Annotated in this window: 45 protein-coding genes and 1 tRNA gene; 21 read left to right on the top strand and 25 right to left on the bottom strand. The window is 64.7% G+C overall.

Features of this window, described 5'->3' with window-relative positions; genetic code table 11:
- Positions 1-116 precede the first annotated feature (116 nt).
- From NDO48_RS27320 to NDO48_RS27310, 3 genes are read right to left on the bottom strand one after another with little or no spacing between them, the layout of a single operon-like run.
- On the bottom strand, positions 117-734 hold the full coding sequence (locus tag NDO48_RS27320; protein WP_018430605.1) for a 2,3-bisphosphoglycerate-dependent phosphoglycerate mutase: 618 nt from the start codon (positions 732-734) through the stop codon (positions 117-119).
- A gap of 36 nt (positions 735-770) precedes the next feature.
- Entirely contained in the window at positions 771-1,580 is an 810-nt protein-coding gene (dapB, locus tag NDO48_RS27315) for a 4-hydroxy-tetrahydrodipicolinate reductase (RefSeq protein WP_026227724.1), read from the bottom strand.
- 34 nt (positions 1,581-1,614) lie between these two features.
- Entirely contained in the window at positions 1,615-3,426 is a 1,812-nt protein-coding gene (locus tag NDO48_RS27310) for an ABC transporter ATP-binding protein (RefSeq protein ID WP_018430607.1), read from the bottom strand.
- 47 nt (positions 3,427-3,473) lie between these two features.
- Between NDO48_RS27310 and NDO48_RS27305 the strand changes: the two genes are divergently transcribed.
- On the top strand, positions 3,474-5,093 hold the full coding sequence (locus tag NDO48_RS27305; RefSeq protein ID WP_081623536.1) for a glycosyltransferase family 39 protein: 1,620 nt from the start codon (positions 3,474-3,476) through the stop codon (positions 5,091-5,093).
- 19 nt (positions 5,094-5,112) lie between these two features.
- Here the strand turns inward: NDO48_RS27305 and NDO48_RS27300 are convergent, their stop codons facing one another.
- From NDO48_RS27300 to NDO48_RS27275, 6 genes are all read right to left on the bottom strand, one after another.
- Positions 5,113-6,135 (bottom strand): glucokinase, encoded by a 1,023-nt coding sequence (locus tag NDO48_RS27300; protein WP_018430610.1) that lies wholly within the window; start codon positions 6,133-6,135, stop codon positions 5,113-5,115.
- 35 nt (positions 6,136-6,170) lie between these two features.
- Positions 6,171-6,554 carry a methylglyoxal synthase gene (locus NDO48_RS27295; RefSeq protein ID WP_026227725.1) on the bottom strand — a complete coding sequence of 128 codons (384 nt, stop codon included), beginning with the start codon at positions 6,552-6,554 and terminating at the stop codon, positions 6,171-6,173.
- 91 nt (positions 6,555-6,645) lie between these two features.
- Positions 6,646-7,740 carry a penicillin-insensitive murein endopeptidase gene (mepA, locus tag NDO48_RS27290; RefSeq protein WP_018430612.1) on the bottom strand — a complete coding sequence of 365 codons (1,095 nt, stop codon included), beginning with the start codon at positions 7,738-7,740 and terminating at the stop codon, positions 6,646-6,648.
- 95 nt (positions 7,741-7,835) lie between these two features.
- Complete coding sequence (locus NDO48_RS27285) at positions 7,836-8,750, bottom strand: SDR family oxidoreductase (RefSeq protein ID WP_018430613.1); 915 nt, start codon at positions 8,748-8,750, stop codon at positions 7,836-7,838.
- On the bottom strand, positions 8,747-9,910 hold the full coding sequence (queG, locus tag NDO48_RS27280) for a tRNA epoxyqueuosine(34) reductase QueG (RefSeq protein ID WP_018430614.1): 1,164 nt from the start codon (positions 9,908-9,910) through the stop codon (positions 8,747-8,749). Before queG ends, NDO48_RS27285 begins: the two co-directional genes overlap by 4 nt.
- A complete protein-coding gene (locus NDO48_RS27275; RefSeq protein ID WP_018430615.1) occupies positions 9,891-10,583 on the bottom strand; it encodes a glutathione S-transferase family protein in 693 nt (230 codons plus the stop codon). The genes queG and NDO48_RS27275 overlap by 20 nt, the downstream gene beginning before the upstream one ends.
- 160 nt (positions 10,584-10,743) lie before the next feature.
- On the opposite strand from NDO48_RS27275, the gene NDO48_RS27270 reads away from it, so the two are divergent.
- Positions 10,744-11,547 (top strand): undecaprenyl-diphosphate phosphatase, encoded by an 804-nt coding sequence (locus tag NDO48_RS27270; RefSeq protein WP_018430616.1) that lies wholly within the window; start codon positions 10,744-10,746, stop codon positions 11,545-11,547.
- A gap of 41 nt (positions 11,548-11,588) precedes the next feature.
- On the opposite strand, the gene NDO48_RS27265 is transcribed toward NDO48_RS27270, so the two are convergent.
- The 3 genes from NDO48_RS27265 to NDO48_RS27255 all read right to left on the bottom strand — a co-directional run bounded on the left by NDO48_RS27265 (position 11,589) and on the right by NDO48_RS27255 (position 13,958).
- On the bottom strand, positions 11,589-12,356 hold the full coding sequence (locus NDO48_RS27265) for a sulfite exporter TauE/SafE family protein (RefSeq protein ID WP_018430617.1): 768 nt from the start codon (positions 12,354-12,356) through the stop codon (positions 11,589-11,591).
- A 17-nt stretch (positions 12,357-12,373) separates the two neighbouring features.
- Positions 12,374-13,348, bottom strand: a complete 975-nt coding sequence (locus NDO48_RS27260; protein WP_018430618.1) for a complex I NDUFA9 subunit family protein — start codon at positions 13,346-13,348, stop codon at positions 12,374-12,376.
- Between the two features lie 151 nt (positions 13,349-13,499).
- On the bottom strand, positions 13,500-13,958 hold the full coding sequence (locus NDO48_RS27255; protein ID WP_018430619.1) for a DoxX family membrane protein: 459 nt from the start codon (positions 13,956-13,958) through the stop codon (positions 13,500-13,502).
- A gap of 202 nt (positions 13,959-14,160) precedes the next feature.
- On the opposite strand from NDO48_RS27255, the gene NDO48_RS27250 reads away from it, so the two are divergent.
- Complete coding sequence (locus NDO48_RS27250) at positions 14,161-14,358, top strand: CsbD family protein (RefSeq protein ID WP_018430620.1); 198 nt, start codon at positions 14,161-14,163, stop codon at positions 14,356-14,358.
- Positions 14,359-14,540: 182 nt separating this feature from the next.
- On the opposite strand, the gene NDO48_RS27245 is transcribed toward NDO48_RS27250, so the two are convergent.
- From NDO48_RS27245 to NDO48_RS27220, 6 genes are all read right to left on the bottom strand, one after another.
- Positions 14,541-14,921 carry a hypothetical protein gene (locus tag NDO48_RS27245; protein WP_018430621.1) on the bottom strand — a complete coding sequence of 127 codons (381 nt, stop codon included), beginning with the start codon at positions 14,919-14,921 and terminating at the stop codon, positions 14,541-14,543.
- Between the two features lie 592 nt (positions 14,922-15,513).
- Positions 15,514-16,551 carry an Ldh family oxidoreductase gene (locus tag NDO48_RS27240; RefSeq protein ID WP_018430622.1) on the bottom strand — a complete coding sequence of 346 codons (1,038 nt, stop codon included), beginning with the start codon at positions 16,549-16,551 and terminating at the stop codon, positions 15,514-15,516.
- A gap of 4 nt (positions 16,552-16,555) precedes the next feature.
- The gene (locus tag NDO48_RS27235; RefSeq protein WP_018430623.1) at positions 16,556-17,365 is read right to left on the bottom strand and encodes an ABC transporter permease; all 810 of its coding nucleotides are present in this window, start codon (positions 17,363-17,365) and stop codon (positions 16,556-16,558) included.
- Entirely contained in the window at positions 17,362-18,030 is a 669-nt protein-coding gene (locus tag NDO48_RS27230; RefSeq protein WP_267322754.1) for an ABC transporter permease, read from the bottom strand. The genes NDO48_RS27235 and NDO48_RS27230 overlap by 4 nt, the downstream gene beginning before the upstream one ends.
- Before the next feature lie 297 nt (positions 18,031-18,327).
- Positions 18,328-19,101: a transporter substrate-binding domain-containing protein gene (locus NDO48_RS27225; protein WP_018430625.1), complete on the bottom strand. Its 774-nt coding sequence runs from the start codon at positions 19,099-19,101 to the stop codon at positions 18,328-18,330.
- 90 nt (positions 19,102-19,191) lie between these two features.
- Positions 19,192-20,004, bottom strand: a complete 813-nt coding sequence (locus NDO48_RS27220; protein ID WP_018430626.1) for an ABC transporter ATP-binding protein — start codon at positions 20,002-20,004, stop codon at positions 19,192-19,194.
- 237 nt (positions 20,005-20,241) lie between these two features.
- On the opposite strand from NDO48_RS27220, the gene NDO48_RS27215 reads away from it, so the two are divergent.
- From NDO48_RS27215 to NDO48_RS27205, 3 genes are all read left to right on the top strand, one after another.
- Complete coding sequence (locus tag NDO48_RS27215) at positions 20,242-20,889, top strand: TetR family transcriptional regulator C-terminal domain-containing protein (protein WP_018430627.1); 648 nt, start codon at positions 20,242-20,244, stop codon at positions 20,887-20,889.
- Positions 20,886-22,463 carry a 5-guanidino-2-oxopentanoate decarboxylase gene (locus NDO48_RS27210; protein ID WP_018430628.1) on the top strand — a complete coding sequence of 526 codons (1,578 nt, stop codon included), beginning with the start codon at positions 20,886-20,888 and terminating at the stop codon, positions 22,461-22,463. Before NDO48_RS27215 ends, NDO48_RS27210 begins: the two co-directional genes overlap by 4 nt.
- 126 nt (positions 22,464-22,589) lie before the next feature.
- Positions 22,590-23,297 carry an SDR family NAD(P)-dependent oxidoreductase gene (locus tag NDO48_RS27205; protein WP_018430629.1) on the top strand — a complete coding sequence of 236 codons (708 nt, stop codon included), beginning with the start codon at positions 22,590-22,592 and terminating at the stop codon, positions 23,295-23,297.
- A gap of 60 nt (positions 23,298-23,357) precedes the next feature.
- Here the strand turns inward: NDO48_RS27205 and NDO48_RS27200 are convergent, their stop codons facing one another.
- The 6 genes from NDO48_RS27200 to aroA form a co-directional block, all read right to left on the bottom strand.
- The gene (locus tag NDO48_RS27200) at positions 23,358-24,500 is read right to left on the bottom strand and encodes an alpha/beta hydrolase (protein WP_018430630.1); all 1,143 of its coding nucleotides are present in this window, start codon (positions 24,498-24,500) and stop codon (positions 23,358-23,360) included.
- Between the two features lie 175 nt (positions 24,501-24,675).
- Positions 24,676-25,632 carry an MBL fold metallo-hydrolase gene (locus NDO48_RS27195; protein WP_018430631.1) on the bottom strand — a complete coding sequence of 319 codons (957 nt, stop codon included), beginning with the start codon at positions 25,630-25,632 and terminating at the stop codon, positions 24,676-24,678.
- A 195-nt stretch (positions 25,633-25,827) separates the two neighbouring features.
- The gene (gene rpsA / locus NDO48_RS27190) at positions 25,828-27,525 is read right to left on the bottom strand and encodes a 30S ribosomal protein S1 (protein ID WP_018430632.1); all 1,698 of its coding nucleotides are present in this window, start codon (positions 27,523-27,525) and stop codon (positions 25,828-25,830) included.
- Positions 27,526-27,695: 170 nt separating this feature from the next.
- Entirely contained in the window at positions 27,696-28,334 is a 639-nt protein-coding gene (gene cmk, locus NDO48_RS27185) for a (d)CMP kinase (protein ID WP_026227728.1), read from the bottom strand.
- Between the two features lie 16 nt (positions 28,335-28,350).
- Positions 28,351-29,052 (bottom strand): SDR family oxidoreductase, encoded by a 702-nt coding sequence (locus NDO48_RS27180; RefSeq protein WP_026227729.1) that lies wholly within the window; start codon positions 29,050-29,052, stop codon positions 28,351-28,353.
- 39 nt (positions 29,053-29,091) lie between these two features.
- Complete coding sequence (gene aroA, locus NDO48_RS27175) at positions 29,092-30,444, bottom strand: 3-phosphoshikimate 1-carboxyvinyltransferase (RefSeq protein WP_018430635.1); 1,353 nt, start codon at positions 30,442-30,444, stop codon at positions 29,092-29,094.
- Positions 30,445-30,639: 195 nt separating this feature from the next.
- Between aroA and NDO48_RS27170 the strand changes: the two genes are divergently transcribed.
- The 9 genes from NDO48_RS27170 (at position 30,640) to NDO48_RS27130 (ending at position 39,505) form a co-directional block, all read left to right on the top strand.
- On the top strand, positions 30,640-31,029 hold the full coding sequence (locus NDO48_RS27170; protein ID WP_018430636.1) for a TIGR02300 family protein: 390 nt from the start codon (positions 30,640-30,642) through the stop codon (positions 31,027-31,029).
- Between the two features lie 149 nt (positions 31,030-31,178).
- A tRNA-Ala gene (locus tag NDO48_RS27165) sits at positions 31,179-31,254 on the top strand.
- A gap of 290 nt (positions 31,255-31,544) precedes the next feature.
- Positions 31,545-32,639, top strand: a complete 1,095-nt coding sequence (locus tag NDO48_RS27160) for a transporter substrate-binding protein (protein ID WP_018430637.1) — start codon at positions 31,545-31,547, stop codon at positions 32,637-32,639.
- Entirely contained in the window at positions 32,636-33,241 is a 606-nt protein-coding gene (locus NDO48_RS27155) for an ANTAR domain-containing response regulator (RefSeq protein ID WP_018430638.1), read from the top strand. The genes NDO48_RS27160 and NDO48_RS27155 overlap by 4 nt, the downstream gene beginning before the upstream one ends.
- Positions 33,219-34,130 carry an ABC transporter permease gene (locus tag NDO48_RS27150; RefSeq protein WP_026227730.1) on the top strand — a complete coding sequence of 304 codons (912 nt, stop codon included), beginning with the start codon at positions 33,219-33,221 and terminating at the stop codon, positions 34,128-34,130. Before NDO48_RS27155 ends, NDO48_RS27150 begins: the two co-directional genes overlap by 23 nt.
- The gene (locus tag NDO48_RS27145) at positions 34,127-35,047 is read left to right on the top strand and encodes an ABC transporter permease (RefSeq protein WP_018430640.1); all 921 of its coding nucleotides are present in this window, start codon (positions 34,127-34,129) and stop codon (positions 35,045-35,047) included. The genes NDO48_RS27150 and NDO48_RS27145 overlap by 4 nt, the downstream gene beginning before the upstream one ends.
- Positions 35,048-35,084: 37 nt before the next feature.
- The gene (locus tag NDO48_RS27140; RefSeq protein WP_026227731.1) at positions 35,085-36,728 is read left to right on the top strand and encodes an ABC transporter substrate-binding protein; all 1,644 of its coding nucleotides are present in this window, start codon (positions 35,085-35,087) and stop codon (positions 36,726-36,728) included.
- Positions 36,718-37,662 (top strand): acetamidase/formamidase family protein, encoded by a 945-nt coding sequence (locus NDO48_RS27135; RefSeq protein WP_026227732.1) that lies wholly within the window; start codon positions 36,718-36,720, stop codon positions 37,660-37,662. The genes NDO48_RS27140 and NDO48_RS27135 overlap by 11 nt, the downstream gene beginning before the upstream one ends.
- Before the next feature lie 46 nt (positions 37,663-37,708).
- Complete coding sequence (locus NDO48_RS27130; RefSeq protein ID WP_018430643.1) at positions 37,709-39,505, top strand: ABC transporter ATP-binding protein; 1,797 nt, start codon at positions 37,709-37,711, stop codon at positions 39,503-39,505.
- A gap of 434 nt (positions 39,506-39,939) precedes the next feature.
- On the opposite strand, the gene NDO48_RS27125 is transcribed toward NDO48_RS27130, so the two are convergent.
- Positions 39,940-40,251 carry a hypothetical protein gene (locus NDO48_RS27125; protein ID WP_018430644.1) on the bottom strand — a complete coding sequence of 104 codons (312 nt, stop codon included), beginning with the start codon at positions 40,249-40,251 and terminating at the stop codon, positions 39,940-39,942.
- A 399-nt stretch (positions 40,252-40,650) separates the two neighbouring features.
- On the opposite strand from NDO48_RS27125, the gene NDO48_RS27120 reads away from it, so the two are divergent.
- The 6 genes from NDO48_RS27120 (at position 40,651) to NDO48_RS27095 (ending at position 47,702) form a co-directional block, all read left to right on the top strand.
- A complete protein-coding gene (locus NDO48_RS27120) occupies positions 40,651-42,156 on the top strand; it encodes an NAD-dependent succinate-semialdehyde dehydrogenase (RefSeq protein WP_018430645.1) in 1,506 nt (501 codons plus the stop codon).
- A gap of 72 nt (positions 42,157-42,228) precedes the next feature.
- Positions 42,229-43,278, top strand: coding sequence for a transporter substrate-binding domain-containing protein (locus NDO48_RS27115; RefSeq protein ID WP_018430646.1), 1,050 nt, complete (start codon positions 42,229-42,231; stop codon positions 43,276-43,278).
- A gap of 23 nt (positions 43,279-43,301) precedes the next feature.
- Positions 43,302-44,399: an amino acid ABC transporter permease gene (locus NDO48_RS27110; RefSeq protein WP_018430647.1), complete on the top strand. Its 1,098-nt coding sequence runs from the start codon at positions 43,302-43,304 to the stop codon at positions 44,397-44,399.
- Positions 44,396-45,475, top strand: coding sequence for an amino acid ABC transporter permease (locus tag NDO48_RS27105; RefSeq protein WP_018430648.1), 1,080 nt, complete (start codon positions 44,396-44,398; stop codon positions 45,473-45,475). Before NDO48_RS27110 ends, NDO48_RS27105 begins: the two co-directional genes overlap by 4 nt.
- Positions 45,476-45,504: 29 nt before the next feature.
- Positions 45,505-46,179, top strand: coding sequence for a GntR family transcriptional regulator (locus NDO48_RS27100; RefSeq protein ID WP_018430649.1), 675 nt, complete (start codon positions 45,505-45,507; stop codon positions 46,177-46,179).
- 140 nt (positions 46,180-46,319) lie between these two features.
- Positions 46,320-47,702: an aspartate aminotransferase family protein gene (locus NDO48_RS27095; RefSeq protein WP_018430650.1), complete on the top strand. Its 1,383-nt coding sequence runs from the start codon at positions 46,320-46,322 to the stop codon at positions 47,700-47,702.
- The last annotated feature ends 202 nt before the right edge of the window (positions 47,703-47,904 follow it).

Genomic DNA, 47,904 nt, shown 5'->3' with positions numbered 1-47,904 from the left:
GGGGGGGGGGGGGGGGGGGGGGGGGGGGGGGGGGGGGGGGGGGGGGGGGGGGGGTGTTGGGGGGGGGGGGGGGGGGGGGGGGGGGGGGGGGGGCCCCCACGACAGTCGCGTATGGATCAGGCCAGTACGTCCTTGGACGCGACGGTCGAATCGGCGTTGAGCTTGTAGACGATCGGCACGCCCGTCCCGAGCTCGAGCTTGACGATGTCGGGGCCCGAAATGCCCTCGAGCGCCATGATCAGCGCGCGCAGCGAGTTGCCGTGAGCCGCGACCAGCACCGTGCCGCCCGACAGGACGTGCTTTTGCATGTCGTGCAGATAGTAGGGCCAGACGCGGGCGCCGGTGTCCTTCAGGCTCTCGCCACCGGGAGGCGGGGTATCGTAGGAACGGCGCCAGATATGGACCTGCTCCTCGCCCCACTTGGCGCGGGCATCGTCCTTGTTGAGGCCGTTGAGGTCGCCATAGTCGCGCTCGTTGAGCGCTGCGTCACGGATGGTCTTGAGGTCGCTCTGGCCGAGCGCGTCGAGAATGTGCTGGCAGGTGGTTTGGGCGCGCGACAAAGCCGAGGTGAAGGCGATGTCGAACTTCAGCCCGCGCGCCTTGAGCTTCTCGCCGGCGGCCTTGGCCTCGGCGTGGCCCTGCTCGGTCAGGCCCGGATCGCGCCAGCCGGTGAACAGGTTCTTGAGGTTCCATTCGCTCTGGCCGTGACGGACGAGCACGAGGGTTCCGGACATTTTTGCTCCCTTGGGTGGATGGCTTGATAAAACGAGTTAGAGGCCGAGCACGTCGCGCATCGAATAGAGCCCGGGCTTGCGGCCATGCGCCCAGAGGGCCGCCTTGACAGCGCCGCGGGCGAAGATCGAGCGATCCTCGGCAAGATGCGACATGACGATGCGCTCGCCCGAACCGGCGAGGATGACCGAATGCTCGCCGACGACCGAGCCGCCGCGCAGCGTGGCGAAGCCGATGGTGCCCGCTTCGCGCACGCCAGTGTGGCCGTCGCGGACGCGCACGCTGTTGTCGGCCAATGCGATCTTGCGGCCTTCGGCGGCGGCTTCGCCGAGCAGCAATGCCGTGCCCGAGGGCGCGTCGACCTTGTGGCGGTGGTGCATCTCGAGAATTTCGATGTCGAAATCTTCGGGCCCGAGCGCCTGTGCCGCCTTCTCGACCAGAACGGAGAGGAGATTCACGCCGAGGCTCATATTGCCCGACTTGACGATGGTGGCATGGCGCGCGGCTGCCGCGATCCTGGCGTCGTCCTCGGTGGAGCAGCCAGTGGTGCCGATAACATGGGCGATGCGCGCCTGCGCGGCATAGCCGGCGAATTCGACTGTCGCAGCCGGCACGGTGAAGTCGAGCACGCCATCGGCCTTGGCGAAGGCGGCGAGCGGGTCGTCGCTGACGGCGACGTTGATGATGCCGATGCCGGCGAGTTCGCCTGCGTCCTTGCCGAGATGCGGCGAGCCGGAACGTTCGATCGCGCCGACGATGCGCACGCCATCCATGGCATGGACCGTCCGCAAGAGCACCTGGCCCATCCGCCCGGCCGCACCGACCACCACCAGACCCATCTCGCTCATGTCAGGCTCCCTGTCGCTGCGTCATGCAGCGCTTTTATGCAGTCTCTACCGTATCGTCGACCAGTCCCAGCGCCGCCTCATCGTGCAGATTGTGGAAGCGGGCGTAAATGCTGCTCGGGTCGGCCATCAGCTCGGCATGCGTACCTTGTTCCACCAGGCGTCCTTGCTCCAGCACCACGATATGGTCGGCATTGATGACCGTCGAGAGGCGATGGGCGATGACGATGGTGGTGCGCCCTTGCGTGGCGGTGGCAAGCGCTGCCTGAACGCGCGCCTCGGACTCGTTGTCGAGCGCCGAGGTCGCCTCGTCGAGCAAAAGGATCGGCGCGTTGCGCACCAGCGCACGGGCGATGGAGACGCGCTGGCGCTGGCCGCCCGACAGGGTTGAGCCACTCTCGCCGACTGCAGTGTCGTAGCCGTCAGGCTGCTCCAGGATGAAGTCGTCGGCGAAGGCTTGCTTGGCCGCGTAGCGGATGTCCTGGTCGGTGGCATCAGGACGGCCATAGCGGATGTTGTCGGCGATGGTGCCTTCGAACAGATACGGATGCTGCGAGACATAAGCGATCGACTGGCGCAGCGACCGCTTGGTGACGGTTGCGATGTCCTGGCCGTCGATGACGATACGGCCGCCGTCGAGATCGTAGAAGCGCTGCATCAGCGCGATCAGTGTCGACTTGCCGGCGCCCGAAGCACCGACGATGGCGGTGGTCTTGCCGCCAGCTGCGGTGAAGCTCAGGTCCCTGAGCACGGGCACGTCGTCGCCATAGCCGAAGGAGACGTTGTCGAAGCGGATTTCGCCCTTGCGCACGCTAATCTCCCTGGCATCGGGAGCATCTTCCTGACGCGGTTCCGTGTCGAGGATCTCGTAGAGCATGCGGGCGTTGACGAGCGCGCTTTCGAGACCGACCTGCGTGCGGGCGAGGCGTCGCGCCGGATCATAGGCGAGGATGAGCGACGTGATGAAAGAGATGACTGCGCCGGGTGGCTGCTGGTCGAAGACGGAACGATAACCGGCATAGCCGATGACAGCGGCGATGACGAAGCCTGCGAGCACATCCGAGATCGGCGACAGGCGCTCGGAGACGCGGGCGATCTTGTTTGAACGTGCCTCGACATCGCTGACCAGATGACTCATGCGTTTGGCGAGTTGGTCCTCCATCGTGAAGGCCTTGACGATCGCCATGCCCTGGACCGCCTCCTGCATCGAACCGAACAGACGTGCACCGACCAGGATTGCCTCGCGATTGAGGCGGCGCAGCCGGCGCACGAGGTAGTCGACAGCAAAGACCAGCGGCGGCCCGATCAGGAATGCGAGCAGCGACAGCATCGGATCCTGGTAGATCATGACGCCGACCAGCGCGACGAGCGATACCGCATCACGCGCGATCGACGTGACCAGGATGTTGAGAAGGTCACGAACGCCACTGACGTTCTGGTTGACCTGGGCGATCAACTGAGCCGAGCGCTGCGACGAGAAAAAGTCCATGCCGAGGTTCATGAGATGATCGAACACGCGGCGCTGGTAGCGGGCGATAAGGTTGTTGCCGACCTTGGCAAGTGTGACGGCCTGTCCGTAGGTGGCGATGCCACGCAGGCCGAAGGCGGCGATGATCGACAGGCAGATCGGCAGGATCAGGTCGGCACGACGCTCATAGAATATCTGGTTGACGACATCACGCATGATCCAGGCCGTAAAGGCCGTGGTGCCTGCGATAGTGAGCAGGAAGACAGCGGCCAGCGTGTAGTGCCTGGCGTAGTCGCGGCCATTTTCGGCGGCGACGCGCTTGATGACGCCGACGATCTCGCTCTGCGCGGCCTTGGGCGTCTGGTTTTGGTCGATGGTCAAACAGGTGGTCCGGTTCGGTGGGGCAAAAACTGCGCCCCTCATAAAGCATGAAGACCGAGGGGGAAACCGCCTTTTGGTCACTCACCTCGCGGTTGCGCCGTCACTGGCGGCCTGCACAGGTTGAGATTCTGGCTGTGCGCAGTTATGTTTTGGGCTGCCCCTGCCAGGCTTCAAAGTTCTTTCTTGCGAAAAAGCGATCCCATTTCATGGCAGATGCCTCCCTCCCTTCGAGCCGGCCAATTGTTTCCGTCTCAGGAAACAGCTTGATCGTCATCGTCGGATTTCTCTGCTTGATGCAAGCCGTCGTGCTGAGTTTCATTCGCGGCGGCACCAGCTATGACGGTGCCGAGCAGTTGCTCTACACCCAGAGCTTCGAATGGGGCTATGGCCGGTCGCAGCCGCCGCTCTACACCTGGATGCTGATCGCCGTGCAGCAACTGTTCGGCGTCACGCAGTTCTCGGAAAACCTGCTGAAGTTCGCCTCTCTCTTCGCCTTTGTCTTCCTGATGTGGCGGATCGGGCTCAAGCTCGGGCTCAGGCCTCCGGCGGCGGTCACCCTCGCCGTGTCGCCGTTCCTGATCGTCGAGATCGCCTGGGAAGTACAGCGGAATTATTCCCACACCGTCCTGCTGCTCGCACTCACTGCGGCCTTCGCGCTTGCCTATCTCCACACGCTCTCTGCCCGGAGCATGCGCGGCTATGTCGTCCTCGGGGTCATTTTCGGGCTGATGCTGCTCACGAAATACAACGCCGCGCTGTTCGTCCTGGCGCTTGTCGTGGCGGATCTCGCGGTGATGCGGCGCGAAGGTGTTTTCTGGACGGCCAAAGCGCTGTTGATCCCGGTTATCGCCGGAGGGCTCGTCGTCCCCCATGCCATCTGGGCCCTCGATCATCTTGATCACGTCCTGGCGCAGCAGGGGCGGTTTCGAATGGTAGCGGATGATCGGGCGGGGGCTCTCGTCAGCGGGCTGCTGGCCTATTTCCTTGCTTGCATCAGCATCCTGGGGCTTCCCCTGCTCATGATGCTGCCGCATCGCGGTTGGACCGCGATCGCGGCGAACTGCCGTGGGCGCAAGCAGGCTTTTGCACTCTGGACCCTTCTGTCCAGCGCCTTTGGACTGATCCTTGTGTTGGTTTCAGGGGCAACAAACGTCAATATCCGCTGGATGCTGCCGCTGGCGATCGCCGCGCTTCCGGTGCTGTGCGGTCTTGTGGCCGATGCCGATCCGCGCGCCAACAGGCATATCCGGACGCTCGCAATTGTGATGGCCCTGATTGCAACGCCGGGCCAGTGGATCGAAAGTCTGCGTGACGCGCGCAAGAACTACAATTACGACGAGCTTCTGCAGACGGCGGTCCAGTCGACTGGCGCGACCGAATTCCTGATCAACGACTATGCCATCCTGGCCAATCTCAGGCTCTACGACAGCGATGCCAGGATCGTTCACCAGATCATGCCGGCGGCGGGCTCGATGCCGCTGACAAATCCGGCAATGCTGTGGACCGGCGACGACGACGCGGAGCAGATGCTGCTTTTCGCGCGCGGGTTGGGCGCTTGTCCGGCCGAGCCTTCACCCCATACCTACATGATGCGCGCCGATCGCGGACAGGATCCGTTGCTCGTTCACTATCAGGATCTGAAAACCGACTGCGAACCTGCTGGCTAAGGCGCGGGCAGCGCCGGCGCTACACCCGCCAGCGGCGGTCGCCGGTTTCGATGCCGAAGAGATCGGGCGTTCGCGCATAAGCGGCAAGGCCCGCAAGGGCGGCGAGCGGGTGGGTGATGACATAGACCGGCATCGACGCCATCAGCTCGCGATGCGGCGCCTTGTCTTCGAAGGCTTCACGGAAATTGCCCTTCTTCAGCGCTGGCACGATCTTCTGGGCGATGCCGCCGGTGAGGAAGACGCCGCCCTTGCTTTTGAACACCAACGCCAGGTCGCCGGCGGTCCGGCCGAGGCAGGTGACGAACAACTCGAGCGCTTCGACCGCGATCGGGTCAGTGCCGGCCAGTGCGGCGGCCGTGACCTGCGCCGGATGGGTGAGCGTTGGCGTCTCGCCGTCGGCCAGGGCGACGGCGCGGTAGGTGTTGACCAGTCCGCGGCCGCAGAGGATTTGCTCGCCAGAGATGCGGCCTTCGAGCTTTTCGATATGCGGAAACACCTCGAAGTCGCGCGACGAGCGCGGACCGATGTCCATATGGCCGCCTTCGCCGGGAACCGGAATCCAGCGCCCGAGCGCATGGATCAGGCCAGCAACGCCGAGGCCGGTGCCGGGGCCGAGCACGACGCGGCCGGCACCCTGTTCGGGTTCGCCGCCACCGATCTTTTCCATGTGTTCGTCGCCGAGCGCCACGACGGCCAGCGCCTGTGCCTCGAAGTCGTTGAGAACAAGGATGTCGGAAAGACCTATGGTCGAAAACATCTGCCGGGGTCGCACCACCCAAGGGCAGTTGGTGAGCGCGATCTCCTCGCCCTCGACCGGGCCGGCCACCGCAAGCACGGCCGAACGTGGACGGATGGGCGAGCCGTCGAGCACGGCGAGGATGGCGTCGTCGATGGAGGCATAGCTGGCGGTCTGGACGATGCGCGGCTCGCCGGCTTCCTTGTCGGCGCTCTCGACGATGGCGAAGCGGGCATTGGTGCCGCCGATGTCGCCAATCAGGATCGGGAAGGGGAGCGCCTGTGCCTGTTGGCCCTGATGTGACATGCCCGGTTTCGTCCCCAGAATGCTCGCGACGGCGTTTAGCCGTTCTCTTGGTTTTCCAGCATGATCTCGGCGGTCGACCGGTTCAACGCCATGGGAATGTCGTAGACGATGGCGAGCCGCGTCAATGCCTTCACATCGACGTCATGCGGCATCGGCGTCAGCGGATCAACGAAGAAAATCAAGGCATCGATCTGGCCTTCGCTGATCAGCGCGCCGATTTGTTGGTCGCCGCCGAGCGGGCCACTCTTGAGCGGCGTCAGGTTGAGCTCCGGGCAGCTTGCCAGAATGCGCTGGCCGGTCGTGCCGGTGGCGACGATGTGACAGGTTTTCAGGAACTCCTGATGATCCCCGGCGAAGGCGACCATGTCGTCTTTCTTCTGGTCGTGGGCGATCAATGCGAGACGCAATGCGGGTGTCACAGGGCTTGCTGCCGTCACTATCTAAATCGTTTGAAATCAATAGACCGATTTCCGGCGATTTGGAAGCGCCGCAGCAAACCCTCCACGCCCCTCACTTGTTGGCCGGACGCGGGCGCGGCAGCGGAATGTCGGCTGGCGGACGCGGTGCGAACGCATTGGCCGATGCCGGCGTGCCGGGATCGGTGATGACAGGCGTTTCGGCCACCGCTGGTGCTGCCGGGGCGGGCGTCGCCGCATATTCGCTGCCGCCAGGGCCGTGGTAGGTGACGGCAGCCTCATTGACCGGCGAGGGCGCGTTCAACACCGCGCGGCATTCTTTTGGCATGCTCGCCATCGTCATGATGTCACGCGCCTTGGGCTTGGCCGGGCCGGTGGCAGGGCGCCACGGCTCCTCGGTGAACCACCAGGCGAGCGACTTGTCGCAGCCATCGCCGCGCGGCGTCGGATCCTGCTCCTTGCAACCGACAGACCCGGCCTGGCAGCCGATGCGGACATGGAAATGATAGTCGTGGCCCCAGAACGGCCGGACCTTGCGCAGCCACGAGCGGTCGCCGGTGACGGTATCGCAGAGCTTCTTCTTGATGCCCGGATTGACCAGGATGCGCTCGACCTCGGGGTAGCTCGCGGCGCGCTCGAGCAGGCGCGTATGAGCAGGCGTCCAGCGCTTGTCGATGACCAGATGGGTCTTTTCGTTGACCATCGACACCGCGCTCATGTTCTCGCGCTCGGTTGGCGACAGCCTGCGGTCGGGCATCGGCGTCAGCCAGATGTCGGCGTCCAGGCCGATCTGGTGCGAAGCGTGGCCTGACAGCATCGGGCCGCCGCGCGGCTGCGAGATGTCGCCGACCAGCAGGCCAGGCCAGCCGTCCTGGGTGGCGTCGCGGGACAGCTTTTCGATCAGCGCGATCATCTTGGGATGGCCCCAGCGGCGGTTGCGCGACAGCCGCATCGCCTGCCAGGTCGGCCCGTCGGTGGCAATCGCCACGCCGCCGGAGAAGCAGCCCTTGGAGTAGAAGCCGTAGGAATGGGGCGCAGTCGCCGCCGGCAGCTTTTTCCCGCCAAACAGGTCCTTGGCGAGTTCAGATGCGCTGGCCGCCTGCATGTCGAGCCCGACCAGGCCGAGCGTCGCCACGGCCATCGCCAACCGCGCCACCTTGCCCGGAAATCCGCTGAAAAATGCTGTCATGGGGTCCAATCCTCTCCGAAGACCTTGCGCTGCCGTGGTTACCGAAAGGTAAAATGCGGGCAGGTCGCCCCGATCAAATGTCCGCTCCCATACGGCTATTGCTGCCGCATCGGACTGCGCTTGTCGCCGTCGCCTTCGCCGCGCCAGCTGCCTTCGGCCCACATGCGATCGAAGGCGGCGCGATAGTTCGGGTAGCGGAAATCATAGCCGGTGGCCCGGATCTCGGTGTTGGCGACACGCTTGTTCTCGCCATAGAAGGACCGCGCCATGGGCGAAAGTTGGGCAGTCTCGAAGGGAATTTCGGGTGGAGCCTCGACGCCCATCAGCTTGGCGGCATAGGCGACGACATCCTGCGGCGGTGCCGGCTCGTTGTCGGTGACGTTGAAGACGCCGCCGCGGTCGGCCTCGATCAGATGCCACAAGGCGCCCGCTATGTCGTCGACATGGATGCGGTTGAACACCTGGTCTTGCTTGACCAACCGCTTGGCGGTGCCGTTTTCGAGATTGACGAAGGCATTGCGGCCAGGGCCGTAGATACCGGACAGGCGCAGGATCGCCACCGGTCGGCCGGCTTTCTCGCCGAGGTCGTGCCACTGGTTTTCGGCCTCGAGGCGTGCCTGCGAACGTCCCGACTTGGGATGGCAGGCGGCGGCCTCGTCGATCCACTTGCCGCCATAGTCGCCATAGACGCCGACGGTCGAGAGGTAGCCGATCCAGCGCAGGCGCGGCATGTGGTGGAGGATAGTGTCAAGGGCGACGTCGAGCACCGGGTCGCCGGCATCGCCAGGCGCGGCTGAGATGACCAGTTGGGTGGTCTCCGCGAGTTTCGCGCGGATTTCCGGCGTCAGCTTGCCGTCGAACAGCAGCGGCTCGATGCCGGCGGCTTCGAGCGCTGCGAATTTGTCGGGCGAGCGCGTCGTGCCCGATATGGCAACGTCGGCGGGTGCCTGCCTGGCAAACGCCTTGCCGGAATAGCCGGCGCCGAAGATGAAGACTTTTTGTTCGCTCATGCCTGTGCCCCCGTGCCTGCCTGCCCTGCCAGCGCCGCCCGCCATTCGGCGACGACGTCGGTCTCGGTTTCGGACTTCAGCGCCTGTTGCGCAAGAGCGGAAAACGCCGCTCCCGGGTCGAGCCGCGAAAGCGCCCATATGGCGGCCCCACGGACCAGCGGCGAAGCATCGGTGAGCAGCGCCCGGCATGGCCCCGCGAGGCTGGCGTCTGCGGAGTTGCCGGCCGCGATCAGCACGTTGCGCACGAAGCGGTCGCGGCCGACGCGCTTGACCGGCGAGCCGGAGAACAGGGCGCGGAAGCCGGCATCATCAAGCGCCAGCAGTTCGGCAAGACGCGGCTCGCGCAGGTCGTCGCGGGCCGCAAGTTTCGCTTCCGAAGCGGCCTGGGCGAATTTGTTCCATGGGCAGGCGGCAAGGCAGTCGTCGCAGCCATAGATGCGGTTGCCGATCTTCTCGCGGAATTCGGCCGGGATCGGCCCCTTGTTCTCGATGGTCAGGTAGGAGATGCAGCGCCGGGCGTCGATCCGGTAGGGCGCCGGGAAAGCATCGGTCGGGCAGGCATCGAGGCAGGCCCGGCATGAGCCGCAATGGTCGCCCTCTGCATCGTCGGATTCGAGTTCGGCTGTCGTGAAGATGGTGCCGAGGAACAGCCAGGAGCCGAACTCGCGGCTGACGAGATTGGTGTGCTTGCCCTGCCAGCCGAGCCCTGCGGCTTCCGCCAGCGGCTTTTCCATGACCGGTGCGGTGTCGACGAACACCTTCACGTCGCCTCCAGCGCGGGACACGATCTTGCCGGCGATTTCCTTGAGTCGACCCTTGATGACGTCGTGGTAGTCGCGGTTGCGGGCATAGACCGAGATCGCGCCGCGGTCGGCCATGGCCTGCAGGGCGCGCGGATCGCCGTCGGGGCCGTAGTTCATCGCCAAGACGACGATGGAGCGCACCTCGGGCCACAGCACTGACGGGGCGGCGCGGCGTTCGAGCGTCTCTTCCATCCATGCCATCGAGCCATGCAGGCCTTCACTGACGAACTGGGCGAGGCGCGCAGGGGCGAGCGGGATGGCGTCGGGCCGCGTGACGGCCACGGCGGCAAAGCCGGCGCGGGTGGCTTCGCGCTCGATCAGCTGGCGCAGGGCCTTGTCAGAAGTCGAGGTCCGCATAGTGCGATGCCGGTGTCAGCCCGCGTACCCGGTCGGAGAGGAGCGGCCGGAAGGATGGTCGCGATTTGACACGCGTGTACCATTCGCGCGCCGAGGAATATTCGCGCCAGTCGATCTCGCCCAGATAGTCGAGCACCGAAAGCGATGCGGCGGCGGCAAGATCGGCATAGGTGATGCGCGGGCCGGCGAGCCAGTGGCGCGTGCCAGCCAGCCAGTTGGTGTACTTCATGTGCTGGCGGATGTTGGCGCGGGCGGCGCGGATGGCGCCCGAATCGGGCGAACCGCCGCCGGCAGCCTCGGGCATATGCGGCTTCAGCACGCGCTCGCGCACGAGATGGCGCGTCACTTCGCTCTCGGTCTTGGTGAGATACCAGTCGGTGAGGCGGCGGATCTCGGCGCGCTCCATCGGGTCCTCGGCGAAGAGCCGGCGCTCGCGCTTCAGCACGCCGCGCGTCTCGTCGATATATTCGGAAATGATCATCGCGCCGACGATCGGCACGTCGCCTTCGGCAAGCAGCACCGGCAGCGTCCCGGCGGGATTGAGCGACAGGAATTCCCGGCGGCGTGTCCAGGGCTTCTCCTCGATCAGCGCCAGCTCCTCGCCATACTCGCCAAAGGCGAGGCGGATGAAGCGGCACGTCGCAAACATCGGGTGGTGGAAAAGCGTCAGCATGGTCCTGCGGAATTTCGTGATCGACGGTGCTCTGGCGAATCGCCTGCCGCGCCGCTAGAGCTTTTGGGCCCGGTGCGCCGGGCTCACGGGCGCCCCGACCTATAGGGGGAGTCCTGCCCTATGACAAGCAATCGCGAATGAACGATCTCGCGGGGATGCAATGGATAGCCAGATAATCGACGCACTGCTTCTCGGACTGCTCGAGGGCCTCACCGAATTCATCCCGGTTTCGTCAACCGGTCATATACTGCTGGCCGGGCACTTCCTCGGCTTTGAATCCACTGGCAAGACTTTCGAAATCCTGATCCAGCTCGGCGCTATCCTTGCCATCCTGTCGGTTTATTCGGCGCGGCTGTGGCGCATGCTGATCGACCTGCCCCGCGACCCTGGGACGCAGCGTTTCGTAGCCGGCATCCTCATCGCCTTCCTGCCTGCAGCGGTGATCGGGGCGTTGGCGCACGACTTCATCAAGACCGTGCTGTTCGAATCGCCGCGCCTGATCTGCACCATGCTGATCCTCGGCGGCATCGTGCTTTTGTTCGTCGACAAGCTTGACCTCAAGCCGAGATACGGCGACGTCACCAAGTTCCCGTTGTCGGTCTATCTCAAGATCGGCTTGTTCCAGTGCCTGGCGATGATCCCCGGCACCTCGCGTTCGGGCGCCACCATCGTCGGTTCGCTGCTGATGGGCGTCGAAAAGCGCGCTGCTGCCGAGTTCTCGTTCTTCCTCGCCATGCCGACCATGGCCGGTGCCTTCGCCTACGACCTCTACAAGAACCGCGGCATCCTGTCGGCGTCCGACCTTCCGATCATCGGCATCGGTTTCATCGCCGCCTTCATCACCGCGCTGTTCGTCGTCCGCCACCTGCTCGACTACGTGTCGCGCAATGGCTACGCGCTGTTCGGCTGGTGGCGCCTGCTGATCGGCGGCGTGGGATTGATTGCGCTGATGGTCTGGGGCTGACTTTTTCCTTTCCCACCAGGGGAGAAGGGAAAGAGGCGCGCTTATCCCAGGCCCATCAGTCCCCTTCGCGAAAGGTCGAGTGCCAGCACGGTGATGGCGATCTTGAACCATTTGCGGAAGCTTTCCTCCGGCATGCGCTCGAGCAGCCTTGTGCCGTAGACGGTGCCGAGGAAGCCGGAGACGATCATCGCCGCGATCAGCGGCATCCATTCGGCGAAGGCGAAGCCGGCAAGCCCGAAAACGACGATCTTGAGCCCGTGCTGGGCCACCATGCCGGCGGCATGGGTGGCGACCAGTGCCTTGCGATCATTGGCGAAGAACTGCGCGAACAGCACCGACACCAGCGGCCCTGTGGCGCCGACCAGCATGCCGAGCAGCGCGACCACCACGCTCGCGACCGCCAGCCCGGCGCGCGTCAGCTTTTCGATGCCGGGGATCTTGGTCCAGGTGATCGCGATGACGAAGGCGCCGAGCACCAGCTTGAGCAGCGCGTCGGGCAACTGGATCACGACGAAGGCGCCGATGATGGCGCCCACCACCGAGCCGGCAATGAAGGGAGCGGCGACGTCCATGCGCACATTGGCGCGCTGGTGCCAGGCGCGGCCGGTGTTGGAGCCAAGTTGCACCGCGCCATGGACGGGGATGAGAGCCGCGACCGGCACGAACAGGCCCATCAGCGTCAGCATGGCGATGCCGCCGCCGACGCCGAAAGCGGCCGTCAGCGCCGAGGTGAAGGCGCTGGCAATGACGAGCAGGACCGCGATGACAGGATCGAGGCCTTCAGGCAGGAGGGCGGCGAGGGCCTGCATCAGGCCCCGGCCTGCGCTCAGGCCTCGGTTCTGCGGGTGAACTGGCCGGCGGAGCGGTAGCGCCAGAGGTAGCTCGGCAGGATCGACGCCGTGGTCTTGGGTGCGATGCCGACAGCCGCGATGGTGCGGCCTTCTTCCTGGGCGGCCTTCGACACGACGTTGTCGGAGCGCAGCAGTAGCACCTGATCCTTGGTCAGGAGCGGGTTGGGCAGCATGCCGAGCACCGAGGCCTGCATGTTTGCGACCCACCACGGCACGGCCACCAGGCCGCGCTTGCGGTCGACGACCTCAAGGATCTCCTCCATGCACTCACGGAAGCTCAGCACCTGCGGGCCGCCGATCTCATAGATGGTGCCGCCCTTGACCTTGCCGTCGACGGCGCGCGCCACCGCTTCGGCGACGTCGCCGACATAGATCGGCTGGAAGCGCGTCTCGCCACCACCGATCAGCGGCAGGAAAGGCGAGAAACGGGCCATGTTGGCGAAGCGATTGAAGAAGCCGTCCTCGGGACCGAAGACGATGGACGGGCGATAGATAACGGCGTCGGGCAGGGTATCCTGCACGGCCCTTTCGCCGCGGGCCTTGGTCTGGGCGTAGAGCGAAGCCGACTTTTCGTCGGCGCCGAGCGCGGAAACATGGGTCAGCGTCGCACCCGCTGCGCGGGCAGCCTCGGCAACGGCGCGGGCACCGAACTCCTGCACCGTCGAGAAGCGCTGGCGGCCGCTCTCGTGCAGGATGCCGACCAGGTTGACGACATGGGATGCGCCCTGGACGGCGCGGTCGACCGACCAGCGTACGCGCAGATTGGCCTGCACCGGTTGGATCTGGCCGACATTACCGAGCGGCTGGACATGGCCGGCAAGATCGGGCCGGCGGCAGGCGACTCGCACCAGATAGCCGCGCTTTGCCAGCGCCCGGACGACGTGGCGGCCAAGGAAGCCGGACCCGCCGAAGACGGTGACGAGTTGCGGGGTCTGGAGGATTTCGGTCATCGCTGGCTCCGTTACGCCTGAACGGCTTGGATTGTCAGCGTTTCTTAGCCCGTTTCGCAAAAAAGGCAATCATTGTGCGACCGCTCGGAACTGCCCGCGCCGATCTGGCGCGGGCTGGTGGATCGCCTTGGGAGGCAATCGGCAAGCTTGTCTAGAATTCGCGTCCGATGCGGGCGTCGACGGAGTGGCGGTTGCCGCCGCGGATGACAAAAAACAGGAAGATAGCGGCCCACAGAAGCGACTTCTCCGCGCCCTGATAGCCCTGGCCCATGGTGACCCAATGGAACCAGACGGTGACCAGAAGAACGAACATGGCAGCGAAGGATGCCGGCCGGGTGAACAGGCCGATTGCGATCAGGATGCCACCGAAGAATTCGGTCGCGGACAACAGCAGCGACCAGAAGGCGCCGGGGTGAAAGCCGAGGCTCTCGACCATGCCGGCGGCGCCGAACGGGTCGACGATTTTGGTTGCGCCATGGGTGACGAGAGCAAGGCCGGCGACGACGCGCAGGATAGTCTCGGCGCTGTCGCTGAGGTTGGCATAGAGCCCGCCGAGTGCGGGGATGAAAAGACGGCGGCCGGAATTTTCGGTCGTCAGGGTCAAAGGCATGTCTCCTGGTGGGGGCGATGCTTGTTTGGATATTGCAATGCACCAACGCCCGACCGGTAGCTTCACGGTCAAGTCAACAAGGTTTGAAGATAATATGATTAACATACTCATATTTTAAGAAAATTCGGAACCCGACCGGCATTGAGGCGTTCCCCAATCAGTGCGGCATGCCAGTCGTGCCTATCCCGAAAGGAGAAAAGCGATGAATTGGAACCAGATCGAAGGCAATTGGGAGCAGTTCAAGGGCAAGGTTCAGAGCCATTGGGGCAAGCTCACCGACGACGATCTCGATGTCATCAAAGGCAAGCGCCGCGAACTCGCCGGCCGGCTCCAGGCACGCTACGGCAAGGCCCAGGACGAGGCCGAGAAGGAAATCGACAGCTGGCTGTCGCGGCATTAGCCAAGAACGAGATGCGGCGGGCCAAACGGCCCACGAGGACGAAGCCCCGCTTTTGGCGGGGCTTTTTCTTTGCCACAACCTGGGCGGGAGAAGGCAGAAAACCCCGCACGGGGGGCGGGGTTTTCCGGATGGCCACGATGCGGGCGACCGACGCCGCGGTCAGGCCGTCGCCCGGTACGGCATCAGGAGGGCTCCCAGCAGGTTCTGCCGCCCCAGCCCTGTTGACCCGACATCGTGCCACCTGCGGCCTTGCAGTCCTGGACGAACTTCTTGTTGCAGTCCGGGAACCTGCTTGAGCTGTTCTTGCAATATTTATCTTCGGTCGCGCCGCTGCCGCCGGAGGTCTTGTTGCCACCCGAAGGCTTGTCGCCGCCACCGCCGGGCTTGTCCGAGAAGTCGCCGGGGCCGGAGGGCTTGTCATTGCCGGGCTTGTCGGCGAGGTCGCTCGGGCCTGACGGCCTGTCGCCGCCGCTCGGTCCGGCCGAAATGCTGCCGGCATTGGCGCTGCCGATGGCGCCGGCAAGGAGAAGCACTGCAGTGAGGATGGTGATCTTGGTCTTCATGACTATTCCCTTTTCGAGGTTGCGTTTCGGGGGCGCGGAAACCTTGTTTCCACGTCGGAACGTCGTTTCGTTTTCGGGTTCCCCCCGGGGTTGATCGGGCAAGCTCACCTCGCCCTGGACATGGCTAGGTCGCAGCGGCCGGGGGAAAGGTTCAAAAGGGGGCGAAGATTTTTTGAAGTGCGTTTGCGCGGGTGATTTTCAGCTGCGGCAGGGGCCTGTTTCTGGACCGTTGCTGAGGTGGCAAAGTCACGGCATGGATCCCCGACGCTCTCCGCTCGCTGTCGCTCGCTCACGAGGTCGAGGATGACGGTGATGCGGCGGTTGCTCGCCAATCGCCAAGCGTTCAGACAGGTGGACGTGCTCAGACCAGATCAGACAGCGGGATGTTCTCAGATCAGTTGGGTCGGCCCTCTTGGCCTTATCAGACCGCTTCCGGTTGGCAGGCGCCCCCTCCAGCCGTCATCCTCGTGCCCGTAGCGGCGTGAGCCGCGAAGGGTCACGGGGGTCCATGCCGTGACCTCGCAACTGTCGCGACGGACCAGGAAGTTGTTGCAGCCGGTCGAGTGCCCGACTTGGCGCGCGACGAGGCCGGTCAGCTCGCGTTGCGCGCCGAAAACTCCGCAATGCGGGCGTGAACGGCCGTCGGCACCGTGATTCCCTCCACCTCGGAACGAGCCCGTGCCGCAGCTTTCGCCGGGCCGGGGATGTGCACGCCGAAGCTGCCGGACAGTCGGCCGAGCTGCTCGCGCATGCGGCTTTCGAAACCGGGATCGAACAGTTTGGGGTCGAGGGCGACGATGAACAGTCCGGTGCCCGGGGTCTGGTCGCCCACGGTGATCGACGGCGCATCGATGGACCAGTTGGCGCCGGAAACGCCGGCAGCCAACACCTCGACCATCAGCGCGACATTGGCGCCGCGCGCGCCGCCGAAGGCAAGCAGCACGCCCTTCATCGCCTTTTTGGCGTCGGTGGTGGGCTTGCCCTTGGCGTCGAGCGCCCAGCCCTCGGGGATTTCCTCGCCCGATTGCGCCGCCTGGCGCACGTTGACGAAGGCGGTTGCGCTCGACGATTGGTCGATGACCAGCGGCGGCCCGTCGGCGGCAGGTGCCGCTAGCGACATCGGGTTGGTGCAGTAGACCGGCTTGATCGAGCCGGAGCCGGCGACGAGCGCCGGGCCGTTGGTGGCTGCGATCGCCACAAGCCCCGCCTCGGCGAGGCGGCCGGTGAAATAACCGAGCGCGCCGCAGGTATAGGCGTTCTTCTGGGCAAAGACCGTGACGCCGAACAACCGCGCTGCCTTGGCGATCTCGTCGAAGCTGCGGTCGAACGCTGTGTGGGCGGCACCGCCCTGCGCATCGGCGAGATAGATCGCCAGTGCCGGACGGCTGACGATGGGCTCGATCTTGCCGTCGATGCGGCCGGCCTCGAGCGATTCCAGGTAATCGATATAATGCGACAGGCCGACGCTTGCCTGGCCGTCGGCCTCCGCGGCGACTGCCGCAAGCGCGATCGAGCTTGCCGTTTCCTTGCTGGCTCCGGCTCCGATGGCGGCGGAGATGCAGAGCGCTCGGGCTTCGTCGAGACTGAGCGTGACGGTCTCGAGCTTGGTCTCGGACTTGGTGGCGGTCATGAGGCTATCCCAGTCTGGCCGGAATCCTCGCCTCCAGCTTGCGGAACGCAAAGACGAGGATACCGGTGATGATGAGGTAGACGAGCGCCAACAGCAACAGCGGCTCGTAGACGATGAAGGTGTCCTGGCGAATGCGCGAGGCCACCGCATAGATGTCGATGACGGTGATCGTGGCGACCAGCGGCGTCGCCTTGAGCTGGAGCACGGTTTCGCCGGCAAGGGTCGGCAGGGCACGATGGATGGCCTGCGGCAGCCAGATGCGGCGGAAGCGTTTCCATGGGCTCATTCCGAAGGCGCGGGCGGCTTCGAGCTGCCCTCTCGGCACGCCGGCAAAGGCGCCGCGCATCACCTCGCCTTCATAGGCGGCATAGGACAAGGTCAGCGACAGCACCGCGTAGGGCCATGCCTGTCTCAGGATCGGCCATAGCTCCGACTGCCGGATCCACGGATATTGCGGAAACAGCGAGCCCAGCCCGTAATAGAGCAGCCAGAGCTGAAGCAGCAACGGCGTGCCGCGGATGATCGTGCAGAAGGCCTTGGCCGGCCACGCCAGCCAGAATGGGCCGGCGGCCTGGGCGAGCCCCAGTGGCACGGCCAGCATGAAGCCGAGCACCACCGTCACGACGAGGATCCAGAGCGTGCGCCAGATGCCGGCCGCGGCCATGCCGAGATAGTTGGGCAACCACTCCCAGCGCATGAACAGGGCGGCGCAGAGCACCAGCGCCGCCGCAATGGCGATGAGCACGATGCGGTGCGGTTGCAGCCATGCCGAGCGGGCGGCGAGCGGCTGATCGGCGGGGGCTAGCGCGCTCATCGGCCGGCCTCCGCGACAGGCGGCATGCCGCGACGGGCCCAGCGTTCGATGCGGCCGATGATGACGTTGGAAAACAGCGTCAGCATCAGATAGAGCGCACCCGCAGCGACATAGAAGGTGAAATAGTATTTGGTGGTCGCGGCCGCCTGCCGGGTTTCCTGGGTGAGCTCATTGAAGCCTACGACGGCGAGAAGGGCCGTGTCCTTGGTGGCGATGAGCCAGAGATTGGCGAGGCCGGGAATGGCGAAGGGCAGCATGGCGGGCAGGGTGATGCGCCTCAGCATCTTGCCAGGAGACATGCCATAGGCGCGCGCCGCCTCGACCTGGCCCTGCGGTATCGACAGGATGGCGCCGCGGATGACTTCGGTGGCGTAGGCGCCCTGGACGACGCCCAGCACGCCGATGCCGGCGCCAAGGCCCGATATGTCGATGGCCGGGTAGCCGAACTGCTCGAGCGCGCGGTTGATGAGGTCGGTGCCGGCATAATAGAGCAGGAGGATCAACACCAGCTCGGGCACGGCGCGCACGATGGTGGTGTAGACCTCCAGCAGGTCACGAACGACAGGCCCGCCGTAAAGCTTGCCCCAGGCGCCCGATATGCCGATGGCGAGGCCGAGCCCGAAGGCACCCACCGCGATCTGGATCGAGTTGGCCAGGCCGCGCAAGAGATTGCCGCCCCAGCCGGGCGGGGAGATCGACAGCAGCTCGACCGTCGCGGACTGCAGCAGCGGGTTCAGCAGATGCTCGATGTCCAGTGTCCTTTGGAGTGCCGCGGAGAACGAAGTTCCTCGCCCCTTGTGGGGAGAGGCCAGAAGCGGGGGTGAGCGGCGCGAAATCGGTGCCTGACGACCCCCGCCCTTTATCCCTCCCCGCAGGGGGGAGGGAGGTCGCTGGCGCTGTGCCTCACGTCGACGTTGCGGCCGATCCGGCGCTGGCGCAAGACCAGATCGGCGCGCGGTCGCTCACTTGCCGTAGATGTCAAAGTCAAAATATTTCTTGGCAATTTCGGCATATTTGCCGCTGTCGCGCAGCGACTTGATGGCGGCGTTGAACTTGTTCTTGAGCTCGGTATCGCCCTGGCGCAGACCGACACCGACGCCCGGTCCGAGCACTTCGACGTCTTCCGCAACCTCGCCCTTGAAGTCGCAGCAGGCCTTGCCCTGGTCGGAGGCGAGGAAGGTCTTGAGCGACAGCGAATCCGCTTGCACCGCGTCGACGCGGCCGGCGGCGAGGTCGGACTGGGCCTCGTCCTGGGTCTGGTAGATCTTGATCTCGGAGGCGGTGTCGCCGAAATGTTTCTTGGCGTAGGCCTCGTGGATGGTCGAGACCTGCACGCCGATGACCTTGCCCTTCAACCCCTCCGGCGTGGCGTCGAACTTGGCGTCCTTGGCGCCGATGATGCCGGCCGGGGTGTTGTAGTACTTGTCCGAGAAGTCGATCGACTTCTTGCGCTCGTCGGTGATCGACATCGAGTTGATGATGGCGTCGATCTTCTTCGAGTTGAGCGCCGGGATCAGGCCGTCCCACGCCGTCATGGTGACGGTGCATTCGAGCTTGGCTTCGGCGCAGAGCGCGTCGATCATGTCCATTTCCCAGCCGCCCCATTTGCCGGAGGCGTCGGGCGACGCGAAGGGCGGATAGGGTTCGGGCGCCATGCCGACCTTGATGGCCTCGGCGCTGGCGCCGGCTGCGCTCAGGCCAAGGGCCAGAGCGGCGATCGCAAGCAGTGTTTTCATGCTGTCTCTCCCGTTGTTTTTCCGGATTTTCCCCTGATTTCGTCCGCTACCTGGATTTTCGCATGGTCCTTTCCGTTCCGGGGGCGTGCGCTAGCCAATGCTGCGGATGAACTGCTTGAGGCGCTCCGATTTCGGCGCGCCGAAAATCTGTTCGGGCGGTCCTTCCTCCTCGACCTGCCCGTTCCACAGATAGATCACGTGGGTAGCCACCTCGCGGGCGAACTTCATCTCATGCGTCACCAGCACCATGGTGCGGCCTTCGCGGGCGAGGTCGCCGATGACCTTGAGCACCTCGCCGACCAGCTCCGGATCGAGTGCCGAGGTCGGCTCGTCGAACAGCATGACGCGTGGCTGGATGGCGAGCGCACGGGCAATGGCCGCGCGCTGCTGCTGGCCACCGGACAGGAAGGCTGGATAGACGTCGCGCTTTTCGGCCAGGCCGACGCGGGCGAGCAGCCGCTCGGCCTCGGCAATGGCGTCCGCGCGCTTGATGCCCAGCACATGCACCGGCACCTCGATGACGTTTTCCAAAAGCGTCATGTGGCTCCACAGGTTGAAGCTCTGGAACACCATGCCGAGGCGCGAGCGGATGCGCTCGATCTGGCGCCGGTCGGCAGGGATGCTGTCGCCATGCGCCATCTTCTTGAGGCGGATCTCCTCGCCATTGACGCGGATGATGCCGCTTGTCGGGTTTTCGAGGCAGTTGATGCAGCGCAGCAGTGTCGACTTGCCCGAGCCAGAGCCGCCGATGATCGCCACCACCTCGCCGTCGCGGGCCGACAGCGACACGCCCTTCAGCACGTGAAGCTGGCCGAACTTCTTGTGCAGGTTTTCGACATGGATGGCTTCGGCGGCGATGCCGTGTGACAGTGCGGGGCGTTCGGCTGCATCGACCGCAGCCATCAGCACTGGCCTCGGCGCGTGAACGTTTTCCTGTCAGCTAGCAATCGGCTGCTCATGGTCGCGTCGCGATGTTCCCCTGGGCGGTGAGCATGGACCTTTCAGCCTTGCGGCGTCAACGGCATCGGTTCCCGCGCTCTTTTGTGAGCCCATTACGGCACTTGCCGCGTTGTTATGCAAGTGTATAAATATCCGCGAAGCCGGTTTCGGCCAATTTTTCCGAACCAAGAGAAGGTGGGCATGGCAGTCGCCGCGCGGAGAAAATTCCGCCGAGAAGGCGAGGAACGCCGGCGTCAGGACCTGATCGAGGCGACGCTGGACTGCGTCGCCGAAAACGGGCTCCAAGGCGCGACCGTCAGGGCCATTGCCCTACGCGCAGGCGTCACTGCAGGGCTGATAAGGCACTATTTCCCCGGCAAGGAAGAGCTGCTGCAGGCGGCCTACGCAACCATGATGGGGCGGATGACCGAGCTCGCCAAGACCGCGCTGGCGACGGTGGAGCAGGAGCCGAAGCTGCGGCTTGCGGCCTTCGTCGCGGCGAGCCTGGAGGCGCCTGTCGTTGACGCCAGGACTTTTTCGCTCTGGGCGAGCTTCATCGGCCGGGCTGGGTCTGATGCCGGCCTGGGGGCTGCCCACCGCGCCGGTTATCTCGGCTTCCGCGACGAGGTCGAGGCACTGGTCGCCGCAGTGCTCCATGGTTCGGGCCGGCCAGTCGATGCGGGTGAGCTGCGCCGCCATGCCATCGCCATCAACGCCATCATCGACGGCCTCTGGGTAGAGGGCTGCCTGGCAGGCGACATGTTCGCCCATGGCGAGCTCGCCGAGATCGGCGTCGGCTCGGTCGAGGCGATGCTGGGCCTGAAACTGCGTGAAAGGGAGGCTGCATGACGACGATTGGCGAGGCGCTGATAGGATTGCTTGAGGCGCATGGCGTCGACACGGTGTTCGGCATCCCCGGCGTGCACACGATCGAGCTCTACCGAGGCCTGGCGCGCTCGAAGATCTGCCATGTCACGCCGCGCCACGAGCAGGGCGCCGGCTTCATGGCGGATGGTTATGCCCGCGCTTCGGGCCGGCCGGGCGTTGCCTTCGTCATCACCGGGCCGGGGCTCACCAACACCATCACCGCCATGGCGCAAGCGCGTGCCGATTCGGTGCCAATGCTGGTCATCTCGGGCGTCAATGCGCAGCCGTCGCTGGGCAAGGGGCTCGGCTTCCTGCACGAGTTGCCCGACCAGCGCGGCATGATGGAAAAGGTGGCGCTGTCGTCGCGCCGCATCACGGCGGCTGAAGAGCTGCCCGCGGCAATCGCCGAAGCCTTCGAGATATTCGAAACGATGCGGCCGGGACCGGTGCATATCGAGATTCCGCTCGATGTCATGCCGTTGCCCGCCGATGGCATCAGGCCGCTGCCCAAGCGCGCCATCGCCCGGGTGCCCGGCGAGGCAGCGATATCAGAAGCGGCGGCGCTGGTCGCAAAGGCGCGCCGGCCGCTGATCCTTGCCGGCGGCGGTGCACGGCGGGCGGAAGCCGAGCTTCTGGCACTGGCCGAGGCGCTCGACGCGCCCGTGGTGACCACGGCCAACGGGCGCGGACTGCTCTACGGCCATCCGCTCAATGTGCCGGCGAGCCCGAGCCTCAAGGCGGTCAGGGCGCTGATGCTGGATGCCGATCTCGTCATTGCGGTGGGTACCGAATTCGGGCCCACCGACTACGACATGTATGGCGACGGCGGCCTTGTGGTTCCCCCTAATCTTGTCCGTCTGGACATCGACGCCGACCAACTGGCAAGGCGGCCGGGGACGGTTGCGATCCACGCCGATGCCGCTGCTGCCCTTGCCATGCTGACGGCGAGGCTTGGCGAGGCACTTCGCGACGCCGACGGCGCGGCGCGGGCGGCTGCCACGCGCGAGGCGGCGTGGCAGGAAATCGGCGAGGCGATGCGCGGGCAGGTGAGGGTGGTGGAAATGATCCGCGATGCCCTGCCGGGCGCGATCATCGTCGGCGATTCCACCCAGCCGGTTTATGCCGCCAACCTCTATTACGATCACGACCGGCCGGGCGGCTGGTTCAACGCTGCGACAGGTTTCGGCGCGCTCGGCTTCGGCCCGCCAGCGGCGATAGGCGCCGCACTGGCCGTCCCTGATGTCCCCGTGGTCTGCCTCAGCGGCGACGGTGGGTTCCAGTTCACCATGCCGGAACTGGGAGCAGCACTCGACGCCGCAGCACCCGTCATCTTCGTCGTCTGGAACAACCGTGGCTATCGCGAGATCGAGACCTCGATGCTGGATGCCGGCGTCGAGCCGGTCGGCGTGTCGCCGGCGCCGCCGGACTTTGCCCTCATCGCGCGGGCCTATGGGCTTCAGGCCGAGCGCCTGCAGGATGCCAGCGTCCTTGGCGATGCGTTGCAGAAGGCACGCTCGACGGGAAAATCCTGTCTGATAGAAATTGCCGTAGAGTAGGCCGCGCGTCGCGGCCATGCATTTTGCAGCCAGGTGGTCGCGCCCGGCCCTGCATAGATGCGGCCATAGCAAAGAAAAGGAACGGCGGTCCGGATCAGCTCCGACGTCCGTTCCAGGGAGTTGGACATGACGAATAGCTTCGAAGGCCGGCACGTGGTTGTATCGGGCGCCACCGGTGCGCTGGGTGCCGCCGTTGCCAGGCATCTGCTCAAGGAAGGTGCCATCTGCCACTTGCCGATCAGCCGGCCGAAAGCGCCCGATGGGTTCGAATTTTCAGGCACTGACCGCGTGCATGTCATCACCGGTGTCGACCTGACCGACGCCAAGGCCGTGGACGCCTTCTACGATGCCATCCCGGGCCTCTGGGCTTCCATCCATGCGGCCGGCGGCTTCGACATGGGCGCGATCGAAAGTGTCGATCCCGACCAGTTCGACCAGATGATGGACATCAACGCCAAGACCGCCTTCCTGTGCTGCCGGGCGGCGGCCAGGGGCATGGTCGCCGGCAAGTCCGGCGGCCGCATCGTCAATGTCTCGGCGCGTGCCGGCATCGAGCCGCGCAAGGGCGGCGGCACGGCTGCCTACACGGCGAGCAAGGCTGCGGTTGCGGCGCTGACGGTGGTGCTGGCCGAGGAACTGAAGGGCGCCGACATACTGGTCAACGCCGTGGCGCCGTCGATCCTCGACACCAAAGCGAACCGCGACGGCATGCCCAAGGCCGATTTCGCCAAATGGGTCAGCCTTGAAGCGGCGGCCGCTGCAATCGCGCAGCTTGCCTCGCCGGCCAATCTTGTCACCAGTGGTGTCGTGGCACCGATCTACGGACGAGCGTAAGGGCCTGCGGGACAGTCAGCCCGCCGCGACCGGGATCGCCTTTGGCCAGTCCCGCTGCGCCTACTGTGTCAAAAGCCCGCCATTCGGTACGCCCAGAAGCCTCGCCGGCAGGTAGATGACCAGCGACGCCGCACCTTTGATGACCTGGCCGCCGTCGGCCAGGATCGTCTCCGCAGGTGCGCCTTCGCCCCGGTCAGTGATGTCCTTGGTCAAGCCGCCCTTCGACGTCAGCGCCATCAGTGTCGGCGAACTGGCGAAGACGCCATGGGTGCCGCCGTCGAGATTGGATGTGTCGAGCACGGTGATGTTCTCGGCCTGAAGGGCGGCGACATCGGCACCGCTGCCGACGCGCGGGTGGCCACCGGTCAGCCCGCCCGACAGGTTCAGCGCCTTGTCGCGCTTCGACACCAGGATCATGAACGGGTTGGGCAGGTCGTCGATGTCGCGCAGCTGGCTCTGGAACACGTCGAGGTCGATGTCGGGCGCGGCCAGCACGAGACCGTTGATGCGGGCGATGTATTTGTCGCGGCCGCTGAGCGACAGGCTGCGCAGCGCTTCCATCACCACATAGCTGCCCATCGAATGTCCGACCAGCACGATGCGCTTGGCCTTGGTGCGCGCGGCGATCTCGATTGTGTCGGCGAGACCGTCGCGGCTGTAGGCGGCGCTGTCGCGGTCATAGACGTAGAGCGGCAGCGAGCCGGCCGATGGCCAGGCATAATGCAGCGCCACCGACTTGACCTTGTAGTCATGGACGATCTGGGCGTTGCGGAAGATGCTGTCGGCGAAGTTGTTGTTATAGCCGTGCACGAAGATGAAGATCTCGCGCTCGTCGGGCGGGCGGCGCATCAGGTCGGCGTCGAGCGCTGCGACGAACTGTGCCTTGTCGTCATAAGGCAGGAAGGTGCGGGCGACGAAATTGCGCGCCGGATTGGGTGAGCGGCCGGTGCTTTCGACCTCGCCGGCGACATGGGTCTTGGGAATGCCGATCTCGAACTTGGCGAAGTTGAGCTGCTTGGCGCGCTCGGCCGAATAGGGCAGCGACAGGTTGTCCGAGCGGGCCCGCATGGTCGAGACATAGATCGGCACGACGGCGGCCGATTCGCCTTCCTTGCCATCGCCGAGGCCGAGCACGGCACGGCCGCCGCAGCCCGACACGACCAGCAACACCAGAACAAACGTCAGAAAACGCAATTTGGGCATGGTCGGGCTCTGAACGCGGGCAGCAAGTCCGCGATTTAAGAGCAGCAATTGCCCGTTGCGGCAACCGCGCAGGCATCCGCGCGACCGTCGGCCGATGAATTCTGCTTTCGCCCTGAAGCATTCCGGCATCACTCATGGCCTTTCCGGCGTGCCGGGCAGGCCATGAGGCATCGATTCAGCTTGCGGCTACATAGGCATAACCGGTGCCCTGCTTCTCGGCATAGCCGATGCCGGGATAGGGCCAGTGGAAGCCGAGCATCTTGATCTTGTCCGTGGCGGCCCGGTCGAGAAACGTCTTGCGGGTCTGGATCGCCAGGTCGGGAATGGTGTCGAAGCCGAAGCGCCATTCGGGATGCGGAAAGGCGATCGGAACCGCAACGACGGCGTCGCCGACGATGATCAGCGTTTCCTTACCGGGCACCTCGAACGAGACGTGGCCGGGTGTATGGCCGGGCGTGTCGACCACCTTGATGCCGGCATGGACCTCGTCGCCGGGCTTGAACATGGTCACCTTGTCCTTCACCGCCGTCAGGTTCTTCTGCGCGCCGGTGACGAAGGGCTGCATGGCCTCGGGCACCTTCTTGATGAGGTCCTTGTCCATCCAGAAATTCCATTCCGCCGCAGCCGTGTAGTAGGCGGCCTTGGGGAAGGTGAGGTTGTCGCCCGCGCCGAGCGTTCCCCAGATGTGGTCAGGGTGCGCGTGGGTGAACACCACCTTGGTGATGCTGTCCGGCTTTATGCCCGCCATATCGAGATTAGCCACCAGTTTTCCAGCCGTGGGCTGGAAGTTCGGACCGGACCCGGTATCGAACAGGATCGTCTCATCGCCCGCCTTGACCAGCGTGACGTTCGTGTCGGGCTTGACCTCCGTGCCGGTGACACCGGCGTCTTCCAGAAGCTTCTTGAGTGCGTCGGGCGGGGCGTCGGGCGCGAGGATGCTGGTCGGAAACACCAGGTGGCCGTCACTCACCACAATGATGTCGAGGGTGCCCTGCTTGAAGCTGTACGGCCCGGCGAGCGCGAGCGCCCTGGATGGCAGGGCGCCGACAGCGACAAGAGCGGCTGCGGCCGTGAGAAAACGCCGGCGGTCGAGAGTGACGAAGGCTGGACGCGAAGTGTCAGATCCGTTCATGACGTGGCCCTCCTTTGGAGGCTGACGGCCCGTCCGCCAAAGAATTATAGCGGCTAGAGGAGGCGCCGAGAACCGGTCGGCGACCTCGTGGGCAATTTGTGATCGACCAGGGCTGTGGACCTCGTCTTCGCTCCCAAGAAAAAACCCCGCCGGATCGCTCCAGCGGGGTTTTCGATTTTTGCTTGAAGCCTTGGCTTAGTTGCCGCGGTTCTTCAGGGCCGCGCCCAGGATGTCGCCGAGCGAAGCGCCGGAGTCGGTCGAGCCGTACTGAGCGACTGCTTCCTTCTCTTCAGCGATTTCCAGCGCCTTGATCGAGACCTGCAGCTTGCGGGTCTTCTTGTCGAAGGCGATGATGCGGGCGTCAACCTTCTGGCCGACGACGAAGCGCTCGGGGCGCTGCTCGTCGCGGTCACGCGACAGGTCCGAACGCTTGATGAAGGTCTCGATGCCGCTCTCGACGAGACGAACGTCGAGGCCACCGTCCTTGATCGCGAGCACTTCGCAGGTGACGACGGCGTTCTTGCGCAGTTCGCCCGAAGTCGCGGCTTCGCCGACCGAATCCTTGCCGAGCTGCTTGATGCCGAGCGAGATGCGCTCCTTGTCGATGTCGACGTCGAGAACCTGAGCCTTGACCATGTCGCCACGGTTGTACTCTTCAATGACCTGCTCGCCCGGACGGTTCCAGTCGAGATCGGACAGGTGCACCATGCCGTCGACGTCGCCGTCGAGGCCGATGAACAGGCCGAATTCGGTCTTGTTCTTGACTTCGCCTTCGACCTGCGAACCAACCGGGTGGTTACGGGCGAAAGCTTCCCACGGATTCTCGAGCGTCTGCTTGAGGCCGAGCGAGATGCGGCGCTTTGCCGGATCCACTTCGAGCACGACCACGTCGACCTGCTGGGTGGTCGACAGGATCTTGCCGGGGTGCACGTTCTTCTTGGTCCACGACATTTCCGAAACGTGGATGAGGCCTTCGATGCCCGGCTCGAGCTCGACGAACGCACCGTAGTCGGTGATGTTCGTGACGGTGCCGGTGATCTTCTTGCCGATCGGGAACTTGGTGCCGATATCCGACCACGGATCCGACTCGAGCTGCTTCATGCCGAGCGAGATACGGTGGGTTTCCTGGTTGATGCGGATGATCTGCACCTTGACCGACTGACCGATGTTGAGGATTTCGGTTGGGTGGTTGACGCGGCGCCAGGCCATGTCGGTGACGTGCAGCAGGCCGTCGATGCCGCCGAGGTCAACGAACGCACCGTAGTCGGTGATGTTCTTGACCACGCCCTCGACGACCTGACCCTCTTCGAGGTTCTGGACGATCTCGGAGCGCTGCTCTGCACGGCTCTCTTCGAGAACGGTACGGCGCGACACGACGATGTTGCCACGACGGCGATCCATCTTGAGGATCTCGAAGGGCTGCGGGTTGTGCATGAGCGGGGTGACGTCGCGGATCGGACGGATGTCGACCTGCGAACGCGGCAGGAAGGCAACGGCGCCGTCGAGATCGACGGTGAAGCCACCCTTGACCTGGTTGAAGATGACGCCTTCGACGCGCTCACCCTTGTTGAACTTCTCTTCGAGCTTGACCCAGCTCTCTTCGCGGCGAGCCTTGTCGCGCGACAGCATGGCTTCGCCAAGCGCGTTTTCGATGCGCTCGACATAGACCTCGACGGTGTCGCCGACCTTGAGCGAGCCGTCCTTGGCCTTGGCGCCGAATTCCTTCAGCGGCACGCGACCTTCGACCTTCAGGCCGACGTCGATGATGGCCATGTCTTTTTCAATGGCCGTAACGATGCCCTTGACGACCTGGCCTTCGCCCGAGTGACCGTCCGAGAAGGACTCTTCGAGCAGGCTCGCGAAATCGTCGCGGGAGGGATTAGCTTGTGACATTGGATCTCCTGGTGCGTCCCGCCTTGCGGGAGCGGCGCCGTGGGTTAGCGTTGCGTTGGCCTGCCAGCATCCCGGGCCAAAGGCCCTTGGCCGCCCAAAGCGGCAAATCGGCGCAAGAAGAATGCGGACAGGTCGGCTAAGTGGCGAAACCCGGGGGCTTCAGCCTATTCTCAGCTGCTGAGGACCCGATCTACGATGTCCCTGGCTGCGGAAAACGCGGCTTCTATATCCATTTCTGACGTATCGAGCAAGTGCGCGTCGTCGGCAGGCCGTAAAGGCGAATCGCTGCGGCCGGTGTCGCGCTCGTCGCGGCGCTGGATGTCGGCGAGGATGCCGCCGAAATCGCCCGTGCCGCCATTGGCCTCGATCTCGGCGAGGCGGCGCTGGGCCCGGACCTCGGCGCTGGCGGTGACATAGAGTTTCACGTCGGCATCGGGGCAGACCACCGTGCCGATGTCGCGGCCATCGAGGACGGCGCCCTGCGGCGCCCGGGCGAATTCACGCTGCTTTTCGACCAGGATCTTCCGCACTCCGGGAAACACCGCCACCTTGGAAGCGGCTTCGCCGACCGCATGCGCCGACAGCACCTTGCGGTCGAGGCTGGTCAGGTCGACCTGGCGTGCCGCCGTTTCGGCCGCCGAGACATTGTCGAGCGGCAGGCCGTGGCTGATGAGCGCATGGGCGACAGCGCGATACGTCAGGCCGGTGTCGAGAAGCGCCAGATGATAATAATCGGCCAGGCGCCGGGCGAGCGTGCCCTTGCCGGCGCCCGCCGGGCCGTCGATGGCGATGGTGATGGACAAAGGCATGGTTGGCGCGGTTCGTTCAGACGCCGCGCATCAGGCCGCCATCGACCTTCAGGCTCTGGCCGGTGATGTAGGCAGCGCCTTCCGAGGCGAGGAAGGCGATGGTCGCGGCGATCTCGGCCGAGGTGCCATAGCGCTGCATCGGCACGCCGTCGCGACGCTCGTCGGTCTGCGGCAGGCTGTCTATCCAGCCCGGCAGCACGTTGTTCATGCGCACATTGTGCTGGGCGTACTGGTCGGCGAACAGCTTGGTGTAGGCGGCGAGGCCGGCTCGGGCCACGGCCGACGTGGGGAACATCGCCGCCGGTTCGCCGACCCAAGCGGTCGAGATGTTGACGATGGCGCCGCCCTTCTGGGCAACCATGATTGGTGCAACGAGGCGCGTCGCGCGCACAACATTCATGAAATAGACGTCGATGCCGGTGTGCCATTGCTCGTCGGTGATCTCGAGCAGCGGCGCGCGCGGACCATGGCCGGCGCCGTTGACCAGTGCGTCGATGCGGCCCCACCTTGCCATAGTCAGGTCGACGAAGCGCTTGAGGTCGTCGTTCGACTGGTTGGAGCCGGTGAAGCCGAGCCCGCCGAGCTCCTTTGCCAGCGCTTCGCCCTTGCCCGACGAGGACAGGACGGCGACGGAATAGCCGTCCGCTGCCAGCTTGCGCGCCGCCGCAGCCCCCATGCCGCTGCCACCACCGACGATCATCGCTACTTTGTCAGACATGCTGTGCTCCTTTGAGTGGATGCGTCAAACAAAAATACGTCAGACAGCGCCCTGGTCGATATCGGCGCCCAGATCGGCCATGAGGCCCATGAACTCCGGGAAGCTGGTGGCAATCATCGCCTGGTCGTCGACGGTGATAGGCCGTTCGGAAGCCAGGCCCATGACGAGGAAGCTCATGGCGATGCGGTGGTCGAGATGGGTCTTGACGGTGCCGCCGCCGAGGCCCTTGCCGCCGGGCACGCCACGGACGGACAGCGTCGCCTCGCCCTCGGTGCAGTCGACGCCATTGGCTTCGAGGCCGCGGGCGACGGCAGCGAGGCGGTCGGATTCCTTGACGCGCAGCTCTTCCAGCCCCTGCATCAGCGTTTCGCCCTCGGCGAAGCAGGCAGCGACCGCAAGCACGGGATATTCGTCGATCATCGACGGGGCGCGTTCGGCAGGCACTTTGACGCCCTTGAGTTCCGAGCCGCGCACCCTGAGGTCGGCGACGTCTTCGCCGCCGGCGTTGCGGCGGTTGAGGATCTCGATCGAGCCGCCCATCTCGATCAGTGTGGTGATCAGGCCGGTGCGGGTCGGGTTCATCAGCACGTTTTCGATGGTGACATCGGAGCCCGGCACGATCAGTGCTGCCACCAGCGGGAACCCTGCCGAGGACGGATCGCCCGGAACGGCGATGATCTGGCCGGTGAGCTTGCCCTGGCCTTCGATGAAGATGTGGCGCACGCCCTGCTCGTCCGTCTGCACCTCGATGTTGGCGCCAAAACCCTTGAGCATCTTTTCGGTGTGGTCACGCGTCATCACCGGCTCGATGACGGTGGTGATACCGGGCGTGTTGAGGCCGGCGAGCAGCACCGCCGACTTCACCTGCGCCGAGGCCATCGGCACGCGATAGGTGATGGGAGCTGCCTGGCGCGGGCCGCGCAGCTTGAGCGGCATGCGGTCGCCGGGGGCGGCGTCTATGACCTGCACGCCCATCTGGCGCAGCGGATCGAGCACGCGGCCCATCGGCCGGCCCGACAGCGAGGCGTCGCCAATGAAGGTGGTTTCCATGTCGTAGGTGCCGACAAGGCCCATCGTCAGGCGCGAACCGGTGCCGGCATTGCCGAAGTCGAGCGGCGCTTCAGCCTGCAAGAGCGCGCCGTTGCCGGTGCCCTTGATGACCCATTCGTCGCCGCGCTTCTCGATATGCGCGCCCATCGCCTTCATCGCGTCGCCGGTACGCATCACGTCTTCGCCTTCGAGCAGGCCGGTGATGCGGGTCTCGCCGGAGGCCAGGCCGCCAAACATGAACGAGCGGTGCGAGATCGACTTGTCGCCCGGCACGCGGGCGGTACCGGACAAGGATTGAGACTTCCGGGCGACGGCCGGCTTCGGCTCGACGTTGTGCGACATGATGGTTCCTCGTGCGGAAAGCCCGGCTCGGGGCCTTCCCGATGATTGCGGCGGTGTCGTAGCATCGATTGCCGTAGCGGTCATCCCCCTTGCGCCCCAAGCCTTTGGGGCTCGCGAGGCGATATGGGATTTGGCTTTGACAGCGCCACGAACTGCGGTTAATGGGACCGAAAAGCGAAGAAAACGAGGCCTGACGTGGCAAAACCCGAACTTGGCACTAAGCGTGTCGACCCGGAAACGGGCCGTAAATTCTACGATCTGAACAAGGACCCGATCGTCTCGCCCTATACCGGCAAGACCTATGCGCGCTCCTATTTCGACGACGGCAAGATTTCGGCCCTCCTTGAGGAAGAAGAGGAAGTCGAAGCCAAGGAGCTTGATTCGGAAGACGAAGGCGCTGAGGTCGTGTCCCTGGAGGACGCTGACGAAGAGGCCAAGGGCGGCGACGACCTGCCGGATCTCGACGATGACGACGATGTCGACCTGGGCGACGATGACGATGATACCTTCCTCGCTGACGAGGAAGAGGAAGACGACGACGTCTCCGACATGATTGGCGTCGGCGACGACGAAGACGACATCTGATCGTCACTTGTTCGAAATCGAAAAAAGGTTTCGAACAAGGCTTGCCAAGGGCAGAATGCGGCGCTAGAAGCCGCCCAACAAACACGGCGCGGGTCACCAAATCCGCGCCATCCTCTTCGCCGGAAACGGCGCCGGCTAATGCCGGGTGTGGGGCCATAGCTCAGTTGGGAGAGCGCTTGAATGGCATTCAAGAGGTCGTCGGTTCGATTCCGATTGGCTCCACCAAATTTCCTCTAGTTTTCTAGAACGACCGAAACGAAAGCGGCCCCTGAAGGCCGCTTTGTCGTTTTAGGCTTGGCTTTGCCGTCGAATGATTCGGGCTCCCGTCAAGGCTGCGCCCACTAGTGGCGCGTTGCTGTTCCGGCATGCCCGGCGCTGCCATATTGACACAGGCCTGAGACGCGTTAGGCTGAGTGCAGATACCGGCCTTGGAAGCCGGAGGGCAAACGTGCCTCGTGAGCTCCGCCTAACCAGCGGCTGCCGCGGGGCATTTTTTATTTTTGGGGGATGTCTGCTTGAAGCGGCGCGTCGACATCGGCGTTCTGTTCTCTCGATCCGGGAGCTACAGGCTCGTCTCGGAATCGTGCCTGCGCGGCACGATGCGCGCGATATCGGAGATCAATGCCGATTCTTCTTCCCCCATCATGCTCAACGCCATCGAGCGAGACCCGCAGGGCAATGCCGACCGATACGCGCAGCTCTGCGAGGAGGTGCTTGCCACCACTGATGCCCGCCACATCGTCGGCTGTGTCACCTCGTCCAGCCGCAAGGAGACCATCCCCGTTCTGGAGAAGGCGGGCGGCACGCTGTGGTACTCCTGCCCCTATGAGGGTTTCGAGGCCAACGAGCATGTCGTCTACATGCATGCCTGCCCGAACCAGCAGTTGGTGCCGCTGCTCGGCCACGTCGTTCCCCGCTTCGGCGGCAACGGTTTCCTGCTCGGCTCCAACTACATCTGGGGCTGGGAAACCAATCGCATCGCGCGCGATCTCATTGCCGATGCCGGCGGCAAGGTGCTGGGCGAGCGTTATCTGCCTATCGGCGAGGCCGACGTCGGCCGCCTGATCGACGAGATTCGTGTAACGCGGCCGAGTTTTGTCCTCAACAACCTGATCGGCACGTCGTCCTACGCTTTCTTCCAGGCCTATGCGGCGCTGGGGCGCGCGGACGGCTACTTCCTGCCGGAACGCTGTCCGCTCCTGTCGTGCAATCTCACCGAATGTGAGCTGCCGGCCATCGGCCTGGCCGGGCGCGGGCACTTGTCGGTCGGTCCGTACTTCGACACCGGCAGCGACGCGGCGCAGTCCTCCTTCGAAGCCTCTGCCTATGCCTCGATCATGATTCTGGGCCGGCTGCTGGCGGAGAAGCCTGATCTGGGTTTCGCCGATCTGCCGCGTGCTTTCGCGGGCGCGCGCTTCGATACGCCGCTGGGCAGGATCGCGATCGACCCCAGCACCCAGCACGCCACCCTGCCGGTCGTCATCGGCCGTATCGCCGGGGAGCGCTTCGACACGGTCGAACGCATCGAGGCTGTCGCGCCCGATCCCTATCTCTCGCGCTACGATCGCGCTGCCGCGTTTGGCCGGCCGGCGCTGAAGGTGGTGTCATGAGCCGCGGGTCGCGAATCCCCAACCTCGGCGGCGCGCAGGCCGCCATCCTCCACCGTCCGCATCCGACTGTTGCGGCCATCGTCCGCCAACTCGCCGCGATCGGGCTCGTCGCCAACGATTATTGGCCCGCCCTGCCGGCGGAAGCGCTTGGCGCTGACTTCGTCTTCTTCGATGTCGACCCGGGCTTCGACCAGCAGTTTCCTTGGAAGCCGGGTGAAGCCCCCATGCCGATCATCGCGCTGATCGGATCCGAGGCCCCTGGTCGCATCGAGTGGGCGCTGTCGCACAAGGCCGACGCCCAGATGGTGAAGCCGATCGGCAATGCCGGCGTCTATTCGGCGTTGCTGATCGCCCGGCAGGCTTTTGATGCGCGCCAGGCACAGGCCGCCGAGATCGCCGCACTTCGGGCACGGGCGTCGGAACGCCAGACCGTGGTGCGCGCCGTGTCGCTGCTGGCCGAGCAGGGTATCGACGACGAGCGCGCCTATGGGCAGCTGCGCAAGCTGGCAATGAGCTGGCAGGTGCCGATCGAACAGGCTGCGCAACGTGTTCTGGCCATGGCAAAACGAGACTTGAGCAATGACCGCACCAGCCGGGCCTGAGACATTGGGCGCCGTCGCGCCGGCTGCCAGCCGACCCCGGTCGGGATGGTGGCTGCTGCTGCTCAGGCGGAAGCTGGCCCTTGCCGGCCTCGCTCTCATCGTTGTGGTGGTGGGCGGCGCGATCTTCGCGCCCTGGCTCGCCGGCTACGATCCGAACGAACAGATGTTCGACGGACTGACGCTCGAGGGCGCGCCCTTGCCTCCAAGCGCGCAATTCTGGCTGGGCACGGACCTGCTCGGCAGGGATCTGTTTTCGCGCATCCTTTACGGCGCGCGGACCTCGCTCATCATCGGCATCGTCGCCAATGGCGCGGCACTGCTGATCGGAACGCTGGTCGGCATCACCGCCGGCTACTTCAGGGGATGGGTTGGCAACGCGCTGATGCGCTTCACCGACCTGATGATGGCGTTTCCGGCGCTGCTGCTCGCCATCTGCCTGGCCGCGGTGTTCCAGCCGAGCCTGTGGATCGTGGCGCTGGTCATCGCGCTGGTGAATTGGGTGCAGACCGCGCGCATCGTCTTCACCGAAACCAGTTCGCTGGCGGAGCGTGAATTCATCGACGCGGAACGCACCATCGGCGCATCGACTTCGCGCATCCTGTTTCGCCACATCCTGCCGCACCTGATGCCGACGATCATCGTGTGGGGAACGCTCGGCATCTCGACCACGGTGCTGCTCGAGGCGACGCTGTCCTATCTCGGCATCGGCGTGCAGCCGCCGACGGCCTCCTGGGGCAACATCATCTTCGAAAACCAGACCTATTTTCAGGCTGCCCCCTGGCTGGTGTTCTTTCCCGGGGCGGCGATCCTGGCACTGGCGCTCGCCTTCAATCTTGTCGGCGATGCACTGCGCGACATCCTCGACCCGACGCAGAGGGGGCGCGCATGATCGCCTACATCGCGCGCCGGCTGGTGCAGGCCTTCTTCCTTCTGATCGGCGTTTCGTTGATCACCTTCATTATCCTCTATCTGCTGCCCGCCGATCCGGTCAGGCAGATCGCCGGACGCAGCGCCACGCCCGCGACCGTCGAAAGCATTCGCCAGCAGCTCGGCCTCGACCAGCCCTTTGTCGTGCAATACTGGCGCTATCTGACCAATCTGCTGTCGGGAGATCTTGGCCGGTCGTACCTGCAGCGCTCTGAGGTCAGCACGCTGATCGCCTCGCGCCTGCCCGCCAGCTTGCTCTTGATGGTGGGCGCGATAGCTTGCGAGGTGGTGATCGGCTCGATCATGGGCATGGTGGCAGCCGTTCGTCGCGGCAGCGCCACCGACCAGTCGCTGATGGTCGCCTCCTTCATCGGCGTATCGGCGCCGCAGTTCGTGGTCGGCCTGCTTTTGCTCTATGTCTTTGCCGTAAAGCTCAGCTGGTTTCCGATCGGCGGCTACGGCACGTGGCAGCACCTCGTCCTGCCGTCGCTGACGCTCGGTCTTCTTGGCGCCGGCTGGTACTCGCGCATGATGCGCTCGTCGATGATCGACGTGCTGCGCCAGGACTACATCCGTACGGCGAGGGCCAAGGGCCTGAAGGCGCGCGCGGTCCTGTTCGGCCATGCATTGCCCAACGCGGTTCTGCCGATCATTGCCATGATCGGCATCGACATCGGCCTGTTCATGAGCGGCATCGTCGTGGTCGAAAGCGTCTTCGGCTGGCCGGGCATCGGCCAGCTTGCTTGGCAGGCCATCCAGCGCGTCGACATCCCGATCATCATGGGCGTCACCATCGTCTCGGCCTGCGCCATCATCATCGGAAATCTTCTGGCCGACCTGGTCGCGCCGTTCATCGATCCCCGCATCAAGCTGCGGTGACATTGCCTATCAAACAACAAAGAAAGGGAACATGGAGATGAAAAGATACCTGGCTTCAACCGTCGCCGCCTCGGCGCTGGCGCTGTTCATGGCGGCGATGCCCGCTTCGGCGCAGGAAAAGCTCGACCCCAACGCCAAGCAGGGTGGCGACATCGTCATCACCTACAAGGATGACGTTGCGACCCTCGACCCGGCCATCGGCTACGACTGGCAGAACTGGTCGATGATCAAGAGCCTGTTCGACGGGCTGATGGACTACGAGCCCGGCACGACCACGCTCCGGCCCGATCTCGCCGAAAGCTATGAGATCTCGCCCGATGGCAAGACCTTTACCTTCAAGCTGCAGAAGGGCGTGAAATTCCACAATGGCCGCGAGATGACGGCCGAAGACGTGAAGTATTCGCTCGACCGCGTCACCAATCCGAAGACGCAGAGCCCGGGCGCTGGCTTCTTCGCCTCGATCAAGGGCTTTGACGATGTCGCCAGCGGCAAGACCGAAAGCCTCGAAGGCGTCACCGTCGTCGACCCCTCGACGGTCAAGATCGAGCTGACGCGGCCTGACGCGACCTTCCTGCACGTGATGGCAATCAACTTCAGCCACGTCGTGCCGAAGGAAGAGGTGGAGAAATACGGCGCCGACTTCGGCAAGAACCCCGTCGGCACCGGCGCCTACAAGATGGCCGAATGGACGCTCGGCCAGCGCCTCGTCTTCGAGCGCAACGCCGACTACTGGCGCAAGGGCCTGCCCTACCTGAACAAGATCACCTTCGAGATCGGCCAGGAGCCGATCGTGGCGCTGCTGCGCCTGCAGAAGGGCGAGATCGACGTGCCGGGCGACGGTATCCCGCCTGCCAAGTTCCAGGAAGTCATGAACGATCCGCAGCAGAAGGAGCGCGTCGTCGTCGGCGGCCAGCTGCACACTGGCTACGTGACCATGAACACGACCATGCCGCCCTTCGACAATGTGAAGGTGCGCCAGGCGATCAACATGGCGATCAACAAGGACCGCGTCGTCCAGCTGATCAACAACCGCGCAGTGCCGGCAACGCAGCCGCTGCCGCCGTCGATGCCGGGCTACGACAAGGACTACAAGGGTTATGCCTACGATCCCGCCAAGGCCAAGGCGATCCTGGCCGAAGCCGGGCACCCCGAAGGGTTCGAGACCGAATTGTTTGCCATGAACACCGACCCCAACCCGCGCATCGCCCAGGCGATCCAGCAGGATCTGGCGGCCATCGGCGTCAAGGCCAAGATTCAAGCGCTGGCCCAGGCCAACGTCATCGCCGCCGGCGGCGACAAGGCCGGTGCGCCGATGATCTGGTCAGGTGGCATGGCCTGGATCGCCGACTTCCCGGATCCGTCGAATTTCTACGGCCCGATCCTCGGCTGCGGCGGTGCTGTGCCCGGAGGCTGGAACTGGTCCTGGTATTGCAACGAGAGCCTCGATGCCAAGGCGGCCGAAGCCGACTCCATCGTCGACCCGACCAAGGTGGCGGAACGCTACAAGCTGTGGAGCGACATCTACGCCAAGGTGATGGAAGATGCGCCCTGGGCGCCTGTCTTCAACGAGCAGCGTTTCACCATGCGCTCGCCCCGCATGGCCGGCGACGACAAGCTCTATGTCGATCCCGTCCATATCCCGATCAACTACGACTATGTGTATGTGAACGATGTGCAATAACTGCAACTACACCATCCATGGGCGTAGCCATCATTTCGGTTGGGACAACTCGTTTGTCCCAACCGAGAGGGTGACGCCCGGTTCGACCATCGAGTTCGAATGCCTGGATTCCTCCGGCGGCCAGTTCACGCCCGACAGTACCGTTGCCGACGTCGGCAAGATGGACTTCGCCAAGGTCAATCCTGTCACCGGACCGATCTATGTCGAGGGTGCCGAACCCGGCGACGCGCTCAAGGTGACGATCGAGCAGTTCAAGCCGTCAGGTTTCGGCTGGACGGCCAACATCCCGGGTTTCGGGCTGCTCGCCGACGACTTCAAGGAGCCGGCGCTCAACATCTGGAAGTATGACGCCGCCTCGCTCGAGCCCGCTCTGTTCGGCAAGAACGGGCGTGTGCCGCTGAAGCCCTTCGCTGGGACGATCGGCAACGCGCTGGCCGAAACGGGCCTGCATTCGGTGGTTCCGCCACGGCGCGTCGGCGGCAATCTCGACATTCGCGATCTGGCTGCGGGCACCACACTCTACCTTCCGGTGGAAGTGGCCGGAGCGCTTTTCTCGGTTGGCGACACCCACGCCGCGCAGGGCGACGGCGAGGTCTGCGGCACCGCCATCGAAAGCCCGATGAACGTCGTTTTGACGCTCGATCTGGTCAAGGACGCCAGGCTGAAGACGCCGCGCTTCACCACGCTCGGTCCGGTAACCCGCCACCTTGACGCCAAGGGCTATGAGGTCACCACCGGCATCGGTCCGGATCTGATGACCGGCGCCAAAGAAGCGGTGGCCCAGATGGTCGACCTTCTTGCCGGCCGCTACAACATGAGCGCCGTCGATGCCTACATGCTGTGCTCCGTCTGCGGCGACCTGAGGATCAGCGAGATCGTCGACATGCCGAACTGGGTGGTGTCGTTCTACTTCCCAAGGTGCGTGTTTGAATGAACGTCGTGACGGTGAGGTTGCCCATGCCCCTGATGGTGCCAGCCACATGAGCGCGCTTGGCGCGGGATCACCAGGAGAGGGCAGGGCTGAAGGCCTGCCCGTTCTCGCGGTCTCCGACCTCACCGTGTCGGTCCGCGGCGAGGATGGCGAACGCGCCATCGTCAGCGATCTGTCGTTTACGCTCCGGCGTGGCGAAACCCTGTGCATCGCCGGCGAATCCGGGTCCGGCAAGTCGATCACGTCGCTGGCGATCATGGGGCTTTTGCCTCAGCCGGCCGCGCGCATCTCGGCGGGCTCGATCCGGCTCGGTGAGACCGAGATTTCGCAGATGCCTGAAGGACAGCTCAGGGAGGTTCGCGGCAACCGCATCGCCATGATTTTCCAGGAGCCGATGACTTCGCTCAATCCGGTGCTGACCATCGGCCGGCAGCTGACCGAGGCGATCAGGACGCATGGCGACGTTCCCAAGGCAGAGGCGCGCCGCAGGGCCATAGAGGCGATGAAGGCGGTTCGCATTCCTGATGCCGAGGGCCGCTTCAGGCAGTATCCGCATGAACTCTCTGGCGGCATGCGCCAGCGCGTCATGATCGCCATGGCCTTGGCGCTGAAGCCCGACGTGCTCATAGCCGACGAGCCGACGACGGCCCTCGACGTCACCGTCCAGGGCGAGGTGCTGGAGCTTTTGCGCGACCTGCAGAAGATGCAGGGCACGAGTGTCATCCTGATCACCCACGATATGGGCGTGGTTGCCGAGATGGCCGACCGCGTCATCGTCATGCGCCATGGCCGCAAGGTCGAGGAAGGCGCGACGCTCGACATCTTCGAGCGCCCCCAGGCCGAGTATACCCGCGAACTCTTGGCCGCAGTGCCGAAGATGGGAGCCGGCAGGGCAAGGTCTGTACAGGCAGACGAAGCCGCGGTGCCGGTGACGGTCCCTGTGGCCAGCATCCGCGACCTGCATGTACGCTTCGATCTGCATGGTGGGTTCTTCGGGAGGGTCGACCGGCGCGTGCATGCGGTGGAGGGGATCAACTTCGATATCGCCCCCAACGAGACCGTTTCCCTGGTGGGTGAATCCGGCTGCGGCAAGTCGACCACCGCCAAGGCGATCGCCGGGCTGGTGCCTTTTGCCGGCGAGATTGCGATCAACGGCCGGAACCTTGCATCGCTCGACCGCGCCGGCAGGATGGCCGTCAAGCGCGACGTGCAGATGATTTTCCAGGACCCTTACGCATCGCTCGATCCGCGCATGCGGGTTGGTGAACTCGTCGCCGAGCCGCTGCTGATCCATGGGCTCGGCTCGGTCCGCGAACGTCGCGATCAGGTGGCCCATCTCTTCGAACGGGTCGGGCTTTCGGCCGACCAGATGGAACGCTATCCGCATGAGTTCTCGGGCGGGCAGCGGCAACGCATCTGCATTGCCCGGGCGCTGGCGCTGAAGCCGCGCCTGATCATCGCCGACGAAAGCGTTTCGGCGCTGGATGTGTCGGTGCAGGCACGGGTGCTTGGGCTGCTGCGGGAACTGCAAGCCGAGTTCGGCCTGTCCTACCTGTTCATTTCCCATGACATGGCGGTCGTCGAAAACATCTCCGACCGGGTCGCGGTCATGTATCTCGGGCAGATCGTCGAGATGGGCACGCGCGAGCAGATTTTCGCGAACCCGCGCCATCCCTACACCAAGCGGCTGCTGTCCGCTGTTCCGCAGCCCGATCCGCGGCAGCGGCGCGGCAGTTTCGAGCGCCTGGACAGGGAAATTCCGAGCCCGGTGCGCAAGGTGGGCGATCCGCCGAAGCGGCTCGACCTCGCCGATGTCGGCGGCGGCCACCTGGTGGCGCTCGGCTGACCGCTAGAGCGTTTCCGCTTTTCTTCGGATCGCGGAATCCGGCCACGGTGTGAGCCGCGTTGCACCAAATCCAACGGCTTAAAATCGGCCGGTACAAGGGGTGGAGGGGGCCTGGGTCGTTTCCCATGTACCGGCCGCCGCGTGCCTTCTGGCCAAGGCCCGCGGAAAGGAATGTGCTGCACCGACCGATGTCGAAGGCGATGTCAGGCCAGAATGGGCGGGACGGATGCCTTACCTTGCCACGACACAGTACAGGGCAGGCCCGTCAACGGGCGTTCAAAAAGGCCCCTCATGATCTTGAATCTGTCGACGATTCCTTTTGAAAATCGCCTCCGGGCTCGGCGGCCCGGGAGCTCGAAACCGCGACTCGTGTCAGCCGGGAATCCGATTTTCGGATCGATGCGCCAGGGCAATTCCAAGAAAGCGAAGCGCGGCTAGCGGCAAGGGGCCAGATAGGTGATTGGCCTGCCGTAACGGTCGTGCATCGGCCGGCCGTGGCTGTCGAGGCGCTGAAAGCGGCATTCGCCCGGCGCGGTTCCGGCACCTATCATCGCGCCGGCGACGCCGCCGATGGCCGCGCCTGCCAAGGTTGACCCGGTGTTGCCCCCGATCGCCTGGCCGACCAGCGCGCCACCGGCGGCACCGATGGCGCCGCCGCCGAGCGCGCGTTCCTGTGGCGTGTTGCAGGCCGTCGAGGCAAGTGCGACGAGGGAAAGAACTGCTGCCGTAACCGCCAATCGCGTCATGAAATCATCTCCTTAAACGCTCGTGTGGGCGGCCGCCGGCTTAGCTGCCGCTACCTGCCGGAGACGTAGGAAACTCCGGGCCGCACGAAGCTGCTTTCCGGCATCATTAGCCGGTCCCGCGGGCGAAGTGATTAGCAAGGAATCCCAAAGCTATGCTTTGCGCCCCATTTGCGGCTGCGGCTTCGGTCCCGAAGGCGGCATGGAGTGGGCGCTTTTCCATCCGGCGCTTGTCAGGCCAAGCATAAGTCCGGTCGATACGGACGGCCTCTTCGTAGCCTCCCCAGCCAGAGCCGTCCAATCACTGGTCCAGCGCGAAGCTGGCTTGACTCTATGTGATTTGGAGTTTGATATATCAAACGTCAGATTTCAGATTTTGAGAATACCGGGACCACCTCGCGCATGACCTTGCATCAGAGTTCGCACCATCCCCTCCTCGGACAGTTGGCCGATCCGTCGCTGTTGCGGCAGCAGGCCTATATCGACGGCCAATGGGTCGATGCCGACGGCAAGGTGACGATCGCGGTGACCGATCCGGCCACCGATGCCGTCCTCGGCACGATCCCCGACATGGGCGCTGCCGAAACCCGCAGGGCCATCGCGGCGGCCGACCGGGTCCGCAAGGAATGGGCAGCCCTTGCCGCACGCGAGCGGTCCGCAATCCTGCGCCGCTGGTTCGAGCTGATGCTCGACAACGCCGAGGACCTGGCTCGAATCATGACGGCCGAGCAGGGCAAGCCACTCTCCGAAAGCCGTGGTGAGATTCGCTACGCGGCGTCCTTCGTCGAGTGGTATGCCGAAGAGGCCAAGCGCGTCTATGGCGACCTCATCCCGGCGCCCAAGGCGCAGTCGCGCATCATGGTGATGAAGCAGCCAGTCGGGGTGGTGGCCGCGGTCACGCCGTGGAATTTCCCCAGCGCGATGATCACCCGCAAATGTGCGCCTGCGCTCGCCGCCGGCTGTACCGTCGTGATCAAGCCCTCCGAGTTCACGCCCTATTCGGCGCTGGCCCTTGCCGAACTTGCCGCTCGCGCCGGAATTCCGGCCGGCGTGCTCAACATCGTCACCGGCGACGCCCAGGCGATTGGCGGCGAGATGACCGGCAATCCGATCGTGCGCAAGGTGAGCTTCACCGGCTCGACGCGCGTCGGCAAGCTCCTGATGCAGCAGTCCGGCGCCACCGTGAAGAAGGTGTCGATGGAGCTCGGCGGCAACGCGCCGGTCATCGTCTTTGCCGACGCCGACCTCGATGTCGCCGTGCACAACGTCATGGCCTCGAAGTTCCGCAACACCGGCCAAACCTGCATCTGCGCCAACCGCATCTATGTCGAGGACGCCATCCATGACGCCTTCATTGCCCGCTTCAAGGCGGCGGTCGAGGCGCTCAAGGTCGGCAATGGTTTCGAAGACGGGGTCGAGCAGGGGCCGCTGATCAACCCGGCGGCGCTGACCAAGGTCGAGAGTCACATCGCCGATGCCGTCGCGAGGGGCGGCAAGGTCGCCACCGGCGGCAAGGCGCATAGGCTCGGCGGCACCTTCTTCGAGCCGACCATCCTGACCGATGTCGACGACACCATGCTGTTCACCAAGGAAGAGACCTTTGGACCGGTGGCGCCGGTGTTCCGCTTCACCGACGAGGACGAGGTGATCGCTGCCGCCAACGCCACCTCGGCGGGGCTGGCCGCCTACATCTTCACCCGCGACCTCGACCGCATGTGGCGCGTCACCGAGGCGCTCGAGACGGGTATGGTCGGCGTCAACGAAGGCCTGATCTCCAACGAAGTGGCGCCGTTCGGCGGCATCAAGGAATCCGGCGTTGGCCGGGAGGGCTCCAAATACGGAATCGAGGAGTTCCTGAACCTCAAATATGTCTGCCTGACGCAGAACCCGCGTCGGGCGGCCTCCTAGGCTTCCGGCGGGTCGAAGGCACGGCCCGCTGCGAAAACCACCATCGCCAAACAACACAAGAGAGGGAATAAGATGACGTTTTCCTGGAGGATTCAGGGCCACGCCCTGGGGTGCCTGACGGCACTCGCCATGGCCGGTGCGATGCTCGCGCCGGTCGAGGCGCAGGCCGGCAAGGTGCTCGACAATATCAAGCAGAAAGGCAACCTCACCTGCGGCGTCGGCCAGGCCGTTCCGGGCTTCTCGGCGCCGGCCGCCAATGGCGAGCTCGCCGGCATCGACATCGACTACTGCAAGGCGATGGCTGCCGCGATCCTCGGCGACGCCAGCAAGGTCACCTACCGCCAGACCTCGTATTCCGAGCGTTTCGTTTTGCTCGCCTCGGGCGAGATCGACGTGCTGGCCCATGACACGACGACCACGCTGAACCGTGAAGGCGCTCAGAAGGCCCGCTTCACCTTCCCGAACTACTTCGACGGCTACACCTTCATGGTGCCCAAGTCGCTCGGCGTCGAAAGCCCTGACCAGTTGGCCGATGCCACAGTCTGCATCCTGCAGGGCTCGACCTTCGAGGTGAACACCGAGAACTTCTTCAAGTCGCGCGGCCTCAAATACACCCCGCTGGTGCTCGGCACCTGGGAGCAGCTCGACGCGGCCTTCTTTGGCGGTCGTTGCGACGCCTTCGGCGGTAACTACGGCAACCTTGCCGGTTCGCGCGTCGCCCATGGCAATGTCGATGACTATGTCATCTTCCCGAACTTCCTGACCCTCGAGCCCTATGCGCCTTCGGTCTACGGCGACGACGAGGAACTCTTCGTGATCGCCCGCTGGGTGATGGCAGCGCTGATAGAGACCGAACGTCTCGGCGTCACCCAGGCGAATGTCCAGGACATGGTCGCCAAGTCGTCCGATCCGGAGATCCAGCAGCTTCTGGGCGCCAAGCCGGGCAACGGCAAGGATCTCGGCCTGTCGGAAGACTGGGTGGTCAAGATCGTCTCGGCCGTCGGCAACTACGGCGAAAGCTTCGAGCGCAATCTCGGCAAGGGCTCGCCGATGAAGCTCGACCGCGGTCTCAACGATCTGTGGACCAAGGGCGGCCTCATGTTCGCGGCGCCGTTGAGATGATCAGTCGGGAACGTCTCCATGGTGTGACGTTTGTTGTGGCAGCCACCGCCGTCGTGGCGTGGCTGTCATACAACTTCTCTGCCAATCTGGCCGCCAAGGGCATCGTCATCGACTTCGGCTTCCTGCGCGAGGCAACGTCGTTCCCGATCGGCGAGTCGATCATCGCCTACAGCTCCGGCGACACCTATCTCAGGGCGTTGACTGCCGGGCTGCTCAATACCATCAGGCTGGCGCTCGCCAGCATCGTTTTGGCTTCCGTGTTCGGTGTGCTCGTCGGTCTGGCTGCCCGCATCGGCCATCCCCTGCTGACGCGGCTTGCCAAGGCCTATGTCGAATTTACCCGCAATGTGCCGCTGCTGCTGATCCTCGTGGTCTGCGCCACTGCCGTGCGCGCCCTGCCGAACCCGCGCCAAGCCTGGGCGCCGGTGGATGGCGTGATGCTTTCCAGCCGTGGCCTCTACATGCCGTTGCCCGTCTTCGCCGACGGCATGGCCTTGGCCATTGCAGCACTGGGGCTGGTCGTTGCGTCCTGGAGCGTCTGGTATCTGGCGCTGCGCAGCAAGAATGAGACCGGCATCTTCCCTGTTCTCGGCAAGCTTGGTTTGGCCGGCTGCGGCGCGGCGTTCATTGCGCTGTGCTTCTGGGCCGTCGCCATGACGACGCTCGACCGTCCGGCCCTTGTCGGCTTCAATTTCCGCGGCGGCTGGAGCGTGACGCCTGAATATCTGGCGATGCTGTTCGGCCTTGCCTTCTACACCTCCGGCTTCATCGCCGAGATCGTCCGCGGCAGCCTGGCGGCACTTCCCAAGGGCCAGTCGGAGGCGGCGGCCTCGCTGGGGCTGGGGTCGTTCCTGACACTCTGGCTGGTGTTGGCGCCGCAGGCGCTGCGGCTGATGCTGCCGCCACTGGCCAACCAGTATCTCAACCTGATCAAGAACACGACGCTTGCCGTGCTGATCGGCTATCCCGACCTGGTCTCCGTCGGCAACACGGCGCTCAACCAGACCGGCCGGGCCATCGAGACCGTGACCATCTATCTCCTGATCTATCTGTCGCTCAGCCTTGTGACCTCTGTCGTCATCCGCAGGCTGGAACGGCGCGCCCAATTGGTGAAGCTATGAGTGATGTCGCCATCGCCACGGTCGCCCGTGATCGTCCGACCTTCAAGGCTCGCCTGAGCCCCTATTTCAAGCCGTGGCCGCATGCCGCCATCACCGTGCTCGGTGTGCTGCTGCTCGGTTATGCGGCCCTGACGCTGCTCCGCTGGGCGGTGCTGGACGCCACCTTCGGCACCGCGACGCCCGACGAGTGCCGCGCCGCCGGCGGGGCGTGCTGGGCGATGCTGACCGAGCGCTACCACATCATTTTGTTCGGCAGCTATCCGGCCGGCGAGTACTGGCGTCCGGCGCTCGCCGTGGCTCTCGTCCTTTCCGTGCTGATTGCCAGCGGCTTCAGGCAGCTGTGGAAGCCGGCGCTCCTGTTCGCCTGGATCGCGGTGATGGTGGCGAGCCTTGTGCTGATGGCTGGCGGGGTGTTTGGCCTTGCCCCCGTTTCGACCAGCCGCTGGGGCGGCCTGCCGCTGACGGTCGGCCTGTCTGCCTTCGGCATCGTACTGGCGCTGCCGCTGTCGGTGCTGCTGGCGCTCGGGCGCCGCTCCAAGAGCAAGGTGGTGAAGCGCTTCTGCGACGCCTATGTCGAGGTCGTGCGCGGCTTGCCGCTGCTGGCTGTCCTGTTCGTCGCCTCGACGATGCTGCCGCTGCTGTTGCCTGGCGGCAGCATGATTGACACGATCCTGCGCGCCCAGATCGCCCTGATCCTGTTCCAGGCGGCCTATCTGGCCGAGGCGATCCGCTCCGGTCTTGAGGCGGTTCCGAGGGGGCAGACGGAAGCTGCGCAGAGCCTCGGCCTGCCGGATGGGCTGGTGTCGCGGCTGGTGGTTTTGCCGCAGGCGTTCCGAATCGCCCTGCCGGCGATCATCAACACCTTCATCGAGTCGATCAAGGACACCACGCTGATCAGCGTCATCGGCCTGATCGACGTGCTGGGTGGCGCACGCGGGGCTATTGCAGATGGCACCTGGATGGGCTTTTACCGTGAAGCATATCTGGCCGTCGGTCTCGCCTTCTTCGTGTTCTGCTATATCCTGTCGCTCCACTCGCGGCGGCTCGAGCAGGAATTTGCCAATGAACGCAGGTAACCGGCTCATGTCTTCAGCAGGAACGCCCAATGCTCGATGAACGCAGGCAGGTCTATAAATCTCTGGTTCAGGACACCCTGAACGAGCAGATCTACAGGCAGATCAAGGAAAAGCTGATCACCGGCGAGTTCCGTCCCGGCGACAGGCTGGTGCTACGCAAGCTGTCGGCGACACTGGGAACCAGCCCGGTACCGGTGCGCGATGCGCTGCAGAAGCTGGAGAGCATCGGCGCGCTGAGGTTGGAGCGGACCTTCTACGTGCCCAATCTGACGCCGGGCGAACTGGCCGAGATCCGCGACATCCGCGTGGCGCTCGAAGGCCTTTCCGCCGAGCGCGCCGCCGAGCATTCGTCTCCCGAGACGATGGTGCCGCTGACAAGCCACTTCAACGCCCTAGCCAAGGCGGCGAGCAATAATGACGCAAGCCTGTTCCTGCGCGCCAACGCTCGCTTCCATCTCGAGATCGCGCGCATGGCGAACTCGCCGATCCTGTTCGACATGATCGAGCCGCTGTGGCTGCGCATGGGGCCGTCGGTGCGCATGGCCAAGGCGCAGCCCGGCCGCCTCAAGGAGGCCATCCCGCCCCATGAGGAGGCGCTGCACGCCATTGCCGCGCATGACGGTGCAACCGCCAGGGCGGCAGTGCTTCAGGACATAGTCGGGTGCTTCGGCATCCTGGCCAACACTGGCGACGACCAGCCATGAGAACGCCGCCCGACTAACCGCCAACCCGGGCGATCCACAAAAGTTCATCGACCCGACCGCCTTCAGCACAGAGGGCGGCGATCCTGACGTGCGCCCTGCGGCAAGCCGCCAACGGGCCGAAAACAACCGGAGGTAACTTCATGTCCAGACCGAATTCCACCGCCACCCGCGACATCGCCCACCAACTCCACCCTTACACCAACGCCGTCCGCCATGCCGAGATCGGCCCGATCGTGATGGATCGCGGCGAGGGCATCTATGTCTTCGACGATCAGGGCAATCGCTACATCGAGGGCTTGGCAGGCCTGTGGAGCGTGGCTGTCGGCTTCGGCGAGAAGCGCCTGGTGGCGGCGGCGACGAAACAGCTCGACAAGCTGCCCTACTACCACACATTCGCCCACAAGTCGCACATGCCCTCGATCGAGCTCGCCGAGAAGCTCGCCGAGATGGCGCCCGAAGGCCTGTCGCATGTCTTCTTCACCAATTCAGGCTCGGAAGCCAATGACACCATCGTCAAGCTGGTCTGGTACTACAACAACGCGCTCGGCCGCCCGGCGAAGAAGAAGTTCCTGGCGCGCACCCAGGGCTATCATGGCGTCACCGTTGCCGCCGCCAGCCTGACCGGCCTGCCCAACAACCATCGCGACTTCGACCTGCCGGCGATCCCGGTCCGCCACCTGACCTGCCCCCATTTCTACCGCTTCGGCAAGCCGGGCGAGACAGAGGCGCAGTTCGTCGAGCGACTGGCTGCCGAGCTGGAAGCGGTGATTGCCGAAGAGGGCGCCGACACCATCGCCGCCTTCATCGGCGAGCCGCTGATGTCGGCAGGCGGCGTCATCCCAGCACCTGAAGGCTATTGGCAGAAGGTACAGGACATTTGCCGCCGCAACGATATCCTCGTCGTCGCCGACGAGGTCATCACCGGCTTCGGCCGCCTCGGCACGACCTTCGGCTCCGACTACTACGGCATCAAGCCGGACCTGATGACGCTGTCGAAGCAGATCACCTCGTCCTACCAGCCGCTGGCCGCCGTGATGATCTCGGACAACATCTTCAAGGCGGTAGCCGACAACAGCGGCAAGATCGGCACCTTCGGCCACGGCTACACTGCAACCGGCCACCCCGTCGCCACCGCCGTTGCCCTGGAAAATCTGGCGATCATCGAAGAGCGCAAGCTGGTCGAGAACGCCGCCGCCATGGGAGAAATCCTGCAGAAGCGGCTTGGCGCGCTTGCCGCGCACCCGCTGGTGGGCGAGGTGCGTGGCGCCGGCCTGATCGCCGGCGTCGAGCTGGTGGCCGACAAGGCCACCAAGGCGCGCTTCGAGGTGCCGGGCAAGGTAGGCGCCTATGTCTTCGCCAGGGCCCACCATCACGGCCTGATCGTCCGCAACATCCTGGACACGCTCGCCTTCTGCCCGCCGCTGATCATCACCGAAGAGCAGATCGAGACAATGGTGCAGGCGTTCGAGCGGACCCTGGACGATACCGCCGAGTGGATCGCCGCCGGCCAGCCGGCCTACTGAGGCGGCATGCCCGCATGACTTCGCCGATGCCGGCACCAAGCCGGCATCGGCCCCGCGCCCGGTACATGAACAGAGTAAGGAGGTTCTGATGGCGGCTGAGAATACGGTGAGGGCCGACGATCTCGAGGTCGATCGCGCCAAGATGCATATCTCGACGACGGATGTCGCCATCGACATCGTCGGCATGCACAAGTGGTATGGC

Source organism: Aminobacter sp. MET-1 (assembly GCF_026521175.1).
Lineage (GTDB): Bacteria > Pseudomonadota > Alphaproteobacteria > Rhizobiales > Rhizobiaceae > Aminobacter.
The sequence above is the reverse complement of the archived record's forward strand: the minus strand, read 5'-3'. Positions and strand labels throughout refer to the sequence as shown.

Coding starts and splice junctions, on each gene's coding strand:
- NDO48_RS27135 (WP_026227732.1), top strand. CDS start 36,718: ATGTGCAATAACTGCAACTACACCATCCATGGGCGTAGCCATCATTTC.
- NDO48_RS27275 (WP_018430615.1), bottom strand. CDS start 10,583: ATGCTGACGCTTTTCCACCACCCGATGTTTGCGACGTGCCGCTTCATC.
- NDO48_RS27200 (WP_018430630.1), bottom strand. CDS start 24,500: ATGCCCAAATTGCGTTTTCTGACGTTTGTTCTGGTGTTGCTGGTCGTG.
- NDO48_RS27120 (WP_018430645.1), top strand. CDS start 40,651: ATGACCTTGCATCAGAGTTCGCACCATCCCCTCCTCGGACAGTTGGCC.
- NDO48_RS27095 (WP_018430650.1), top strand. CDS start 46,320: ATGTCCAGACCGAATTCCACCGCCACCCGCGACATCGCCCACCAACTC.
- NDO48_RS27115 (WP_018430646.1), top strand. CDS start 42,229: ATGACGTTTTCCTGGAGGATTCAGGGCCACGCCCTGGGGTGCCTGACG.
- NDO48_RS27300 (WP_018430610.1), bottom strand. CDS start 6,135: ATGTCACATCAGGGCCAACAGGCACAGGCGCTCCCCTTCCCGATCCTG.
- NDO48_RS27270 (WP_018430616.1), top strand. CDS start 10,744: ATGGATAGCCAGATAATCGACGCACTGCTTCTCGGACTGCTCGAGGGC.
- dapB (WP_026227724.1), bottom strand. CDS start 1,580: ATGAGCGAGATGGGTCTGGTGGTGGTCGGTGCGGCCGGGCGGATGGGC.
- NDO48_RS27215 (WP_018430627.1), top strand. CDS start 20,242: ATGGCAGTCGCCGCGCGGAGAAAATTCCGCCGAGAAGGCGAGGAACGC.
- mepA (WP_018430612.1), bottom strand. CDS start 7,740: ATGACAGCATTTTTCAGCGGATTTCCGGGCAAGGTGGCGCGGTTGGCG.
- NDO48_RS27180 (WP_026227729.1), bottom strand. CDS start 29,052: ATGTCTGACAAAGTAGCGATGATCGTCGGTGGTGGCAGCGGCATGGGG.
- NDO48_RS27240 (WP_018430622.1), bottom strand. CDS start 16,551: ATGACCGCCACCAAGTCCGAGACCAAGCTCGAGACCGTCACGCTCAGT.
- NDO48_RS27210 (WP_018430628.1), top strand. CDS start 20,886: ATGACGACGATTGGCGAGGCGCTGATAGGATTGCTTGAGGCGCATGGC.
- NDO48_RS27150 (WP_026227730.1), top strand. CDS start 33,219: ATGACCGCACCAGCCGGGCCTGAGACATTGGGCGCCGTCGCGCCGGCT.
- NDO48_RS27260 (WP_018430618.1), bottom strand. CDS start 13,348: ATGACCGAAATCCTCCAGACCCCGCAACTCGTCACCGTCTTCGGCGGG.
- NDO48_RS27100 (WP_018430649.1), top strand. CDS start 45,505: ATGCTCGATGAACGCAGGCAGGTCTATAAATCTCTGGTTCAGGACACC.
- NDO48_RS27250 (WP_018430620.1), top strand. CDS start 14,161: ATGAATTGGAACCAGATCGAAGGCAATTGGGAGCAGTTCAAGGGCAAG.
- NDO48_RS27105 (WP_018430648.1), top strand. CDS start 44,396: ATGAGTGATGTCGCCATCGCCACGGTCGCCCGTGATCGTCCGACCTTC.
- NDO48_RS27155 (WP_018430638.1), top strand. CDS start 32,636: ATGAGCCGCGGGTCGCGAATCCCCAACCTCGGCGGCGCGCAGGCCGCC.
- NDO48_RS27235 (WP_018430623.1), bottom strand. CDS start 17,365: ATGAGCGCGCTAGCCCCCGCCGATCAGCCGCTCGCCGCCCGCTCGGCA.
- NDO48_RS27145 (WP_018430640.1), top strand. CDS start 34,127: ATGATCGCCTACATCGCGCGCCGGCTGGTGCAGGCCTTCTTCCTTCTG.
- rpsA (WP_018430632.1), bottom strand. CDS start 27,525: ATGTCACAAGCTAATCCCTCCCGCGACGATTTCGCGAGCCTGCTCGAA.
- NDO48_RS27255 (WP_018430619.1), bottom strand. CDS start 13,958: ATGCCTTTGACCCTGACGACCGAAAATTCCGGCCGCCGTCTTTTCATC.
- NDO48_RS27140 (WP_026227731.1), top strand. CDS start 35,085: ATGAAAAGATACCTGGCTTCAACCGTCGCCGCCTCGGCGCTGGCGCTG.
- NDO48_RS27320 (WP_018430605.1), bottom strand. CDS start 734: ATGTCCGGAACCCTCGTGCTCGTCCGTCACGGCCAGAGCGAATGGAAC.
- NDO48_RS27245 (WP_018430621.1), bottom strand. CDS start 14,921: ATGAAGACCAAGATCACCATCCTCACTGCAGTGCTTCTCCTTGCCGGC.
- NDO48_RS27305 (WP_081623536.1), top strand. CDS start 3,474: ATGAAGACCGAGGGGGAAACCGCCTTTTGGTCACTCACCTCGCGGTTG.
- NDO48_RS27130 (WP_018430643.1), top strand. CDS start 37,709: ATGAGCGCGCTTGGCGCGGGATCACCAGGAGAGGGCAGGGCTGAAGGC.
- NDO48_RS27225 (WP_018430625.1), bottom strand. CDS start 19,101: ATGAAAACACTGCTTGCGATCGCCGCTCTGGCCCTTGGCCTGAGCGCA.
- NDO48_RS27195 (WP_018430631.1), bottom strand. CDS start 25,632: ATGAACGGATCTGACACTTCGCGTCCAGCCTTCGTCACTCTCGACCGC.
- queG (WP_018430614.1), bottom strand. CDS start 9,910: ATGCGGACCTCGACTTCTGACAAGGCCCTGCGCCAGCTGATCGAGCGC.
- NDO48_RS27285 (WP_018430613.1), bottom strand. CDS start 8,750: ATGAGCGAACAAAAAGTCTTCATCTTCGGCGCCGGCTATTCCGGCAAG.
- aroA (WP_018430635.1), bottom strand. CDS start 30,444: ATGTCGCACAACGTCGAGCCGAAGCCGGCCGTCGCCCGGAAGTCTCAA.
- NDO48_RS27205 (WP_018430629.1), top strand. CDS start 22,590: ATGACGAATAGCTTCGAAGGCCGGCACGTGGTTGTATCGGGCGCCACC.
- NDO48_RS27265 (WP_018430617.1), bottom strand. CDS start 12,356: ATGCAGGCCCTCGCCGCCCTCCTGCCTGAAGGCCTCGATCCTGTCATC.
- NDO48_RS27125 (WP_018430644.1), bottom strand. CDS start 40,251: ATGACGCGATTGGCGGTTACGGCAGCAGTTCTTTCCCTCGTCGCACTT.
- NDO48_RS27220 (WP_018430626.1), bottom strand. CDS start 20,004: ATGGCTGCGGTCGATGCAGCCGAACGCCCCGCACTGTCACACGGCATC.
- cmk (WP_026227728.1), bottom strand. CDS start 28,334: ATGCCTTTGTCCATCACCATCGCCATCGACGGCCCGGCGGGCGCCGGC.